The organism is Streptomyces regalis, from assembly GCF_001509475.1.
Classification (GTDB): Bacteria; Actinomycetota; Actinomycetes; order Streptomycetales; family Streptomycetaceae; genus Streptomyces; species Streptomyces regalis.
This window is the reverse complement of the sequence record NZ_LLZG01000360.1, coordinates 1-57,671: the sequence shown is the minus strand read 5'-3', so window position 1 is coordinate 57,671 and position 57,671 is coordinate 1. Positions and strand designations below refer to the sequence as shown.

The following is a 57,671-nucleotide window of genomic DNA, read 5'->3' as shown; positions in this document are numbered from 1 at the left end:
CACGGTCGGCCTGGCCGGCACCGGCACGGACGAGACGTCCGTACACGCGCTGAAGACCCTGCGCGACAAGGTCCTGCCGGCGACGTTCGGCACCGTCGAGGGGGCCGATGTCGCCGTCGGCGGAACCACCGCGGCCTCGGTCGACACCAACGCGAACCTCTCGGACCGGGCCCCGTGGGTGGCGGGCTTCGTGCTGCTGTTCACCTTCGCGGTGATGCTGGTCTCGTTCCGGTCGCTGGTGGTGGCCGGGTTCACTCTGGTGCTCAACCTGCTGTCGGTGGGCGCCGCCTACGGCATCGTGGTGCTCGTCTTCCAGCGCGGCTGGGGCGAGGGCCTGCTCGGCTTCACCAGCACCGGCGGGATCGCCTCGTGGGTGCCGCTGTTCATGTTCGTCTTCCTGTTCGGCCTGTCGATGGACTACCACGTGTTCGTCGTCAGCCGCATACGTGAGGGCCACGACCGCGGGCTGTCCACGACCCGGGCCATCGAGCAGGGCATCAGGGGCACGGCCGGTGTGGTCACCGGCGCGGCCGTGGTGATGGTCGCGGTCGCGGGCGTGTTCGGCATGCTGCCGCAGCTGTCCATGAAGGAGTCCGGCGTGGGCATGGCCACGGCCGTGCTGGTCGACGCGACGTTCATCCGGATCGTGCTGCTGCCGGCCACGATGAAGCTCCTGGGCGATGCCAACTGGTACCTGCCGAAGTGGCTGCGGTGGCTGCCGGCCGGTCTCGCCGAGCCGTCCACCGACTCCACCGTGGCGCCCGCGCGGCCCGCCGACCGGGAAACCCTCCCGACCGGCGCCTGACCGCCGTCGTACGGCCCCGCAGACACACCGATGCCGCCGGATTGCTTGCCCGGCGGCATCGGTGTGTCCTCGGTGCTCGGACGTCGGCCGGCCGGCTCAGCGGCCGGCCGCGCACAGCTGTGCGGTCAGTTCGGCGATCTCGGCGGTCTGGGAGCCGTTGAGCCGTGGGTCGCAGGCCGTCTCGTAACGGCGGGGCAGGTCCTCCTCGGCGATGCCGGCGACACCGCCGACGCACTCGGTGACCGCGGCCGGGGTGGCCTCCAGGTGGAGACCGCCGGGCCGGCCGCCGACCGAGCGGACCGCCTCGAAGAAACCGCGGATCTCGTCGGCCACCACCGCCACGTCCCGGGTCTTGTGCCCGCCGCCGCTGACGTACGTGTTGCCGTGCACCGGGTCGCACAGCCACACCACCGGGTGGCCCAGCCGCGCCGCCTCCGCCACCAGCGGCGGCAGTGCCTCGCGCACCCGCTCCGCTCCCATCCGGGAGATCAGCAGGAGCCGCCCGGGCTCCCGGTCCGGGTCGAGTCGGGAGCACAGCGCGGCCAGGTCCTCGGGGCCGGTGGACGGACCGATCTTCACGCCGACCGGGTTGACGACGCCGGACAGGAAGCGGACGTGCGCCCCGTCGGGGTCGCAGGTGCGCGCGCCGATCCAGGGCAGATGGGTGGAGGTCAGGCAGAGGACACCGGTCACGGGATCGCGCCGGACCTGGGGCTCCTCGTAGTCGAGCACCAGCGCCTCGTGGCTGGTCCACACGGCGGGCGCCGCGTCCGCCGGGACGCCCGGCATCGCCATGCCCGAGTCGGCGAGTTCCCGCAGCATGGCCAGTACCTCACGTGCGTGCGCATGGCCGCGCAGCAGCCGCATCGCATCGGGTACCCGGGCCTCGGGGTCCGGCCCCGGGTCGTTCACCAAGTGCCCCCGGTACGAGGGCAGGACCAGGCCGCCGACCCGCTCGGTCGGCGAGGAACGGGGCTTGGCGTACTGGCCCGCCAGCCGGCCGATGGGGATCACCGGTTGGCCCAGAGCGGAGCCGATGGTGTCGGCCGTGCAATGCAGCAGGTCGGCCCGGGCCGCGATCGCGGCGAAGGTGGGGCCGTCGAACGTCTCGGCGCAGTCGCCCAGTTGCACCACGAAGGCGTCCCCGTGTGCGGCCGCAGCCAGCGAGCGGCGCAGATCGAGGATCTCGTGCGGCCGTACGAGCGGTGCGGCGCCGGCCAGCCGGGCGCGGATCCGGCGCAGCAGTGCCGCGTCGGGCCAGTCGGGCTGCTGGGCGGCCGGGCGGTGGCGCCAGTCGGACGGTGTCCAGTCGGGCGATCTGGGGGATGCGAGTACAGCGGGCGAGGGCACGGCGAATCGACCTCCGTCGTCAAGTGAGGGGAAGTTCGGGGTGAGTTCGGGCCGGTCAGTCGGACAGAAGCGCCCAGCACAGCACGCCACCCTGCGGCAGGTGCCGTACGCTCACGCGCACATATGGCTCCGGGTGTCCCGTGGCCGCTGCCAGGAATCCGGTGCCGTCCGGTGTGAGCCGTAGGTCCCGCAGTCCGCGCAGGTCGGCGCCGATGAGCGGGCTGAGGGCCTTGAAGGCGGCCTCCTTGGCGGAGTAGAGGGTGAGCAGACGCGACGCCGCGGTCCGGGGCGGGCCGAGGAGCGGCTGCTCGGGCTCGCGCAGTACCAAGTGGGCGGCGCGCACCGGCAGTTCCCCCAGCTCGAGGTCGACACCGAGGGCCGGGAAGCGGTCCGCGGGACCTGCGACGGCGACCGCGACCCCGCGGGAGTGGCTGATCGACGCCGAGAGCTCTTCGGGCAGCCGGGGCCGGGGTCCGTCGCACAGCACGGCGCCGGCGCTCGTCCCGGCCGCGCGCACGGCACGGTGCAGCGCGCTGCGCCCGATGAGGAAGTCGGCGCGGCGCGGTTGCGGCATCGTCCGCGCCAGACGCCGTTCCTCTTCGGTCACGGCGACCGGCGGTCCCTCATGGACCGAGGCGGCCGCGAAACCCATCCCCGGAATACGTGGGCCAGTGCTGGAGAATACGCGGGGAAGAATGTGGAGCGTCCCACTGAATTGCACGATGCTCGTTTCCCTGTCCTTGGCTGATGGCTCTCGAAAGGACCGACGCCCGGATGCCGGCGAATGTCCGGACATTGGCCGTGCGACCGCCGGGGACGGGCCCGCATTCCGGGGGCGCGCAGCACGAACGCCCGCACCACGCCGGCCCGAACCCTTCCCTGCGGCTTGGGGCAGTCGCTGTCCCGGCCGCCCAGGTACAAAGAGGCGGCGCGGCGCCGATGCACTCCCCGCGGCGTGAATCTCTTACCCGGCGACCATCCGGTTCACTGGCGCCGCTCGCTTTTGCCGGGCCTTGACCGTGCGGGGCGGGCGGTGCGATTCTCCCTGACATACGAGGCAGAGGGAGCGAAACAATGACCGGTTCGGTGAACAGCGGTTGGCCGACAGCCGAACTCGATGCCGTACGCCGACTACAGGTCATCGCGTCCACCGCGAAGCATCCGGCCTACGCCGAGCGCCGTTTCGACGTGCCCCTCGAACAGCTGTGGCCCGTCGCCTCCGACCTCGAGAACGAACTCCCCCTCATTGTCAGCGGATTGCGCTCCTTCACCGTCACACAGTCCTCCGGCGAGCGGCTGTCCGGGCAGGCGGTCGGCACGCTCGGCTACAAGGAGCGGTTCGACGTCGTGCTGCGCCCCGGCTGGTGCCTGATGCAGGGCAAGGTGCTGACCAGCGGCATGGCGGCGGTGGCGGACGGCGACGGCTGCCGGTTCGCCTTCTTCACCAGCCTGCGCCTGCCCGGCGGCGACCTCCTCGACCGGATGCGCGCACCGTGGTCCACGCGCCGGGCCGAGGAACTGCTCGACCGCCTGGGTCAGCGGGTTGCGGCCAGGTCAGCCCCAGGCCGAGCGGAATGACCGCCGGGCGCGGAACAACCTGGACCTGACCGTCCCCACGGGTATCTCCAGCACTGCGGAGACCTCCTGCTCGCTGAGCCCCTCCACATGACGGAGCATCAGCACCGCCCGGTGCTCGGGCGCCAGGCGCTGCAGCGCGTCGGCGATGTCGGAGGCCAGGTGGAGGTCTCCGGAGGACGGCGCCTCCTCCCACTCCATGGGCACCGTCGGCTGCCGGCGGCGCCGGCCCGTGAACTTCAGTGCCTCACGCACCGCGATCGCCCGCACCCAGCCGAACAGGGCGGCCGGCTCCTTGAGTTGACGGATGCTGCGGAAGACCGCGATGAGCGCCTCCTGTGTCGCGTCCGCGCCGTCCTGGAGCGCGACGGGCCCGCAGATCCGGCCGACGTACGGGGCGAGGATGCCCAGCAGTTCGTCCATCGCCAGGGCGTCGCCGCGCTGGGCCCCCTCGACCAGACGGGCCAGCAGCTCGGGGTCGTGCAGCGTGCGCGATTCTCTGCCCTCCGTCACCGCATCCCCGCTTCCGGCACCACCGCACATGCAAAGGGAGGGGAATTGGGAAAACCACGGGAAAAAGCACTCACCAACCGCGACGAACCGCACCGGACCTTCCCGTATTGACACCGCTTCCCATTGCAATCGCAGAATCCGGATTTCCCGGAAAGGCACAGAACCATGTGCAACACCCCCGTCGATGGCGAATTCAAAATCACACGCACACCGTCGGCAACCCTAGCACCGGGCACAGGAAAGGCACAGGCATCTTGGAGGCTGAAGATCGCGCACCCCGGCCAACTGACGAGTAACCGGAGAACGTCACCGGCGAACACGTCCGCGCGGCGCCTCCGACACAGAGTCACGGGATCCTATCCATCGGCAGATTCAAGACCCAAAACCTTGAATCCCGTTCTTTCCCAGAGTTCACGGGACGGCCGCAGAGGATCCTCGGCCAGCGTGTCATTCCGGTCGTATATCCTCGTCGGCCTGCCGCCCGTGCCATAGGCGGGCCAGCCCGGATCCCCGGTCTCGGCGAACCGTACCCAGGCCGCGCGCATCCGGCGGGACAGCTCCGCCGCCTCCGCCGACGGCCCGGGCCCCAGCATCCGCCGGGCCGTCGGCGCGTCCAGGGTGCCGAGGACGAGCGGTACGTCGAGGCCGTGGCAGGCGCCGAGCCGGCCGCCGAACACGGGCGCGGGCCAGCCCAGTTCGTAGGCGAAGGCCCGTCCGCCCGCGGCGGCCTGCGCCTCCAGCAGGAGCAGCGTGGGCACCCGGCACAGCCAGTCGGAGCACACCCGCTCATACAGCTCCTCCGCGCCGAGCCCGGGACAGGCGTCCCGGTAGGCGCGCTCGCCGCCCACCGCGGCGCCGAAGACCTCCAGAGCCCACCCGGCGCGCTGCTCGTCCACCCTGCCGAACTCGCCCCGCTTGGCCATGAACAGCCGGTACTCGTCGCGATTCCACCCCAGCAGCAGGTCGATCCCGCGGGCGGCGCCGCGCTCGACCGCGTCCCACGGGACACAGGCCGGCATCACGCCGTCGACGACCGGGGAGAACACGGTCTCCGCATGGGCCAGGGCGCCCCAGCGGTCCGCCTGCTTCTCCCGGTCGGCGAACACCTCCTCGGCCGCCCGCACCAGCGCCGCGGGGTCCGTCGTGCGCAGCGCGTCCGCCGTGGCGGCCCGGCCCAGCCGCGCGGCCACGGCGGACGCGACATCGGCTGCGAGGGCCGGGGTGAGGTACGAGCCGGGCACGCTCTGCGCCACGGCTCGACGCAGCAGGCCGGCCGCCGCGTCGGTGGCCAGCAGCGCCGCTATCGACCCGGCTCCGGCCGACTCGCCGAAGACCGTGACCCGCGCCGGGTCGCCCCCGAACGCGGCGATGTTCTCCTGGACCCAGCGCAGCGCGGCGATCTGGTCGAGCAGGCCCCGGTTGGCGGGGGCTCCGGCGATGTGCCCGAACCCCTCCATGCCGACGCGGTAGTTGAAGGTCACCACGACGACTCCCCCGGCGGCCGGCAGAGAACCGTCGTACACGGGGTCACCGGCGTGCCCGAAGACATAGGCGCCGCCGTAGAACCACACCATCACCGGCAGTCCGGCCGCGCCGGGGTCCGGCGACCACACATTGACGGTCAGGCAGTCGGGGGCCGGGTCCGCGCTGTCCGCGGCCGGGCCCACCGGGTTCATCCGGTCGTACTGCGGCACCGCCGGACCGAACTCCGTCGCCCGGCGTACGCCGTCCCACGCCTCGGGCGGCTCGGGCGCGGCGAACCGCAGGGCGCCGAACGGCGGTCTCGCGAACGGGATGCCGCGGAAGGCGGCCACCCGTGCGCAGCCTCCGCTCGGTCCGTCAACCGGCTCCATCCGGCCGGACACCCGACCCCGCTCGGTACGCGCCTCGACGCGCGAATCCCTCGGCACGTGCCCTTCCTCCTCCCACGCTCGGATGCCGCGGCGGCCCGGTATCAGGCCGCCACGGCGGGCATCTCCGACGTCCGAGTAGAGGCGCGTGACAGCCCATGCACTCCCCGGCCGCCCACATCAGTTCACGCCAGTTCGCGAAATGCGGGAGTGCCTGGCCGCTGCCGCTCCTCCTTCCCACCGAAGCTCCCACACCGACGCCGCCTTGGTGCCGCTGGAGCGTCGCCGAGCAAGGGAGGAGAACAGCAGATGAACACGGCTCGAGCGGGCACCCTGCGACAGGACCCGGCTCCCCCGCAGGTCGCCCAGGAGGACCCGTGGGCCGCGGCAGCCCCCCTTGTCCGGACTGCCCAGTCCGGTGACGCGATGGCTCTCAACGACCTGCTGAGCCTGCTCACCCCGTATGTCAGCAGGCTGTGCCGGCCGATCGCCCTCAACAACAGCGCCGACGCCGTCCAGGAGGCGCTGATCGCGGTCTTCCAGGGGCTGCCCCGGCTCCAGGATCCGCGCGCCCTGTATGCCTGGGTGCGCACGATCACCGTGCGGGAGGCGGTGCGCGTGGCGCGCAGGGCGGAGCGTGAGACGCCGGTGTGCGAGTTCGACGACATCGCCTGGCCGCGCAGCCCCGAACTCGCCGTGGACGTACGGGACGTCCTGCGGCGCATGTCCACCGAACACCGCGCGGTCCTGGTTCTGCGGGAACTGGAAGGCCTGGACGAGCGGTCGGCGAGTGAAATCCTCAACATCTCCTCGGGCACGATGAAGTCCCGTCTGCACCGGGCCCGACACAGCTTCCGAAAGGCGTGGCCGCGATGAACTCCAACTGGCCGACGGCCGAACTCGACCCGGTCCGGCGTCTGCGCGTCCTGGCGGGGGGACTGCACGCCGTCATGTACGCGGACGCCCACCTGGACCTGCCGTTCACGGAGGTGTGGGCCGTCGCCGGCGACCTGGAGCACGAACTGCCCCATCTGGTCCCGACGCTGCGCGCGTTCCGCTGTTACCCGACCTCCGAGGACCGGCAGCTGGCCTGGGCGTACGGCCCCTTGGGGCACAGAGCCCGCTTCGACGTCCTGCTGCAGACCGGGTGGTGTCTCATGCAGAGCCGCTATGTGGTGGGCGGCATGGCGGCCGTCTCGGAGGGCTCCGGAACCCGGTTCGCGGTGCTCGGCGGTCTGCGCCAGCCCTGGTCCACGCCCTTCCAGCGAGCGCTGCGCCCGCTGGGCCGCTCCCGGGGCCTGATGATGGTGGACCGCGCCGCCCGCCGCGCCCTCGTCCGCCGAGACCGGGGCCCGGCCGAGGCGCACGGTGATCGATGACAGTCCCGACCGCCCAGCCATCGGCCGGCTCGCCCTCGCTCGCGCCGTGCTGGTCGCGGCGGTTGCCGGAGCTCAAGATCGTCTGACGCGTCGACGGTCACGGATTCGCGGGTTCGCCGATGTGGGGGGCGCGAGGTGGCCGAGGACGTGGAACCGGGCCTGCCAGAACTGATCACTGCCCGTCGGGCTGAACCGGAGGAGTTGGCCATCGCCGAGCGGTCGCGCGCCGGCCGGCCGAGCAACTGCACGTCGAGGCCACGAAGGAAGCGGCGCGGTCTCCCTCCGCAGGCCAGGTCGCAGGCCGTACGGTGCTGCTGGTCCCGCACCGTGAACGCGGCCTCGACTCGGACGCCGGCCCGAGGACTGTCAGCGGATCATGGACGTGGTCGGCTGTGCGGACGGACCGGTCATGGGCAAGTACGTCTGCCACGTGGCCGGAACGTGCCGTAACAGCGGTGCCTCCGGCGGCAGTTGACGGTCCATGCGAAACAAGACCAGCCTCGCCGAGGGCTCCGAGGGCGACGGGCTTCGCGAACGCCCGGGGCAGGGAGATCGACGAACTGGTCCTGACCCTGAAGGGCTGATCCCCGTCTCCCCCGTCCGAGGGAGACAGATCGTCGGCGCGCAGGAGGTGCCCTCCGAGGTGGGCGCGGGAGCGTGGACGCATGACGCAGTCACTCGCTCCCGCCGGCCCCGTCGTCGGCGCTTCCGCCCCGCTCAGCCGGACCCGTTGGATCCTGCGCGCCGTCGCCGTCGTCTCCTGCGTGCCGTATCTCTCGCTCAAGATCGCGTGGGTCGCCGGGAGCCACATCGGGATCCCCGAGGACAGCGGGCTGCTGGACCACCGGGTGTCCATGGCGGTCGTCAACAGCATCTCGGTGCTGCTGGACAGTGCGGTGATCGTGCTCGCGCTGGTGCTGACCAGGCCCTGGGGGCTCCGGGTGCCCGCGTGGCTGCTGGCGTTCCCGGTGTGGGTCGCCACCGGGCTGCTCACCCCGATCATGACCGGGTTCCCGCTGCAACTCGTGGTGCGGGCCCTCGGGGGCAGCACGAAGACGAGCTCGGGCGGCGGTGAAGCCTTCCTGGACGAGTGGGTGTTCGGGGTCGTGTACAGCGGGTTCATCGCGCAGGGGATCGCCCTGGGCACACTGTTCGCGCTGTATGCCCGGGACCGGTGGGGGCATCTGTGGCGGGGTCTGGTGTGGGAGCTGCCGGTGGGTGTCATCGGGGCCGCCCAGCGGGTGAGCGCCGTCGCCGCGGGGATCCTGGCGCTGTTCCCGCTCACCATGCACCTGCTGTGGGCCTGCGGTGCGACGGCGGGGATGAGCGAAGGCCGGGTGACGGAGCGGACCAGTGACTTCTACACCCTGGAGACCGTGTACGCCGTCTTCCTCCTCGCCGCCGTCACCGGCGGCTGCATGCTCGCCTTCCGCCTCGGCCGGGCCCTGCCCGTCAAGGTGCCGCTCACCCTGGCCTGGGTCGGCTCGGGTGCCGTCACCTGCTGGGGCGGCTGGCTGGCGCTGGCCTCGCTGGGTGGGCCGGACGACATCGCCGGCCGGGCCACACCGCTGATGAGCCTGACCTACGCTGGCCAGATGATCGTCGGCATCCTGGTCGCCACCGTCGGCGCCTACTTCCTGGCAGAGCGTTCCGCGGTGAAGCGGCCGGCGTGAGCGGACATCTGCGGTTCCTCCGGCTGCTGTTCGGGCGGCGGGCGCGCCGGCGCTGGATCCATCTGATCCTCGGCGGCGCGCTCGCCATGCCGTACGTCTTGGTCGGCGAGACCATCATCGGCCCGGCGACCGACTCCCGGTACGCCTTCAACGATTTCCCGCTCCAACTCCTCTCCTTCGGCGTCGGGTTGCCTCTCGCCGCGCTCACCTCGCTGTTCCCGCTGACCCGGCCGCTGGAGTCGGGCGCCGTGCGCTGGCTGTGCGGCGTCGACCCGGACCGGCTTGCCTACGGCCCCGCCCGGACGCGGGCGGCGAAGGGCCGTACGGCGGCCTGGTTCACGCTGCACCTCGGGTTCGGCGGGATCATCGCGGGGATGTCGCTCGCGGTGCCGCCGTTCGCCGGCTTCCTCGTCGCCCTACCGGTCATCGCCGTCCTGAACCGCGGTTGGCTCGAGCTGCCCGCCGCGCTCGACCACACGTGGGTGTTCGCGCTCGCGCCGGTCGCGGGCGTGGCGATCCTGGCCGCGCTCGCGGCGTGCGCGGCCGTCTCCGGCGCGCTCCTCGCCCGCTGGGCGCCCGCGCTGCTCGGGCCCACGCCCGAGGACCGGCTCGCGGCGGCCGAGGCACGCGCCGCCGACCTCGCCGTGCGCAACCGGCTCGCGCGCGAGCTGCACGACTCTGTCGGCCACGCCCTGAGCGCCGTCACCCTCCAGGCGAGCGCGGCCCGCCGAGTCCTCGACAGCGACCCGGAGTTCGTCCGTGAGGCCCTCGCCGCGATCGAGGACACCACCCGGCGCACGGTCGGTGAACTGGACGCCGTCCTGGGCGTGTTGAGAGACGGCGACGCACCCGGTACGGCCCCGGCGCCCACCCTCGCCGCCGACCTCGACGGCCTGCTGCGCCGCACGCGCGCGTGCGGGCTGCGCGTCACGGCCACGGTCGCCGCCGACCCCGAGGCGCTGCCTCCGGTCCTGTCCCGGGAGGCCTATCGCATCGTGCAGGAGGGGTTGAGCAACGTCCTCAAGCACGCAGGCGGGAAGGTCACGGTGACCCTGCGGATCGAGATCGCCGACAGCCGACTGGAGATCACCGTCGAGAACCCCCTGGGCCCCTCCCCCGTCTGCCGCCCCGGTGGCGGTCACGGCCTGCGGGGCATCGCCGACCGCACGCGCCTGCTGGGCGGCACGACGGAGGCGGGGCCGGCGGACGGCATCTGGCGGCTGCACGTACGACTGCCCATGAGAGGACCGGTATGACCCGCCCCCCGATCCGCATCGTCCTCGCCGACGACGAGCGCATGGTCCGCACCGCCCTGCGCGCCATCCTCTCGGCCGAGCCGGACATGGAGGTCGTCGGCGAGGCGGCGACCGGAGCCGAGGCCGTGTCCGCCGTGCGGGAGCGGCGGCCGGACGTCGTGCTCATGGACGTACGGATGCCGGAGATCGACGGTATCCGGGCCACCGAGCAGATCCTCGCCACCCTCGACGAGCCGCCCCGGATCGTCGTCGTGACCACCTTCGAGAACGACTCCTACGTGTACGACGCCCTGCGCGCCGGCGCCGCCGGGTTCCTGCTGAAGCGGTCGGACGCCGATGCGCTGGTCCAGGCCGTACGGCTGGTCGCGCACAGCGACACGTTGCTGTTCCCGTCGGCCGTACGGGCGCTGGCGACCGAGCACGCGCGCGTGCACCCCGCGCCGCCGGCCTGGGTGGCGAAGCTCACCGGCCGGGAGAGCGAGGTGCTGCGGCTGATGGCGGCCGGGCTGACCAACGCGGAGATCGCGCGGCGCATGGAGGTCGGTCCGGCCACCGTGAAGTCGCACGTCGCGGCGGTGCTGGCGAAGACCGGGACCCGGGACCGCACGCAGGCCGTGATCGCCGCGTACGAGGCGGGCTTCATGAACGCGCGATGAGAAAACAGGCGGAAGGGAACGTTCCGCCCCATCCTGATCGTCTCCCTGAGCGGGATGAACAAGACGATCAGGCGGGCGTCCGTCTTCGCGCTGCTGCTGGTGTTCGCTCTGCTGGTCAGGGCGACCTGGGTGCAGTTCTACGAAGGCCAGGCACTCGCGAACGACAAGGACAACCGGCGGAACACGATCGCGCTGTACAGCGAGCCGCTCGGCAACATCGTCGTGGGCGGCGAAGCCATCACCGGCTCGGCGCCGACGAAGAGCGGTGACCTCGCGTACAAGCGGACGTACACCGACGGCGCGCTGTACGCGGCGGTGACCGGCTACAGCTCGCAGGCGTACGGAGCCACCCAGTTGGAGGGCATCTACCAGGACCTGCTCGACGGCAGCGACAACCGCCTCAAGAGCGTGATGGACACGATCACCGACAAGCGGGCCGATCCCGGCAATGTGATCACGACGATCGACCCGGATGTGCAGAAGGCGGCGTACGACGCCCTCGGCGGCAACAAGGGCGCCGCCGTCGCGATCGACCCCACCACGGGGAAGATCCTCGCGGTCGTCTCCACCCCGTCGTACGACCCGTCGAAGATCACCACGGGCGACAAGGACGTCTGGGAGCAGCTGACCAAGAGCGCCGACAAGCCGATGACGAACCGCGCGCTGCGCCAGCCGCTGCCGCCGGGTTCGACGTTCAAGCTGGTGGTGGCGGCGGCCGCGCTGGAGGACGGCCTGTACTCGTCGGTGGACGAGAAGACGGACAGCCCGGACCCGTATCCGCTGCCCCAGTCGACCGACAAGCTGACCAACGAGAACCCGTCGGCCCCGTGCGAGAACGCCTCGATCCGGGTGGCCCTTCGGTACTCGTGCAACAACGTCTTCGGGAGCCTGGCCGTCGACCTGGGCCAGGACAAGGTCAGGGCGATGGCCGAGAAGTTCGGCTTCAACGACGAGGAGCAGGACGTGCCGGTGCGGGCGTACACCAGCGTGTACCCCTCCGGCATGGACGGGGCGCAGACCGCGCTGTCCGGCATCGGCCAGTTCGATGTCACCGCGACCCCGCTGCAGATGGCCATGGTGTCGGCGGCCATAGCCAACGACGGCAAGCTGGTCTCGCCGCACATGGTGTCCCAGATCACCGACGGCGGCGGCGACGTTCTGGAGAACTACGACGACAGCGCCGGGACCGAGGAGATCATCAGCTCCGACACCGCCGAGCAGCTCCAGTCGGCCATGCAGACGGTCGTCGAGAAGGGCACGGGCACGAACGCGCAGATCTCGGGCGCGACGGTGGGCGGCAAGACGGGCACGGCCCAGCACGGCGAGAACAACAGCAAGACGCCGTACGCCTGGTTCACCTCCTACGGGAAGGCCGACGGCAAGGAGGTCGCCGTGGCGGTGGTCGTGGAGCAGTCGAACGCGGCGCGGTCGGAGGTCAGCGGCAACGGGCTGGCCGCCCCCGTGGCCAAGAAGGTGATGGAGGCGGCACTCGCGAACTAGGGCTGCTCAGGGCTACTTGACGCCCAGAACCTGCTCGATCGGGTTGATGGCGAAGTACACCAGGAACAGCACCGAGGTCCCCCACAGCAACCAGTGGATCTCCTTCGCCTTCCCGAGCACCACCTTGATCACGACGTAGGCGAGGAACCCCGCCCCGATGCCGTTGGTGATCGAGTACGTGAACGGCATCACGGCGATGGTCAGGAACGCCGGGATGGCGATCTCGTACTTGTCCCAGTCGATGTGCTTGACCTGGGTCATCATCAGGAAGCCGACGGCGACCAGGGCGGGGGCCGCCGCCTGCAGCGGAACGATCGTGAGCAGCGGGGTCAGGAAGAGGGCCAGGGCGAACATGCCGCCGGTGATCAGGTTGGAGAAGCCCGTGCGCGCTCCCTCGCCGACGCCCGCCGCCGACTCGATGTAGGAGGTCGCGGAGGACGACGAGGCCGCACCTCCCGCAACCGCCGCCGCACCGTCGATCAGCAGCACCCGGCCGAGGCCCGGCACCTTGCCCTGCTCGTCCAGCAGCCCCGCCTCCGCGCTGATGCCGACGACCGTGCCCATGGTGTCGAAGAAGTCGGACAGGATCAGCGTGAAGATCAGCAGCACCACGGTGATGGCCGTGGTCTCGCCGAACGCGCCGAACAGGCTGAAGTCGCCGAGGAGTCCGAAGTCGGGGGTGTCGAGCACCTTGTCGGGCCAGGCCGGCGTGGTCAGGCCCCAGGCCTTGATGTCGGCGATCGAGTTGATGATCATTGCGACGACCGTCATGGTGACGATGCTGATCAGGATGGCGCCCTTCACCTTGCGGGCGAGCAGGGCGATCGTCAGCAGAACTCCGAGACAGAAGACGAGGATCGGCCACCCGGTGAGCGTGCCGGTGCCGCCCAGCTGAACCGGCACGGTGGTGTTCGCGGCGTCCGGGATGCGGCTGACGAACCCGGCGTCGACGAAGCCGATGAAGGCGATGAACAGGCCGATGCCCACGCTGATCGCCTGCTTGAGCGGCTGCGGGATGGCGTGCATGACGGCCTCGCGCAGACCGGTGAGCACGAGCACACAGATCAGCAGGCCTTCGAGGACGACCAGGCCCATCGCGTCGTCCCAGGCCATCAACGGGGCGATCTGGAAGGCGACCACGGCATTGAGGCCCAGGCCGGCGGCGAGTGCGAGCGGGAGGTTGCCGCCGACGCCCATGATGATCGTCATGACCGCGGCCACCAGGGCGGTGGCGGTGGTGAGTTGGACCGCATCCAACTGGTGGCCGAACTTGTCCTTCGCGCTGCCGAGGATGATGGGATTCAGGACAAGGATGTAGGCCATCGTGAAGAACGTGGCGAAGCCGCCGCGTATCTCACGGGCGAAGGTGGATCCCCGTTCGGAGATCTTGAAGAACCGGTCGACGCTGTTCACGCCTGGTGGCGTGGCACTTGGCCGGCCGGTCACCTTCTGGGATTCGGACATGACGGTCGCTCCTTGTTGCCTGACGGATCGGTGTGCGGATGCTGGCTGGATTGTTCCCGCGTTGAACGCGTTTCAGGTTTTCCCCGTGTTACGGAATCAGGGCCGCTCACGTGCGACCTACCACACGGCATTCGAAGCCTCGTACGAACTGAGCATTCGATCACTGCTACGCTTCCGGACCTCGACCGGATGATCTCCAAATGATCGCCGAACGACCACATGTCATACACATGCCACTCACAGGCAGGAGGAGTCGCCCGTGGGCACAGTCGTCGACGACGCCGCCTCCGTGGAGTTCCACACCTTCTTCGAACGCCACTATGCCGAACTCTCGCGCCTGGCCCACCTGCTGACCGGTGAGGCGGACGCCGCCGACGATCTGGCCGCGGACGCTTTGCTGGCCCTGTGGCACCGCTGGGACCGGGTACGCGCGGCCGACCATCCGGTGGCGTACGCGCGCGGGGTCGTGGCCAACATGGCCCGCACCAGGATCCGCAGCGCGGTCCGGGAGCGGCGGCGGATCGCCCTGTTCTGGTCTCAGCGCGAGGAGAAGACGGAGAACCCGGACATCGCGGGCGTCGTCGACGTCCAGGGGGCGTTGCGTAGACTTCCGTTCCGCAAACGCGCCTGTGTGGTGCTGCGGCACGCCTTCGACCTCTCCGAGAAGGACACCGCGCTCGCGCTGGGCGTCTCGGTCGGTACGGTGAAGAGCCAGACCTCGAAGGGGATGGCGGAGCTGCAACGGCTGCTCGGGGCGCAGGGCGCTCCGCTCAAGGTGCATGCCGCGGCGATGGCGCGCACCGGCGACGCCGGAGGAAGGAACCGATGATGCGGCGGGACGTGCACGACGAACTGCGCGCCCGGCTGCACGAGGCGGCCGAGACGCACCAGCCGGACCGCGCGCGGATCCTGGCCCGGATCGAGCGCGGCATGGCGGATTCCTCCGGGAAGACCCGCGCCGACCACCGTGCGACCCGGCCCCCGGTGTACGGCTGGTTCCGGGTGGTGAGCGCGACGGCCGCGGTCGCCGGTGTCCTCGCGGTCGGCGGTTACGCGGTGGCGTCCGCCGTGAAGGAGGACACCCCGCAGCAGACGGTGGCCACGTCGCCGACGCCCACCCCCTCGCCGGACGCGACGAGCCGCGCCCCGGTCCCGCCCGCCCCGACGTCCAAGGACACGCAGGAGTCCCGCGGGACGACCAACGCGCCGACCCAGCCGCCCGCCCCGGCACAGCCGCCCGCCGCCAAGGGCGAGGAGGACGGCCCGCTGTGGTCGGACGGCTCGGTGGACCCGCACAGCAATGACTTCTGGGCGCAGAGCAATCTGACCCTCAAGACGAGCGATCAACTCACCGCGCTCACCGTCCAGTTGAAGGTCGCGCAGACCGGCGGGGTCACCTCGACCGGCGCCTGGCGCTCGCTGCCGGAGGACGACTTCACGCTGACGGTCGAGGAGAAGGACGGCTTCGTCGTCTACACCTGGGTGCTCAAGGAGGGCCGTACGGTCCGGGCGGGCGAGTGGGTGTTCGCGGGGCAGTACGACCATGAGCGCGGCGGCCGGGACGCGCAGAACGACAGCTATGCGATGACGGCCACGGCGGGCGGCAAGCAGCTGTCCGTGGCGGGCGACTTCGCATCGCAGGACGGTGACGACTCGACGTCTGACGGGGACTCGTAAAGAAATTCCGTCAGCACCGGCAACCCCTTCCTCACGCGTGGCGACCAGGAGTCGCAAGGATCCCCCCTCCACGCAAGGAACCGGTTCATGACAGCACAGACCGAACAGCGCCTCCGCCACCGCCGCAAGGTCACCAAGCGGCGGGCCGTGATCGCCGCAGTCTCCGCGCTCGGCATCACCGGCGCCGCCATCGTCACCACCACGTCGTTACTGTCCTCGGCCGGCGCGACCGCTTCCTGGCCGCCGGCCAACGGCAGCAAGCCCGTCTCGTCGACGATCAAGGTGTCGGGCACGTACGACGGCAAGCTGACGAAGTTATACGGCTCCGGCGCCCTCGGCGGCAGCGGCCAGGAGGAGGGCCAGGACCCGATCTTCGAGCTGGCCGACGGCGCGGTCCTCAAGAACGTCATCATCGGCACCCCGGCCGCGGACGGCGTCCACTGCAAGGGCTCCTGCACGCTGCAGAGCGTGTGGTGGCTGGACGTCGGCGAGGACGCGGCGACCTTCAAGGGCAAGTCCTCCTCGGCCGTGTACACGGTGTACGGCGGCGGCGCGAAGAACGGGTCGGACAAAGTCCTGCAGTTCAACGGCGCGGGCAAGCTGGTCGTCAGCAAGTTCCAGGTGGCGGGCTCGGGCAAGCTGGTGCGCAGCTGTGGAAACTGCTCCACGCAGTACAAGCGCACGATCATCATCAACGACGTCGACGTCACCGCGCCCATGAACTCCGTCGTCGGCATCAACGCCAACTACGGCGACACGGCCGCCCTGCGCAAGGTCCGCATCCACGGCGACAGCGGCAGGAAGATCAAGACCTGCGTCCGCTTCGAGGGCAACAGCAGCGGCAAGGAGCCGAAGGAGCTCGGCACCGGGCCGGACGGAACCGCCTGCAAGTTCTCGTCATCTGACATCACGTACCAGTGAGTGAACGTTCAAGCACTCCCCGAGTCATCCACGGAGCACGTTCTGTGAGCACGCACAAGAGACACCTCACCCGCAGACGGGTGCTCGGGGCCTCCGCGATCGGCGTCGCCGCCACCGGCGCCGCCGTCGCGGGCGGTACCGGTCTTCTCTCCTCCGCCTCCGCCGCGGCCTTCGGCTACAGGGACGACGGCTCGAACTACGTCATCGACACCGGAGCCTCGCTCGTCTTCAAGGTCTCCAAGTCGACCGGCGACATCACGTCCCTGGCCTACAGGGGCAAGGAGTACGAGGGGTACGGCGGCAGGCACTCGCATGTCGAGTCCGGGCTCGGTGCCTCCACCGTCACCGTCAAGCAGTCCGGGTCGACGATCCTGGTGAAGGTCGTGCACGGCGCGATCACCCAGTGGTACGCGGCGCGCAGCGGCCAGAACAACGTCTACCTGTGGACGAACAAGGCGGACGCCTCCTTCACCGCGACCCGCTACCTCGTCCGCCTCAAGCCCGGGATCTTCCCCAACGAGGGCTCGGACACCTGGATCGAGGCCTCCGACAAGGTCATCGAGGCCGGTGACGTCTGGAAGCGCGCGGACGGCACCACCCACTCGAAGCACTACTCGGGCAAGCGCGTCATCGACTACGACCACGTCGGCTTCACCACCGGCTCGGTCGGCCTGTGGCTGGTGCGCTCCAACCACGAGAAGGCCTCGGGCGGCCCGTTCTATCGCTCGCTGCTGCGCCACTCGAACGACCTCGGCGCCGGTCTGTACGAGATCCTGCACTACAACCAGGCCCAGACGGAGCCGGAGCGCTTCGGTCTCCAGGGCCCGTACGTCCTGTCCTTCACGGACGGCGGGGCGCCGTCGTCGTCCCTCTCCCACGCCAAGCTCGACACCTCCTGGGTGGACGGCCTCGGCATCACCGGCTGGGTCGGCGCGTCCGGTCGCGGCAAGGTGGCGGGCGTCGGCCTGAAGGGCATGGACGCCAAGTACGCGTACACGGTGGGCTTCGCGAACAAGGACGCGCAGTACTGGGCGAAGACCGCGGCCGGGTCGGGGGCGTTCTCCTGCAAGGGGATGCTGCCGGGGACGTACACGATGACCGTCTACAAGGGCGAACTCGCCGTGCACACCGGCACGGTGAAGGTGACGGCGGGCGCGACGACCTCGCTGCACACCATCACCGTCACCGGCGACCCGTCGGCGGCCAAGGCCATCTGGCGGCTCGGGGACTGGGACGGCACGCCCGGCGGGTTCAAGAACGCCCAGCTGATGACGTACGCCCATCCGTCCGACGGCCGCGCGGCCAAGTGGACCGGGAACGTCACCATCGGCGGCGGCAGCGAGGCCGCGTCCTTCCCGGCGTACATGTGGAAGGACGTCAACGACGGCGTCCTGGTCTACTTCAAGCTGACCAAGGAGCAGGCCGCGGCGGCGCACACGCTGCGGGTCGGGGTGACGGACGCGTTCCTGAACGGCCGGCCGCGCATCACCGTGAACGACTGGGTCTCGCCCGTCCTCACAGCTCCCACACAACCCTCGACGCGTTCCCTCACCACGGGTTCCTACCGTGGGAACAACCACACGTTCACGTTCAACGTCCCTAATAGTGCGTGGAATACGGACACGAACCAGTACAACGTCCTGAGGATCAACATCGTCAGTGGTTCGAGCGGCTCGGCCCACCTCAGCCCGGGCACCTCGTTCGACTGTCTGGACCTGCTGACCTGAGCCCCCCTCGGTCAGCAGCGCCGGCTGGAGCCCCCCTCGGGCCGGCGACAAGAACGCCCCGCCTGTGACGACAGGCGGGGCGTTCTCCTTGTGCCGAGGGCTAGTTCATGGTCGAGCCGATGGTCGTCGAGCCCGTCGTCAGGAAGGTCGTCGCGGGCAGCGAGCCGTCCGACTTGCGGGCGCCGTACGCCGTCGTGGCGTCCTTCGACTTGAAGGTGGGCGTCGAGACCCCGCTGCCCCAGTTGTTCGCCGCGCACACCGTCGACGAACCCACCTTGGACAGCCCCTTCTTGTTGCTCACCGCGAGATTGCGGGCCAGCCGCGCCTTGCCGGTGGCGAAGTAGAACCCGGTCTCGGTGTTGCCGTACGCGGTGTTGCGGTTGAGGACGATCGCCCCGGTGTTGGAGTTCTCGGTGAACCCGTGCAGCGTGTTGTCCCACGCGGCGTTGTTGTTGACCACGTGCGCGACCGAGGCACCGCCCCCACCGAGCTTGAACCCGTTGCCGTTGCCCTCGAAGGCGGAGTCGCCCCAGCGGTTCTTGCCGTTGCCGAAGGCCCAGGTGTGCTCGATGGTGACCGGCGAGGAGAACTGCCAGAGGTCGAGCCCGTCGTCGGAGTTGTTGTAGAGGCGTGCCCCGGTAATCTTGTTACCCGTCCCGGAGCCGAACTTCACGGCGATCCCGTCGGCGTTCTGCCCGTGCCCGGCAGGGTCGTAGTTGCCGTAACTGTCCAGGTTCTGCACGAGGTTGTTCGTCGTGCCGTCGCCACGCAGGGTGAAGCCGGAGTCGCCGTTGTTCGCGGTGACGAGGTTCTTGAAGACGCCGCCCACCGACGACGTGACGACGAAGCCCTGGGCCGGGGAGTCGACGAAGGTGAGGTTCTGGACGGTCCAGTAGTCGCCGTAGATCCCGGCCAGCCAGGAGCCGTCGGGCAGCTTGGACCCGTCGATCTTCACCTTCTCGCCGCCGTACGCCTGCAGCGTGATCCGCGCCGAAGCGGTGCCGTTCGCCGTGGACTTGAGGGTCGCCGAGGGGGTGTACGTACCTCCGCGGACCTGGATGGTGGTGCCGGCGGCCGCGTTCTTGACGGCCGACTCCAGCTGAGCGGTGGTGGACACGGTGACCGTCGTCGAGGCGGCCTCGGCGCCCCCGTGGGAGAGGCCGAGGTAGACGCCGCCCGCCCCCGAGGCAACGGCGATCGCCGCGGCGATGGACAGGGTACGGGTCCTGCGGTGGCGGCCGGTGCTCAAACGCACGGAGCGTTCCTTTCCTGGGGGATGGGGACGAAGCGGGCCGGAGGGGCCGCCCCGGCCCGCTTCTGACATCCGGTCGCCGCCGTGCCCGGGAAGGTTGCCGCCCCCTGCGAAAGCGAGCGAAAGTTTCGGTCCCCGCCCGTCACCTGCGCACCGATTGACGCCCCGTCCCCCACCGATGACACTCCGAGGCAGCCGAACACACAGAACCCCCCACCAGAACCCCCAGACTCCCACAGGATGTGTCATGCGCCCCCGCATCGCCCGCACGCTCCTGACCCCGCTGATCCCCCTCCTCGCCCTTCTGCTCGGCCTGCTGGCCGCACCCCCCAGTACCGCGAACTCCGGAGCACCACCCGTGACACAGCCCGTGAGCCAGGCCAAGTACGCCGGCTACCTCTTCGCCTACTTCACCGGCGAGGGCACCGCCGACGGCGAGCAGATCCGCTACGCCCTCAGCCGCGGCAACGACCCGCTGCACTGGCGGGAGCTCAACGCCGGCAAGCCGGTCCTCACCTCCACGATCGGCGAGAAGGGCCTGCGCGACCCGTTCGTCATCCGCTCCCCCGAGGGCGACAAGTTCTACATGATCGCCACCGACCTGCGGATGTACCAGAACAGCAGCGGCAGTTGGGACCAGGTCCAGCGGCACGGCAGCAAGTCGATCATGGTCTGGGAGTCCACCGACCTGGTCCACTGGACCGACCAGCGCCTGGTGAAGGTCTCCCCCGACAGCGCGGGCAACACCTGGGCGCCGGAGGCGTACTGGGACGACAGCCTCGGTGAGTTCGTCGTCTTCTGGGCGTCGAAGCTGTACGCCGCCGACGACCCCGACCACACGGGATCGACGTACAACAAGATGCTGTACGCGACCACGAAGGACTTCCGCACCTTCAGCGAGCCGAAGGTCTGGGACGACCCCGGCTACTCGGTCATCGACTCGACCGTGGTCAAGCACAAGGACACCTACTACCGCTACACCAAGGACGAGCGGGACCCCAGCTCCTCCAGCCCCTGCTCGAAGTTCATCACCGCGGAGAAGTCGACCAGCCTGACGGACACGTCGTACGACTTCGTCGCCGACTGCATCGGCAGCGGCGCGATGGACCGGGGCGAGGGCCCGACGGTGTTCAAGTCGAACACCGAGGAGAAGTGGTACCTGTTCATCGACGAGTACGGCGGCCGCGGCTACGTCCCCTTCGAGACGACCGACCTCGACTCGGGCAAGTGGACCCCGTCCACCGACTACCAGCTGCCCGCCAGCCCCCGGCACGGCACGGTGATACCGGTGACGCAGGCCGAGTACGACCGGCTGCTGGCCGCGTACCCCGCGAGCCCCGCCTCGGTCGTGGACGCGACGGCGAAGGACCAGAAGGGGTACGCGATCGTCACCGAGAGCGCCTCGAAGGCCGTGCTCCCCATGCAGCCGGACGCGGACCTGTCCCGCCTCGCGCCGAAGCTGTGGGTCGGTGAGGGCGCGACGGTCAGCCCGCGCTCCGGCACCCGGCGCGACTTCCGCAAGCCGCAGAAGTACACGGTGACCGCGGCGGACGGCACGAAGCGCGCCTGGACGGTCGAGGCGGTACGGACCGGCAGCCCCGTCCTCCCCGGCCTCAACGCCGACCCTGATGTGCACTACCTGAACGGCGAGTACTGGATCTACCCGACGACGGACGGCTTCCAGGGCTGGAGCGGGACCCGGTTCAAGGCGTACTCGTCGAAGGACCTGGTCCACTGGAAGGACCACGGCGTGATCCTGGACCTGGGGCCGGACGTGAGCTGGGCCGACAAATACGCCTGGGCGCCCGCGATCGCCGAGCGCGACGGCAAGTACTACTTCTACTTCTGCGCCGAGCAGCAGATCGGCGTGGCGGTGGCCGACTCCCCGGCCGGCCCGTTCAAGGAGGTGCTGGGCAAGCCGCTGGTCGCCAAGGGCGGTTCACTGAAGGGCCAGATGATCGACCCGGCCGTCTTCACGGACGACGACGGGACGTCGTATCTCTACTGGGGCAACGGGCACGGGTACGTGGTCCCGCTGAACGACGACATGGTGTCGTACGACGCGTCGAAGGTGCAGGACATCACGCCCGACAACTTCCGCGAGGGATCCTTCGTGATCAAGCGGAAGGGCACGTACTACTTCATGTGGTCCGAGGACGACACCCGCAGCGAGAACTACCACGTCGCCTATGCGACGGGACCGTCCCCGCTCGGCCCGTGGACCAAGAAGGGGACGATCCTGTCCAAGCGTCCCGAGTACGGCATCCTCGCCACCGGCCACCACTCCGTGGTGAACGTGCCCGGCACGGACGACTGGTACATCGTCTACCACCGGTTCGCGCTGAACGGGCCGGGCAGGCCTGGCGGCGACGGCATGCACCGGGAGACCACCATCGACCGCCTGGAGTTCGCGGCGGACGGTTCGGTCAAGCCGGTGGTGCCGACCCTGGAGGGGATCAAGCCGGTACGTCGGTGATGGTCAGCTCACGAAGTACGTCGGGTTCGGCAGCTTGTATGTCCGGTCCGCGAAGCCGCCCTCGAGGTCGGTGTACTGGTCGCCGAAGTTGGCGATGATCTCGTACCCGAGGTCGTCCTCGATGTGCTGCCGGGTGCCGGACTTGTACTGCACGGTCGTGCAGTTCCAGGTACCCGGCGTGGCGCACTCGGCGAGGTAGGCCGGCGGGTTCGCCTTGTCCTTGAGGAACATGTGGTCGGCGTCGAGGTTCACATCGGCGCCGACCTTCTTCAGGTTCTCGACGGCGGCGGACCGCTGCGCCTCGCTCAGGCCCGAGTTGTAGAAGACCTCGACGCCCTTGGACTCGGCGTACTGGACCAGCTCCGGGCTGCCGAACACGGCCGGGCGGTCGGCCTTGTTCACGTACTCGGCCCAAGTGGCGCTGTTGTACGTGTAGTTGGTCCTCTTCTCGTAGTCGAGGCTGAGCAGCAGCGTGTCGTCGATGTCGAAGACGACGGCCGGCTTCTCGCCCTTGTGCAGCGCCTTGCGGGCCGCCTTGTCGATGTACTTCCGGGCGGCCTTGTCGATGCTCGCCAGGTCCTTGGCGTAGGGGCTGTCCTTGGACGCCTGGTAGACGCCGTTCGCGTCGAGGGCGGTGCCGTAGTAGCTGTCCATGTCCTTGACCAGCAGCCCGATGTTGTAGGGCTCGTGGGTGCTGTTGGCGGTCGACTGGCCGGCCGTGGCCGCGCCGGCGCCGTAGAGGGCGGCACCGGCGACGGCACAGGCGGCGGTGAGGGCCGCTATACGCAGTGGTTTATGCATGACAAAGATTTCTACGCGCGTCACCTGCCTGAGCGCGAGACCTGTTGCCCGATCTTTACCTGTCTCACGGACGAACGGGCCTCGCGCTCCCCCCGGGCAGGTCAGTCCATCGTCGCCCCGATGGTCGTGCTGCCCGTGGTCAGGAAGGTCGTCACCGGCAGCGAGCCGTTGGACTGCCGGGCGTTGTACGTGGTCGAGGCGTCGGTGGAGCGGAAGGCCGGTGTCGAGATGCCGGAGTCCCAGTTGTTGCCGGCCGAGACCACCGACGAGCCCTTGTTCACCTGGCCGCTGCCGTTGTTCACGGCGAGGTTCTTGCCGAGGCGGGCCGAGCCGGTGGCGAAGTAGTAGCCCCACTTGGCGTTGGCGTACGCCGTCGTCCGGTTGATGACGATCGCGCCCTTGTTGCTGTTCTCGGTGAAGCCGTTGCCGGCGTTGTCCCAGGCGGCGGAGTTGTTGATGACGTGGGCCACGGTCTCGCCGTCGCCGCCCAGCTTGTAGCCGTTGCCGTCGCCCGCGAAGGCGGAGTCGGACCAGCGGTTCTTGCCGTTGCCGAAGGCCCAGGTGTGCTCGACTGTGACCGGCGAGGAGAAGGACCAGAAGTCCAGACCGTCGTCCGAGTTGTTGTAGAGGCGGGCGCCGGTGATCAGGTTTCCGCTGCCGGAGCCGTACTTCACCGCGATGCCGTCGGCGTTCTCGCCGTGGTTGGCCGGGTCGTAGTGGCCGTAGCTGTCGATGTTCTTCACGGTGTTGTTGACCGTGCCGTCGCCGGTGAGCGTGAAGCCGGAGTCACCGCCGTTGATGGTCTTGATGTTGTTCCAGACCGTGCCGGTGCAGGACTGGCAGACGACCGCGCTGTCCGGGGAGTTCTGGAAGGTGATGTGGGAGACGTTCCAGTAGTCGGCAGTCAGCTTGAAGATCCAGGAGCCGGACGGCAGGGACGAGCCGCTGATCTTCACGGTCTCCGAGCCGTACGCGGTGAGCGTGATGGGCGACGACGAGGTGCCGTTGGCCGTGGACTGGAGGGTGGCCGTCGGGTAGTAGGTGCCGCCGCGGACCTGGATGACGGTGCCGGCGGTGGCGTTCTTGATGGCGTTGGACAGGTCGGTGGAATTGCTGACGACCACGGTCGCGGCCTGGGCCTGCGTGGGGAGGACGGCCAGGCCGGCGCCCAGGGTGAGGGCCGCCATGGTGGCGAGTGCGGTACGACGAGACATGGAGTGCGGGTCCTTTCGTCGTGCGGTGCGGGGATTCACGGGGGGGGGACGGTCACAGGACTGAGTCGAGCCATGTGAAGACCTCGTCCTGCATGCGGTAGACGAAGACATGGCCGAGGTCGGGCACCGGCAACCCGTGGAGCAGGGCTTCACAGGGGGCTGCCCGTGGAGTTGGCCAACGCGCCGCTCGGTGCGCTAAGTTGGCCCTCCCACGCGGGAGTCCCCGAAGGCACAACTCCGGCATGTCCGGTGGACCCGGTTTCATACGGGATGCTTGACCACGTAGGCGCGGGGTGCAGTCAATCACCCCTGCCCCGCCTCTGGCGGAGCTGGACGCAAGCGCCGTGTCACAGCCAGTGGCGCTCGTTGTGTAAATCCGTCGCGCGAGCGATGGATAGTTGACGTGCAACCGCTCCTCGGATTGGCAGAAGGGCCAGACGGCGGGCAGCCGGTCATGGACCGCTCGGACGCCGCCGGTGACGAAACCGGCGGCACGGGCGTCCTCGCGGGCCATGAGTCCGGCGAGCGAGGAGCCGAGGTGTAGAAGTTGGAGGCCAGCGCCTGCTGTTGGTCGTAGGTGAGCGGGCCCCGGTCGCCCCAGCCGAGCGCGTCCAGGCACAGCACGACCCGCGCCGGGCCAGCTCGTCGCCGACGAACCGACCGCTGAAGTACTTGTCCGCCCAGGCCTGCGCGGAGGCGAGCCGGGTGTCGTCGTACCAGGGCCGGACGAGCTTCTCCTTGCCGATGTCGAACTTGGCCCCGTGGTCGTGGAGCAGGAGGACGGCGGGGAAGGGGCCGGGCCCCTGCGGGGTCAGGAGGGCGGCGCGGACGCGTTCGTGTCGGGTGAGGGAGAGGGTGACCAACTCCCTTGTATACCCGTCCTCTTGAGGGCCTGCCGTGAACTGCGGTGCGTACGGCGTCCCGTCCTGGCGGTCGACGAGGAGGTGTTCCTCGACCTCGGCGCGGGCGGCGTGCCGCCAGGCCCGGAAGTCGCGGATGGGTGACGTGCCCCAGCCGAGCGGGAAGTTCAGCTCGTCCTTGAGGGGCTGGTGGAAGTCGGGGAGGTTGCCGCCGACGAGGTCGGCCGCCTCAGCGCTCCCGGTTCCCGCCGCGAGGGCCACGGCGGCGGCTCCGGTGACGAAGGTCCGGCGTCCCATCGCGTCAGGCATGCGGCCTCCCCGCGCCGGCATGGGTCAGGACGTAGTGTTCGACCCCCGCCCGGGACATGAGCGGCCGGTACGCGTACACCTCGGCCGGGTGCCAGCCGACGTCGTCGGTGAGCCCGAGGCCGCCCGCCACCGCGTTCAGCCGGGCCGGGCGGCCGTTGAACCAGGAGCCGGTGTCGTGGAAGCGCTCGCCTCCGTACGCGGCTACGGCGAGGGACGGCTCGCCCTGCGGGTAGCTGAAGACATTGCGCTCCGAGAAGATCGCGGACTCCACGCCGACACCGAGCGCGTAGAGGGTGTCCTCGGCTCTCCCCCGGTACACGTTGTTGACGACGTGCACCTGCCCGAAGCGGACGCGGGGCCCGCGCTGCACGATGTCGGTGAACAGGTTCCGGACGAAGGTCACCTTCAGATGCCCCCGGTCGCGGTCACCGCGTCCGTCGCCCGACCCGATGAGGATCGCCTTGTCGTGGTCGTCGAAGCGGCTGTCGGAGACGGTGACGAAGTCGGAGCCGTCCTCGATGTCCAGCAGCCCGTCGTGCCGCTGGACGTGCTCGCCGTGGAAGCCGAGAGGGGCGTCGCGGTCGGGGAAGCGGCCGTCGGTGAAGGTGCAGTGGTCGACCCAGATGTTCTTGCCGGTGATGACGGTCATCGCGTCGAAGCGGGCGTTCCAGTTGCCGTGTGTGCCGTCGTCCGGCGACCAGCTGGTGAAGTGGTCGACGGGGGCTTCGAGGTGCAGGTTCCGGACGACGATGTTCGTGCCGGTGTTGACCGTCAGGAAGACCCCGAGGAGCCGGGCGTCGTCGCCGACGCCGACGAGCGTGGTGTTGCTCGGCACGGTCAGCTGGATCTGTGCCTTCTCCTTGTTCGACCCGGTCTGGCGGAGCTGACGTTGCTGTTTGCAGTAGGCGTGGCGGGTGTCGGACCAGGTCGTGCCGTCCTCGCCGAAGCAGGACATGTACTTGGCGAGGTCGTACCCGGGTGCGTAGTCCTGCTCGCCGAGCAGCGAACCGTCGTCCGCTTCATGGCCGTTGACGTCCCCGACGACCCGGATCACCTTGCGCGTGGTGGGGGCACCGCCGTTGGCCAGGGCCTCCTTGAGCTCGGCGCGGGTGCGCACCGTCCACGTGGTGCCGCCCGCCCCGCCGGTGGTACCGGGTCCGGTGGCGGCCCAGCCGACGGGGCCGCGCTGCTCGGCGGCAGAGGCGGCCCCGGGCACCCAGAGCAGGCACGCACCGGCGAGAAGGGCGGCGGCGGCCCTACACACCGGGCCGCCAGTCGCCGAGGTACGTCCGCTTGGTGTGTGCCTCGGCTTCCTCGGTGGTCAGTTGAGGCCGGTTCTCCGGAACGGAGATCACCGCACCCGGCCCGGAGTTGCGGTACTCCCGGAACCGCATGGTCTGCCAGGGGTACTGCTCCCGCATGTTGGTGTAGGGCGCGACGGGGTCGATGCCGGGCCCGATCCGGGTGTCCCGCACGACGAGGGACGGCCAGGCGGTCGTCTCGTACGTCGGCACCCAGGGGCGGGCCAGCTTGTACGCCGCCTTCTCGGCGCCGGAGGTGATGCGGGAGCGGACGGCGAGGATGCCGTGCGGGTTGGCGCGGGCGGTGGACGGGGCGAAGACCATGCCCTTGGGGGTGAAGTCCACGTCCCGCTGCAGCGTGTGGAAGTGGCACTCCTCGAAGACGGCGGTCGCCCGGCCGAAGACGAAGTCGACGTCGCCCTCGATGTAGCAGCGGTGGAAGTACTGCCGGTCGAAGGCGGTCAGCGCGCTCGTCTCGACGAACAGCGTGTCCTGGTGGGCCAGCAGCCGGACGTTCTCGAAGTGGGTGCGGTCGCCGTACGTGTACGCCGCCACCGCCTGGGTGCCGGTGATGTCGGGGTGGTCGGCGCGCAGCCAGTCGTTGGCGAGGGTGAGGTCGCGGACGGTGAGGCCGGGGGCGGCCGAGGTGAAGGTGGCGGAGCCCGCGGTGCCGTATGTGGTGCCGTCGGGCTTCTTCGTGCCGTTCGCGTGGTCGAAGACGATGACGGCGTCGCGCGGGTCGCAGGAGGCGCCGCGCAGGGTCAACTCCGCTTTGCCCGCAGGTATGTTGACGACCTCGCGATAGGTCCCCGGGTGCACGACGATCGTCCAGCCGGGCCCGTCCACCGCGTCCACGGCCGCCTGGACGGAGTCGCCGGGGCGGACGTGCAGGACCCGGCGGCGCGTGTTTGCGAGGGCGGGGGCGGCACCGGCGGCCACCAGGCCGCCGGCGACTCCGGCGAGCAGCGTGCGCCGACGCATCTCAGCATTCCTTCCACGGCGCCCAGTCGCCGAGGTACGCCTCGCGGGTGTGCGCCGTGGCTTCCTCGTCCGTGAGCTGGGGCCGGTTCTCGGGGACGGTGATCTCGGCGCCGGGACCGGTGTTGCGGTACTCGGCGAAGCGCTGGTCCTGCCAGGGGTGGTCGTCGCGCATGTTGGCGTAGGGCGCGACCGCGTCGATGCCGGGGCCAAGCCAGGTCTCGCGGACCGTGAGCATCGGGCGGGCGGTGGTGCTGGAGCTGGGCACCCAGGGGCGGGCCACCTTGTAGTAGGCGTCGGGCGCCTCGCTCGTCACGCGGCTGCGCAGGACCAGGTAGCCGTGCGGGCCGGCGCCCTCCGTCGAGGGCGCGAAGACGAAGCCGTACGGGGCCGAGGACAGGTCCGTGCGGTTCAGCGTGCGGAAGTGGCAGTGCTCGTAGACGGCCGTGGCCCGGCCGAACACGAAGTCGACATCGCCCTCGGCGTAGCAGTGGGAGAAGTACTGGCGGGCGAAGAGTGTGGCGGAGTTGGAGTCGGCGTACAGGGTGTCCTGGTGGCCGAGGAAGCGGCAGTGGTGGAAGGCCGAGCGGTCGCCCTGCACCTTGATGGCGACGGCCTGGGTGCCGCTGATCTCGGGGTGCTCTTCGCGCAGGAAGTCGTTGGCGAAGGTGATCCGGTGGGCGGTGAAGCCGTCTGCCCGGACGGTGGTGGTGGCCGAGCCGGTGGTGCCGTAGGTGCCGGAGCCGTCCGGCTTCGGGGTGCCGGCCGCGTTGTCATAGACGATGACGACGTCGCGCGGGCCGTCGCCGGCGCCGAGCCAGGTCATCTCCGTGCGAGCGCGGTCGACGGAGACCGTCTCCCGGTAGGTGCCCGGCGCGATGACGAGGGTCCAGCCGCTGCCCGGCACGGCGGTCACGGCGGCCTGGACGGAGGTGAAGTCGCCCCGGCCGGACGGGTCGACGTACAGGGTCTGGGGGGTCAGGCGTGCGGCCGGTGAACCGTACCGGCCGAAGGGACCGGATCGGGCGCCGGCGGCCCCTGCGGGGCCCGACGCGAGGGCGAGCGCGGCGCCGGCGCTCGCGAGCAGCAATCCCCTTCTGGTCGGGGGGAGTTGGCGGTGCGACGAGGGCATTCGGGTGCTCCTTGGCGGTGCTGGGCCTTCGGGGGGGGTGGGGCCGGAGCGATGGCAGTGCTCCGGCCCCTGCGGTGCGGCGTCAGCGCAGGCGGCCGGCGCCCGCACAGTGATCGACGATGCCGGGGACGGCCAGCGGCCGGTCGACCTTCGTGCGCAGGGTCGGCGTCCAGCCGGCGCCGGACTGGAGGGTCTCCTCCGGGATCTCCGCGTTGTGGACGGCGATGAGGTCGGTCAGCTTGCCGTTGACGTAGTTGTTCTCGGCGGTGAGCGGCGACTCCTTCCACTTCTTCAGCGTCTGGCCGACGCTGACGCCGGGGGCCAGCGTGAAGGCGTTGTGCGTGGCGTACAGCTGCGAGGAGATGCCGATGCCGAAGACGTAGCCGAACTTCTGGTCCTTGGTGACCACGAAGTGGTTGTTGTAGGAGTCCACCTGCCCGAACCGCACGCGTGGCGCCCGCTCCACGATGCCCTCGTAGCGGTTGTGGTGGAGTGTGACCTTGAGCTTGCCGCTGTCGGTCGCCCCGGCGCTGTCGCTGTTGCCGATCAGCATGGTCTTGTCATGGTCCTCGAAGGAGTTCCAGGAGACCGTGACGTAGTTGGCCGCGCGCACGATGTCGAGCAGACCGTCGTGCTGCTGGTAGATCTTGCCCAGGTAGGACGGCAGCGAGCTGTCGGGGTGGCGGCCGTCGGTGAGCGTATTGTGGTCGACCCAGACGTGGGTGGAGCCGTAGACCACGACGGCGTCGTACTCGGAGTTCCAGGCGCCGGTCTTGTTGTCGTCGGTCGGGTCCCACTGCGGGAAGCAGTCGATCGGGGCCTCGATGGTCAGATTGCGCAGGATGACGTTGTCGACGCCCTTGATCTGGAGGCTGCCGCCGAGGATCCCGGAGTTCTTCCCGACGCCGACGATGGTGGTGTTGGCCGGGACGCTCACCTTGATGGCCTTGTCCTGGTTGTCCGCGGACGCGGCGCGCAGGTCCTCCTGCGCGCCGCTGACCGGGGTGTCGTTGCCCCAGACGGCCGGGTCGTAGTCGGCGAGGTACTGCTGGAAGTCGTAGCCGTCGACGGCGAAGGCGTCGCAGCCCTCGGACACGGCGTCGATCATGCCCTTGACCTTGATGATCCTCGGGGCGTCACCGCCGTCGGCGAGCGCCCGCTTGAACTCCGCCCAGGTGGTGACGGTGTAGACGTGCTCGGCGTCGGCGGCCGACCCACCGGTCGTGCCGGCGCCTTCGGAGGCCCAGCCGTCGTTCGCGGCGAGCACTTCCCGTCCGAGGTCCCGGGCGCCTGCGTGGGCACCGGTGCCGGTGACGGCGAGGACGAGGGCGGCGCAGCCGGCCAGTACGGCCACCCTTCTCATGGCATGCCCATGCCACATTTGTGTGTTCACTGTACGGCTCTCTTCTCTGCGATCGGTAAGAGGGCTACGCGGCTGCTCGCGGCCAGGTGATCCAGGACTCCGGGATCGTCTCGTCGAGCCGGCGCACGTCCTGCGGGGCCAGCACGCGCGTGCGCAGCAGCTCGCGCGCCACCAGACGCGCCACGGCGATCGCACCCGGCGGGTTGAAGTGCGTGTTGTCCTGCTCGGTCGCGGTCCAGTTGAAGTACTTCTTCGTCCCCTCGACGCCGAGCCGTTGCCACAGCGCGAGGGACAGGGCCTGGATGTCGAGCAGCGGCACGCCCTCCCGCTCGGCGAGCGCGCGCATCGCCGCCGGATACTCGCCGTGGGTCGTCCTGGCGTTGCCGTCCGCGTCGAACTTCCTGCGCTCGACGGACGTCGCGAGCACCGGCCGCGCACCGCGGGAGCGGGCGCCGTCGATGTAGAGGCGCAGGTGGTCCTGGTACGTCGACCACGGCTCGGTGTACCGGGCGGGGTCCTCGCGCTTCGCGTCGTTGTGGCCGAACTGGATGATCAGGAGGTCGTTCGACCGGATCTCGTCCAGGATGACGGCGAGCCGGCCCTCGTCGAAGAAGCTCTTCGAACTGCGGCCGTTCACGGCGTGGTTGGCGACCGGCCTGTCCTTGTGCAGGAAGAAGGGGAGAGCCATGCCCCAGCCGGTCTCGGGGGCCGCGTCGGCGTACTTCTGGGCGGCGGTGGAGTCACCGGCGATGTACAGGGTGCGGGTGCGGCGGGGATCGGCAGCCTGAGCGGTGCCCGTGGCCGCGAGGGAGAGGGGGACGGCGGCGAGGGTGGCCATGGTGGTGATCTGTCTGCGGGTGAGGGACACGTGCATGTGCCTTTCTCAAGGGTGTTACCGGATGGCAGGGCCTTTCAATGCGGGGGGTGGCTCCCCGCGCCCTCGAAGGGGCGCGGGGCGGTACCGATGTGCGGTCAGCTCTTCTGCTGGTTCCACTCGGCCTGAGCCTCGTTCAGCTGCTCGGCCATCGTGTCCAGGAAGTCCTTCGCGCTCATGTCGCCGAGCAGCACCTTCTGGAAGCCCGGCTCGTTGTCGGCCTTGGAGATGGTGTTCCAGTCGGGCAGGTAGTACGGCAGCTGGACGATCGTGGTGGAACCGTCGTTCAGCGCCGCGGCCGCCAGCTTCGTCGGCTCGGCCTCGGAGATCCACGCGTCCAGCGCGGCCTCCTTGTTGGACGGGATCGCGCCGGCCGACTCGTTCCACTTGGAGTTCGACTCGTGGGCGGCGGCGAACTCGATGAACTTCCAGGCGGCCTCCTTGTTCTTGGAGCTCTTGAACAGGCCCAGTCCGTCGACCGGGTTGGAGACCTGGACGCGCTTGCCGCCGGGTCCGGTGGGCTGCGGGATGCCCCGGAACTTGTCGGTGCCGAGGGCCTTCACGTGGTCCTGGTACGACCCCAGGTTGTGGTTCAGCATCCCGATGGTGCCGGAGTCCCACTGGGCGACCATCTTGGTGAAGTCGTTGTTCAGGTCGGCCGCCGGCGTGTCCTTCTTGTAGAGGGCGGCGTACTTCTCCAGCGCCTCGACGTTCTTCGGGTCGTTGAGGGTGGTCTTCTCACCGCTGGAGTCCCAGAAGGACGTGATGCCGGACTGCCCGTACATCGCGTCCAGCGCCTGGGCGATGGAGCCGGCGCCGCCGCGGATGGTGTAACCGAACTCGTTCTTCTTGGTGTTGGTGAGCTTGTCCGCGGCCTTGTAGAAGTTCTCCCAGGTCGACGGCTCGTCCAGGCCCGCCTTCTTGAACAGGTCGGTGCGGTAGTAGAGCGTGCCGTTGTTCGCCGACGTCGGGATCGTGTACATGTGCTCGTCGGAGCCGCCGGCGACCTTCACCGACTCGGTCATGCCCTCGTTCAGCTTGCCGTTGAGAGAGGACTTGGCGAGGCGGTCCTCCAGCGGCTCCAGCGCGTTCTGCGCGGCGAACCCGGCGAGCATCGCCGCGCCGACGCCGCCGACGTCCGGCAGGCCGCCGCCCTGGAGGGCGGTGTCCACCTTGGACTGGTAGTCGGTGGACGGGATCCCGACGTACTCGACCTTGATCTCCGGGTTCGCCTTCTCGAAGTCGGCGATGATCTCCTTCCAGATGTCGGTGCGGACACCGCCGTTGTTGTCCCAGAAGACGATCTCTCCCTTGCCGCTGCCCTCGGCGCCCTTGTCACCGCCACCGCTGCCGTCGTCGCCACAGGCGGTGGCGGTCAGGGCGAGCACGGCCCCCAGGGCGACGGCGGCCGACGTGCGGCGCCCGCCTCTGCTGCTCCTGCGATTGCTGATCTTCATTGGTCGGCTCTCTTCTTCTGGATCAAACGGAGATATGAAGTTGTGGGGGGTCGGATCGGAGCCCACGGCTCAGTGGCGGGCGAACGGCTTCCAGCCGTCGGTGCCCCGGAGGTAGTCGGCGACGGTGTGGGTCCGCGCCTGCTCGTCGCTCATCTGCGGCCGGTCCGCGGTGACGGCCGCGCCGGGGCCGTAGTTGCGGTACTCGGTGAACCGGGCGTCCTTCCACGAGAACCCGCTCATGTCGGTCCACGGCGAGGCCTTGATCGCGGCGGGCAGTTCGGTGTTGCGGATCAGCACCTGGGCGATCGCGTCGGGGTCGCCGCCGGGGTGCCACGGCCGTCCCAGGTGGAAGGACCCGGCCGGCGCGTCACTCACGATCCTTGAGCCCGTGATCAGGAACCCGTAGGGGTTGTCCTTGAAGGTCGAGGCGGCGGTGACCCAACCGTTGTTGGTGGTGGAGCCGCGGTTGAGCGCGCGGATCACGGAGCGCTCGATGACGGTGGTCGCGCGTCCGTAGATGAAGTCGACGTCGCCCTCGATGTACGAGTCGCGGATGTAGACCCGGCTGACGGTGGTCAGCTGGGGGCTGTTGGTCATCAGGGTGTCCTGGTTGCCCAGGAAGGCGGTGTTCTCGAAGACGATCCGGTCGCCGTTCGTCTTCATCGCCAGCGCCTGCTCGCCCTTGAGCTCGTGCGCGGCCTCGTCGAAGTCGTTGCTGAAGGTGAGGTTGCGCGCGGTGACGTCACTGGCGTCGATCCGCACGGTGGCGCTTCCGGTGGAACCGCCGAACTCAGCGGGCGTGTCGAAGACGATGACGGTGTCCGACCGATCCTGTCCAGTCCCCTGCAGCACGATGTTCGGCTTGTTCGAGGGGATGTGGACCTTCGCCCGGTACGTGCCCGGCGCGACCGCGATGGTCACCGTGCTCGCGTTCCCACTGGGGACGGCGTCCACGGCGGCCTGCACGGTCGGGTAGTCGCCCGGAACGTGCAGCACCGTGCCGATCTGCTTCTGCGGCCCGGAGAACCGCTTCACCAGCCCCGGCACGGCGGCGGCCGGGTCCAGCCGGTAGTCGTAGAAGTCCCTCGGGTCGAAGGCGGCACCCCACTCGTCGTGGCGGCCCGTGGTGTTCTTCAGGATCGACCCGCGCTCGACCAGCTCGGCCGTGGCATCGGCCTGATAGGGGTGTCGGACACCGTCGTAATAGCTGTTCTCCAGGACCATCTTGGTCCGGCCCCGCGCCCAGCTTCCGTACGTCCACACAGGGTCGTCGTCACGCACCTGCTCGGTGAAGTAGTTGTTGTACAGGTGGGCGTAGGCGCAGTTGTCGGCGGACGGGTTGCGCTGCTTCGTGCCCGTGAACCAGTTGTGGTCGACGGTGATCTGCGTCAGCGCGTTGGGCGTCCAGCCGATCCCGAACGCCTTGTTGTGGTGGGCGAACTGGTTGTGGGAGACGGTGACGTACTGGCTGTCCTTGCGGATGTCGAGCAGTCCGTCGCCCATGTGCGTGAAGCGGTTGTGGTCGATCCACACGTGGTCGACGGTGTCCATCTGGATCGCGTCGAAGTCGCTGGTCTTGCCGTCCCAGTCGCCCTCGACGTAGGAGTCGCGGATCGTCAGGTTGCGGATGATGACGTTGCTGGTGCCCGGGTTGAGGTGCAGCTCGCCGTGGACGATCTCGCCGGTGTCGCCGACACCGATGATGGTCTTGTCCGACCCCACGACGATGTCCGAGCCGAAGGGCGCGACCTCGATGGCCCCCGCCACGCGGATGACGTACGGCTCCTCGGCCGCCGCGTACCTGGCCAGCGAGGCCTGGTCGGTGACGGTGACGACCTTGCCGCCCGCCCCGCCGGTGGTGCCGCCGGCGAGTGAGGCGAAGCCATGGGCACGGTCGGTCCAGCGGTCTTCGGCCGTCGAAGGGGTGCGGTGGGCGGGACCGGCGGTATCGGCGGCGTTCGCCTCGCCGATACCCCCGAGAGCCAGGGCAGCCACCAGGCCGGCGACGGCGGCCATGGTTCTGCCGGCACCCGGAGCGATCCCCGGCAAGCGCTTGCTACGGAAGTGCGTCATTGCGGCTCCCAACAGGCGGTACGAGTGAGTTACAAAGAGGTGATCCGGAACTGCGTGAAGCTCGCCGCGCCGGCGTGTCCCGGACCGGTGGGCGCGAGGGCGAACAGGCCGAGCAGGGCGCCGACCCAGCGCCAGGGGGTGGCTGCGAAGACGGGGCCGGACGGGCGCAGGCCCTCCCCGACGTCGTAGAAGAACCGGCAGCGCGCCCCCGCCCCGATCTCGATCCGCAGCCGCACCCGCCCCTCCGGTGCGAGCCGCGCGTGTTCGGCGTCCCGTTCCTTCTCCGCGACGGCCTCCGCGAACCGGTGCACCACGTGCACCTCTCCGTCCGTGCCCCGCTGGAGCCCGATCCAGCCGAACGCGTCCCCGAGCACCGCGAGCCCCGCCCGCGCCCCCGGCTCCGCACTGTCCAGCCGTAGTTCGACCTCGACCGCGCATGGCGTGCCGGGCAGCCTCTGCGTGAGGATGTTCGGCAGTTTGCGCAGGTCATGGGCGTCGGCGGAGCGGACGCAGGCCAGTTTCAGCCCGTCGCCGGAGTGCTGGGTGGCCCAGCCGTCATGGGGGTTGGCCGTCCACGACCACTGGCGGCCGAAGCGTCCGCCGGGGAAGTCGTCGTCGGTGGCGGGCGCGGCGGGCGGCTGCGGCGGCAGGTCGGGCAGTGGGTGTACGGCGACGGGGGCTCCGTCGTCACCGAGCACCGGCCAGCCGTCCGCGCCCCAGCGCATCGGCTGGAGGTGGACGACCCTGCCGTACGCGCCCCGCTGCTGGAAGTGCAGGAACCAGTCCTCACCGGAGGGGGTGCGCACCCAGCCGCCCTGGTGCGGTCCGTTGACGTCGGTGTCCCTCTGTTCGAGGACGATCTTCTCCTCGTACGGCCCGAAGAACTCGCGCGAACGGAAGGCGCCCTGCCAGCCGGTCTCCACGCCCCCGGCGGGGGCGAGGATCCAGAACCAACCGTCGTGCCGGTAGAGCTTCGGTCCTTCGAGGGTGAACCAGCCGGGGATCCGGTCCCCGTCGACGATCAGCTTGCCCTCGTCTAGGAGCTCGGTGCCGTCCGGGTGCATACGGTGGCCGGTGAGCCGGTTCTTCACCCCCGACCGGGACTTGGCCCAGGCGTGCACGAGGTAGGCCTCGCCGGTCTCGTCGTCCCACAGGGGGCACGGGTCGATCAGGCCCTTGCCTTCCTTCACCAGGTGCGGGCGGGTCCAAGGCCCGCGGATCTCGGGGGCGTTGACCTGGAAGATGCCCTGGTCGGGGTCGCCCCAGAAGATCCAGAAGCGGTCGTCGTGGTGACGGAGGGAGGGGGCCCAGACTCCGCAGTCGTGCCGCGGGGCCGCGAACTCTTCCGCCGGGTCGAGGTGGTCGACGGCGTGGCCGATCAGGGTCCAGTTGACCAGGTCACGGGAGTGCAGGAGGGGCAGGCCCGGAGCGCGGCCGAAGCTGGAGGCGGTGAGGTAGAAGTCGTCGCCGACGCGGACGACGTCCGGGTCGGACCAGTCGGCGTTGAGAATCGGATTGGTGTAGGTGGTCATGGGCTCACCGCCTTGCGGACCAGGGCCGCCGCTTCGAGCCGGCCGAGGCGGCCGTCGGCGACGACGGTGACGATGCGGCGTACGGCGGTCTCGCCGGGCGGGATCGGCAGGCGTTCCTCGGCGGCGAGGGAGGAGCCGACGCCGGGGTACTCCCCGGCGCGCACGAACCACGGATCCCGGCGGGTCTGTTCGGTGGCCCCGGCGAAGACCAGGGTCCAGGTGGAGCCCACGAGAGCCAGCCACGGGGCACGGATGCCGTGCACCTCCTGCTCGCCCTCGCGGTCGACGGTGAACACGTCCGGCGCCGAAGCTTCCTTGCGGGCCCGCCAGAAGAAGCCCCCGTAGGCCGCGCCGGGGCGGCCGTTGGTGGCGGGGCTGCCGATCGACAGGGGGTCGGAGGTGACGTTGGTCAGGGAGAAGGTGAAGTCCAACGCCCAGGCGGCGTCGGTGAGTTCGGTGGTCGCGACCGTGCGGCGCTCGCGCAGCAGCTCGGCCCCTGCCGCCACCCAGCGCAGTTCCTCGACGAAGCCGTCGGGGTCGCGCAGCTGGAAGGCGGTGTGGCGCTGGGCGCCGTGGTTGTCGAGCTCGGTCGGGCCCTGGTCGCGCACGTAGGTGCGCCCGCCCCAGAAGTTGTGCCCCTCGACGTCGGGAACGGCGACACCGACGCCGAGGTGGTGTATGTGATCGGCCGGGCTGAGTTCGGTGACCGCCGTGCCGGCCAGGGTGGTGACGGGGTGCAGATACGGGCGCGGGGAGAGCCGGGGCGGCAGTTCGGGCCGGGTGACGTACCGGCCGACCGGTCGGCCCGCGACGCGCAGCACCGGGGTGTCGTGGGGGGTCATCAGGTGCTCACCTCTTTCGTTCGTGCCGGAAGGGCCCAGGGGGCGCCCAGCTCGGAGTAGAGGGCGAGGGTGTCGGCGGCGGCCGCGACCAGGCCGTCGATGCCGGGCACGACCCGGCGCCGCTCGCCGGGTCCGCCGGGTTCGCCGGGTTCGCCCGGGAGCAGATGCCAGGCCTCGTCCGGGAGCGGGGCCGGGTCCGGGGCCAGCCGGATCGCCTCGACGACCTTCATGAAGGCGCCGGTCGCCTCGGGTGTGACCAGCAGGTCGGTGCCGTCGGTGAGGTGCTCGACGAGGTTCTCCAGCAGGTCGGTGCGGCCGTACTCGTACTCCTCGGGGCCGTGGTTCGCGCGCTGGAGCAGGACGCGGTCCTGCTTGTACCAGAAGGTGATCCGGCCGTGGTCGCCGTGGACGACGACGTACGGCTCGTCGGGGTCCTCGGCGCACAGGGTCGCGGCGACGACGACCTGGGGGCCGTGCGCGGTGGTGACGCGGACGCAGGAGGTGTCGTCGGACTCGATGGCGTTGGCGCGCAGCAACTCGGTCTCGATGGCGGTGACGTCCTCGGCGCGGGTCGTGCCGCCCAGCGCGAGGGCGGTGGCGACGGCGTGCGCGAGCGGGTTGGTCAGCACACCGTCGATCACGTCGACGCCGTTCAGACGCCGCTTGCCCGCCCAGGCTGCCCGCCGGTAGTACGCCTCGGCCCGCGCCCACGCGCCGGCCCCGCCGATCCCGACGATCCCGCCGATGGCACCCTCGGCCATCAGCGTCCGGATCGCCGGCACCGCGCCCGAGCCCAGCGACTGGAACCCGATCTGGCAGACCACCCCGGCCTCGGCGACCCCGTCGGCCATGCGCCGGAACTCGGCGTACGACGGGGCGGGCGGCTTCTCCAGCAGGAGGTGCACGCCTCGGCGGGCGGCCGTCAGGGCCAGGTCGGTGTGGGTCGGGATCGGCGTGCAGATCACCGCGACGCTCGCGCCGGTGGAGTCGAGGAGGGCACCGAAGTCGGCGGACTGCTCGGGCGTCCCCAGGCCGGCCGGGAGCTCGTCCTCGCCCAGCGGGGTCAGCTCGCAGATACCCGCGAGTCGCACGATCCCCTTGTCCTGAAGCCGGCGGATGTTGTCGAGGTGCCAGCGGCCGTGGCCGCGCGCGCCCGCCAGGACGATGGGTACGGCAGTGCTCATGGGGTCCTCCCTGCGCCCGCGCCGCGTGCCACCTCACGGTCGGCCGTGGCGGCGCTGTCGATCTTTGTGTGCAGGGTAGGTGTCCAGCCCACGTCGGCCGTGAGATCACGCTCGCTGCCGGAGTTGTAGGCGTTGTGGATGGCGAGCAGGTCCACCGGATAGCCGTTGAACAGGGTGCCGGACTGGTGGAGGGCGGTGCCGTTCCAGCTCTTGACCAGGTCGGCGACCTCGACGTGGCCGGGCGTGGTGAAGGCGTTGTTCTCGGCGTAGATGCCGGACTCGGTCGACACGCCGATGGAGTACCGGTAGTCGTGGGCGTCGGCCGGGACGACGTACCGGTTGTTGTAGAGGTGCACCTGCCCGAAGCGGACGCGCGGGGCGCGCTGGACGACGGACTCGAACTCGTTGTGGTGCAGGGTGACCCGCAGCTTGCCCCGGTCCCCGGTCGCCGTGTCGCCGTTGCCGATGAGCATCGCCTTGTCGTGGTCGGCGAACCGGCTCCAGGAGACGGTGACCAGGTCGGAGGCGTTGGTGATGTCCAGCAGGCCGTCGTGACGCAGGTAGTTCCGGCCGAAGTAGGTGGGCTCCTGCTCGTCCAAGTGGCCCTTGTCGCTGAGGCTCACATGGTCGATCCACACATGTGTGGCGCCGCGCAGCCATATGTTGTCGTACGCCGTCTTCCAGTCACCGAGGCCCCCTGTGTTGGGCTGCCACACAGGGAAGCAGTCGTAGGCGTCACGGAGTTCGAGGTTGCGGACGATGACGTTGTTCGCGCCCCTGAGCTGGAGGCTTGCGCCCTTGAGGACCGCGTTGTCGCCGAGTCCGACGAGGGTGGTGTGGGAGCCGACGGTCAACTCGATCCGCTCGGCCTGCTGGGCGGCCGAGGCCTGGCGGGCCTCCTCCTGCGGGCCGCTGGGCTTGGCGGAGCCCCAGGTGCGGGGGTCGTAGGCGGCCAGGTACTTCCTGGTGCTGTAGCCGTCGGTGGCGTAGTCGGCGCAGTCCAGGTGGTCGCCGTCGTCGTCGGTGTTGGCGTCGATGGTGCCGGCGATCCTGATGATCTTCGGCGTGGCGCTGCCCCCGTCGAGCGCACGGACGAGCTCGCTCCGGTTCCGTACGGTGAAGACATGGGCGTCGTCGGCGGTGGAACCCCCCGTGGTACCACCGTCGGCCGCCGCCCAGCCGTCGTTCGGGGCGAGGATGTCGCGGCTGATGTCGCTGAGCGGGCCGGGCGAAGTCCGCTCGCCCTGAAGGGGCGCGGCGCTGTATCGATATGCGGCTCCGCCGCGATGGGGAGCGACCAGCCACGATGGCGCCGCAGACGATCGACCGCCCATCGCGGCACTTCCCGCGGAACGCTCCGCGTCGTCGGCGGTGGAACCCCCCGTGGTACCACCGTCGGCCGCCGCCCAGCCGTCGTTCGGGGCGAGGGTGTCGCGGCTGATGTCGCGTGCCTGGGCCCCGGCCGGAGTGCTGAGCGCGAGGCCCAGCATCCCGGCAAGGAGGGCCAGTTGAACTCCCCTTCGGGTCCTCATCCCTTCACCGCCCCCGCGCTGAAGCCCGTGATCAGCCACTTCTGGATGAAGGCGAACACGATCACGACGGGTACGGCCGCGATGATGCCGCCCGCGGCGAGTGCGCCAAGGTCGACGCTGTCGGCGCCCATCAGGGTGTTGAGGCCGACCGGGATGGTCTGCTTCTCCTGGTTGTTGAGGAACATCAGGGCGAACAGGAAGTGGTTCCAGGAGTGCACGAAGGCGAAGGAGCCGACGGCGATCAGACCGGGGCGCAGCAGCGGCAGGACGACGATCCTGAAGGCCGTCATCCGGTTGCAGCCGTCGACCCAGGCCGCCTCCTCCAGGGTGTAGGGCACGTTCTTGATGAAGTTGCTGATCAGGATGATCGACAGCGGTAGCTGGAAGACGGTCTCCGCGAGGATGACGCTGCCCAGCGAGTTGATCATCTGCAGCTCGGCGAAGATCTCGAACAGCGGCACCAGGAGCAGCGCGCCCGGCACGAACTGGGAGCACAGCAGGGCGAGCATGAAGGCGCGCTTGATCTTGAAGTTGAAGCGCGCGAGGGCGTAGCCGCCGGCCAGGGCGACGAGGGTCGTCATCAGCAGGGTGACGACGCCGACCAGCACGCTGTTCTGGAAGTAGGTGCCGAAGCTCCGCTCCGTCCAGACCTTCTCGAAGTGGTCGAAGGTCATCGGCCAGGGCACGAGCGAGGTCGAGCCCGCCGGGCGCAGGGAGAAGAGCAGGATCCAGTAGAAGGGGATCAGGGTGAAGAGCAGGTAGATCGACAGCGGAAGGTAGATCTGCCAGCGAGGCACCTCGTCCCAGGAACGGTTCTTCTTCGACGGACGCGGCGGTTCGGGGGCGGCACGCATGGGGGCGGGCGCGGCCTTGGTGGCTTCCTTGACGCTCACTTGTCCTCACCTCCGAACTTGCTCAGCCGCAGATAGACCATCGAGCAGAAGAGCAGGATCACGAACGCGACCGTGGTCAGGGCGGACGCGTAGCCGAAGTTGTGTGCGTCGACGCTGGTGTTGGCGATGTAGAGCGGGAGCGTCGTGGTCTCTCCTGCCGGGCCGCCACCCGTCAGCGTGTAGAGCAGGTCGACGTTGTTGAACTCCCACACCGCGCGCAGCAGCGTGGACAGCACGATGGCGTCCTTCAGATGGGGCAGCGTGATGTGCCAGAACTGCTTGATCCGGCTGGCCCCGTCGACCTCGGCGGCCTCGTACAGGTCCTTGGAGACGGACTGGAGGTCGGCGAGGATGAGGATCGCGAAGAACGGCACGCCCCGCCACAGGTCGGCGACGATCGCCGCCGGGAACACGGTGGAGGTGTCCGACAGCCAGCTGGTGCCGTAGGAGCCGATGCCCACGTCGGCGAGGTAACGGGTGATGCCCGTCTGGGAGTTGTAGAGCAGCACCCAGATCGCCGAAGTCAGCACGCCGGAGACGGCCCACGGGGAGAACACGAGCGCACGGCCCAGCGCCCGTCCCACGAAGGTCTGGTTGACGATCAGCGCGAGCGCGAGCCCGAACAGCAGCTGCAGCCCGACCTCGACGAACACCCACTGGGCGCTGAAGACGAGCGTGTCCCAGAACAGCGGGTCGTCGGTGAAGGCGTGGACGAAGTTGTCGAAGCCCGCGAAGCCGTTCCGCCATGGCTTGGTGGGGTTGTACTCCTGCAGGCTGTAGTAGAAGACGCTGAGGACCGGGTAGGCGATGAAGCCCAGCATGAGCAGGGCCGCCGGGGCGATCAGCAGATACGGGAGCCTGCGCGGCGTGGCGGAGGCACGGCGTCGCCGGGGGGGCGCGGGCGGTTTCGCCACGGCTGCGGCTTGGGCCATGACTGGTCTCCGTTCTTGGTACGGCGTGCGTGCGGCTTGCTTCGTGGTGCAGGAAGCGCTTTCTCGATGGGCAGAGGTTGCCCGGATCGCGGTAGGGGGTGCCTCTTGTGGTTGTGTGGCGGCTGCGGGTGCATCGTGGTTGGTCGCGCAGTTCCCCGCGCCCCTGGCGGCGTTGGTGTCAGCCTGCGTATGGATCTGGGGACTTGCCCTGCCTTGCCAGGAACTCGAAGTCGCAGCCGGTGTCGGCCTGGGTGATCTGTTCGTTGTAGAGGGCGCCGTAGCCGCGCTCGTAGCGGGCGGGCGGCGGAGTCCAGTCGGCCCTTCGGCGCTCCAACTCCTCATCATTCACGTTGAGTTGGAGAGTGCGGGCCTCGACGTCCAGGGTGATCGTGTCCCCCGTCCGCACCAGGGCCAGCGGGCCGCCGATGTACGACTCCGGCGCCACGTGCAGCGCGCACGCGCCGTAACTCGTGCCGCTCATCCGGGCGTCGGAGATCCGCACCATGTCCCGTACGCCCTGCTTGAGCAGGTGGTCGGGGATCGGCAGCATGCCGTACTCGGGCATGCCGGGGCCGCCCTTGGGACCGGAGTTGCGCAGCACCAGCACACTGTCGGCGGTGATGTTCAGGGACGGGTCGTTGATGGTCCGCTGCATCGTCTTGTAGTCGTCGAAGACGACCGCGGGGCCGGTGTGCTTGAGCAGGTGCTGCTCGGCGGCGATGTGCTTGATGACGGCGCCGTCGGGGCAGAGGTTGCCGCGCAGGACCGCGACGCCGCCCTCGCGGGCGACCGGGTTGTCGCGGGTGCGGATGACGTCGTCGTTGTGGACGACGGCACCTTCGAGCTGCTCGCCCAGGGTGCCGTTGACCGTCGGCCGGTCCAGGTGCAGCAGGTCGGTGATCCGGGAGAGGAAGGCGGGCAGGCCGCCGGCGAAGTAGAAGTCCTCCATGAGGTACGTCTGTCCGCCGGGCCGGACGTTGGCCAGTACCGGGACCGTGCGGGCGATGTGGTCGAAGTCGTCGAGGGTGAGCTCGATGCCCGCGCGGCCCGCCATGGCGATCAGATGGATGACGGCGTTGGTGGAGCCGCAGAGGCCGAGGATGGTGGTGACGGCGTCCTCGAAGGCCTCGCGGCTGAGGATCTCCGACGGCTTGAGCCCGGTCCAGGCGAGCTCCACGGCGCGGCGCCCGGAGGCGGCGGCCATGCGCTCGTGCCCGGAGTCGACGGCCGGGATCGAGGAGGCGCCCGGCAGCGTCATGCCGAGGGCTTCCGCCGCCGCGGTCATCGTGGACGCAGTACCCATGGTCATGCAGTGACCGGGTGAACGCGCCAACCCGCCCTGCAGCTCCCGCAGTTCACAGTCCGTCAGGTTGCCCGCGCGGTGCTCGTCCCAGTACTTCCACATGTCGGTGCCGGACCCGAGGGTCTCACCGCGCCAGTGCCCCGGCAGCATCGGCCCGGCGGGCACGAAGATCGACGGAACATCGGCCGAGGCCGCGCCCATGAGCAGCGCCGGCGTCGACTTGTCGCAGCCGCCGAGCAGCACCGCCGCGTCGATCGGATACGACCGCAGTAGTTCCTCCGTCTCCATCGCGAGGAGGTTGCGGTAGAGCATCGGGGTCGGCTTCTGGTACGTCTCCGAGAGCGTGGAGACCGGGAACTCGAGCGGGAAGCCCCCGGCCTGCCACACCCCCCGCTTGACCGCCTCGGCACGCTCGCGCAGATGAACGTGGCACGGGTTGATGTCGGACCAGGTGTTGAGGACGGCGATCACCGGGCGGCCCCGGTACTCCTCCGCCTCGTAGCCGAGCTGGCGCATGCGGGCGTTGTGCGACCAGGTGCGCAGCTGGCCCTCGGCGCCGTACCACTGATGGCTTCTGAGTTCCTCGGGGCGCTTTCGGTCAGTGCTCTTCCTGCTCGTCATATCGACCACCCGGCGGCTATGGCGGCGACCTCGGCGCGCTCGTCCTCGGGCAGGTGCCGGCTCGGCGGGCGGACGTCGCGGCGGCACAGGCCGAGGGAGGCGAGGGCCTCCTTGACGACCGTGACATTGTTGGCGGAGCCGTTCGCGGCACGCAGCTCCTCGAAGCGGCGGATCTGCTCCCAGACCTTCATCGCGCCCGGATAGTCCCCGGATCGAAGCGCTTCGATCATGTTCAGCGAAACGGACGGGGCGACGTTCACGAGTCCGGAGGTGAAGCCGGTGGCGCCCGCGGAGAAGTACGAGGGCGCGTACGGCTCGGCGAGTCCCGCGACCCATACGAAGCGGTCGAGCCCGGCGTCCCGCGCGAAGGCGGCGAACTTGGCGGCGTCCGGTACGGCGTACTTCGCGCCGATGACGTTCGGGCAGTCGTCGGCGAGTTCGGCGAGGCGCGCGCCGCTGAGCTGGGCGTTGCGGATGTACGGCACGACGCCGAGCTCGGGGACGGCCTCGGCGATGGCGCGGTGGTAGTCGACCCAGCCGTTCTGGGAGACGTACGGGTGGACGGGCTGGTGGACCATCACCATCTGGGCGCCGAGTTCGCGGGCGTGCCGGGCGGAGGCGATGGCGGTCGGGATGTCGTGCCCGACGCCGACGAGGATGACGGCCCGCTCCCCCGCCTCGTCGAGGGTCAACTCGGTGACGAGGCGGCGCTCTTCGGGGGTGAGGGCGTAGAACTCGCCGGTGTTGCCGTTGGGGGTGAGGGTGGTGATGCCCCCGTCGAGGAGTCGACGCAGCAGGGCCCGGTGGGCGGACTGGTCGATGGTGCCGTCCTCGGCGAACGGGGTCACCGGGATCGCCACCACGTCGGCCAGGGCCGTCCGCTGGGTCTCGAACGTCTGGGTCTCGAACGTCGTGGTCATGCCGGACCGTCCTCTCCCTGGGCCTCGGCCCCCGCGCCGGGGAAGGCCCGCTCGACGAACGACGCGATGTGGGCGTGCAGGGCGCGCGCGGCGCCGTCCGCGTCCCCTTCGAGCGCGAGCCGCAGGATCTCCCGGTGCTCGCCGGCCTCCCGCTCCCAGGAAGGCGAGGCGGCCCAGGCGACGGCGGAGACGAGGGCGGCCTGGTCGCGGACCTCGTCGAGCATCCGGCCGAGCAGCGGGTTGCCGCACGGCAGGTAGAGGGCGCGGTGGAACTCCCGGTTGGCGAGGGAGCGTTCGGCGGTGTCGGCGGCGGCGTCGGCGCGAGTCAGCGCGTCACGGGCGGCGTCGAGGGAGGCACCGCGCCGAACCGCCCGCTTCAGGGCCTCGGGCTCCATCAGCAGCCGCACGTCGTAGACCTCGCGCGCCATGTCCGCGTCCACCATGCGCACCGTGACGCCCTTGTACTGGCTCATCACGACCAGCCCGGTCCCGGCCAGCGTCTTGAGCGCCTCGCGCACCGGGGTCTTCGACACCCCGAACTGCGCGGCCAGCTCGGTCTCGACCAGGGCCTGACCGGGCGTCAACTGCCCGGTGAGGATGCGGCGTTTGATCTCCTCCAGCACGTACTGCGTGCGGGAGGGGATCGGCGTGGGCACAGAGGTCATGCGCGCCTCTCGGATCTTCGCGGGATTGCATCTCGCGTATGGGATCTCACGTATCGCGTCTCATATATGACGTACGAAGTACGACGCGATGAAGGTAGGAGGGGGCGCATGTTTCGTCAATGCTTCTGACAAAGGAAGTTGAGGTTGCCTCAGATGTGCAGGATGTGGCCTTCGCGAGCGGTGAGGGTGGGACCGCCGAAGACCTCGGCGGCGCGGGCGGTCGCCGCCTCCGGGGTGAGCGAGGGCCCGACATGCGTGACGACGAGCTCCCGTACGCCCGCCCGGCGCGCGGCGGTTCCGGCGTCCTCGGGTGTCAGGTGCACCTGTTCGCCATCGCGATGCTCGTCGATGTCGGCCTCGCACAGGAACAGGTCGGCGTCGCGGGCGAGTTCGGTGAGCGCCGGGCAGGGACCGCTGTCCCCGGAGTACGCGAGAACCCGACCGCCGCTCTCCACCCGCAGCCCGTACGCCTCGACGTCGTGCACGACGGCACGCGAGGTGAGCAGCAGCTCGCCGTGGCGGGCAGTGTGACCGTCATACAGGGGCCGGAAGTCGAAGACGCCGCCCAGGAACCCGGCGTCCGCGCGCCCGAAGAAGGCGGCGAGGCGCTGCGCGCAGTCGCCCGGCGCGTAGACCGGAATGGGCGCGTCCGGAGTGAGCCCGCCGTAGGCCAGCCCGTAGAAGGCGGCGATCAGATCGGCGCTGTGATCGGCATGGAGGTGGGAGATCCAGACAGCACTGAGCCGGGCCGGGTGCGTATGCCGCTGCAACTCCGCGAAGGTGCCGGTCCCGGCGTCCACCCACACCTCGGCCCCGCCTGCGCGCACCAGATAGCCGGAGCAGGGGCGGCCGGGGCCGGGGTGCGGGGATGCGGTGCCGAGGACGGTGAGGGTGAGCATGCGGGGAGCGTATGTCCCCGCTGCCTCGGTGTGCCCGGGATTACGGCGCCCAGCCGGGGTCCCGCCCGCTCAGCCCCACGGCCCGGTCCAGCAGTGACGCCTCGTCCGGCACCGGGACGACCGGGCCGAAGATGCCGCCGCCCCGGTCGGGGTCGTCGGCGGCGGCGAGGAGGAAGTCGTACGACGCCTGGAGGGCGGCCGGGTCCGGTGCGTACGGCTGGCCCGTCGCCACGGCCAGGTCCCAGCCGTGGATCACCAGCTCGTCCGTGGCCACCGCCGCCGCCACGGCAGCGGGCAGGTCCACGCCGCCCGCCCGGGTCATGCCGACCCACGCCTCCGGAGCGCGCCACGCCTCGGCCAGTTCGTCGAGCACCTTGGGCAGCTCCTCGCGCCAGCCCGGCCCGATGTCCGGGACGGCGGCCTCGGGGCTGGTGTCGGTCGTGACACCCAGATCCTTCCGCCCGGCGTCCCGAAAGGCGACGGCCAGACCGATCAGGTGGCCCAGCAGATTGCGCACCGCCATCTCCGGGCAGGGCGTCCGCGCCGAGAGCTGATCGTCGGTGACGCCCTCCGCGAGGCGGGCCACGATGCGGGCCTGCGGTCCGAGGTCGAGGGTTGTGTCGGTATCGGTTTCGGTCATGGGCCGGCTCCTCATGGATGTGTTCCTGGGAGGTAGACCGGCGGGGGTGACGAAACTAATCGGCGGCGCTCACGAAACTCATCGGCGGGGCGGCCCTCTGGGGCAGGGGGCGCGCCGCGTGGAGGAGGGAGGGGGCGACGCGGGAGGAGGGGGACCGCTTGGAGGAGGCCGAGGGGGCGACACCCGACTAGGGGAACCGCCTGGAGGAGGCGGAGGGGCCGACGCCGGACGAGGGGAACCGCCTGGAGAAGGCCAAGCGGCCGACACCCGACGAGGGAGACCGCCTGGAGAAGGCCAAGCGGCCAACACCCGCCCCGGCACGCCACCTGGGGCAGGCCGAGTGGTCGCGCACGGCTAAACAAGGTTCACCCACCACACACGCACCCCACCACACGCCACCGCACGCCTTATGGCGCACAACGCGAAAAGCGCGCTGTCCAAGGCACTTCCCCGATCCGCACACCCCCGCCTCAGCCGCACGATGGCGAGGCATGACAACGACCCCCACCACCTGGGCCCTCCCCCGCGTCCTGCGCGACCGCAACGCCGCCCTCTACCTCACCGGAGTCGTGGTCTCCGGCTTCGGCACCTCGGCGTTGTGGCTGGCGTCCGGCGTCTGGGTCAAGGACCTCACCGGGTCCGACGGTCTGGCCGCGCTGTGCATGCTCGCCATGTGGGCACCCACCCTGGCCGGCCCGCTGCTCGGCACGCTCGCCGACTGCGCCCGCCGCAAGCCGCTGCTGATCGGCGCGAACCTCCTCCTGGCCGCCCTCCTGCTCACCCTCTTCACCGTCGACTCCCCCGCCCGCCTCTGGCTCCTCTTCGCGGTCCTGTTCGTCTACGGCGCCGCCGGTGTCGTGCACGACGCCGCCGAGTCCGCCCTCGTCGCCGGCGCGGTCCCCGCGTCCCTGCTCGGCGACTTCAACGGGCTGCGCATGACGGCCACCGAGGGCATGAAACTTCTCGCCCCGCTGGCCGGCGCGGGCGTCTACGCGGCGTACGGCGGCGCGAGCGTCGCCCTCCTCGATGCCGCCACTTTCGTGGCCGCGACCGGCCTGTACGCCTGCCTCCGCGTCCGCGAGACCACCCCCGCGCCGCCCACGATCAACTGGCGCGCCCAGACCGCCGAGGGCGCCCGTCACCTGTGGACCCACCCCCGGCTGCGCCCCCTCGTCCTGGCCGGCGGCACGACCATGCTCTTCGCCGGTCTCAACGGCGCGATGATCTACGCCGTCATCGACGGCCTCGGGCACTCCCCCACGTACGCCGGTGTGCTCTACGCCGTCCAAGGCGCCGGTTCCGTGGCGGTCGGGCTACTCTCCGGCACCGCGCTGCGCCGCCTCGACGAGCGCCGTTTCGCGGCGTACGGCATCGCGCTGACGGCCGTCGCCTCGGGCTTGCGGGCGATCCCGTCCGATCCAGTGGCGCTGGCGTGCAGCGCGGCCAGTGGGGTGGGCCTGCCCTGTGTGCTGATCGCCGCGCTCACCGCCGTCCAGCGGGAGACGCCGGACGCCCTCCTCGGCCGTACGGCCGCCACGGCCAACACCCTGGTGTTCGCGCCGAACGTCCTCGGGCTGGCCGTCGGCGCGGCGCTGGTCGAACTGATCGACCTGCGGCTGCTGTTGCCCGTCCTGGGCCTGGTGTGGCTGGTGACCGCGCTGCCGCTGCTTCAGAGCGCGGCCAGCGCCTCCCGCACCGCCACCAAGTCGCCGTCCGACGCCAACCCCGCGTGATAGAGCCGGATCTCCGTGGCTCCCAGCTCACGCGCGCGTGCCGCGTCCGACGCCAGTGTGCCCGGGCTGCCGCCCATCCCGGAGACCACACCGAAGTTGGCGGCGACGACCGCGCCCTTGCGCCCCTGCGCGGCGAACGGCGTCAGCAGAGCGGGCCCGCCCGCGCAGGGCACGACCACGCCGTCCGCGACGGAGAGGATGTGCTCGGGGTCGACGCCCGGGTTGGCGCCGACGTGGTACGTCACGGGGTCGGCGTGCAGCAGGATCTGGAAGCCGTCGGGGGCGGCCGCGCGGACCGCCCGGACCGCCGTCTCCTGGAGTGTGCGGGCGGTTTCGTCGCGCCACGCGCGCGTGGCCGCCGCGTTCGACTCGCCGAGCAGCTTCTCGACCCCGGCCCAGCCCTCGTCGGCGACCGTCCCCTGCCACAGGGGCTCCAGGGCGGCGCGTACGGCGGCCGCCAGCTCGTCGGCGTCCAGGCCCTGGTCGCCGTAGCCCTCCTTGCACGTCGGGCAGAAACAGAGCGCCATCAGGTACATCCCGGCGTCGCCGAGCGGGACCCCGCCGGTCTTGTCGTGTGCGTGCAGGTGCTGCAGCCCGTACCAGCCGAGGGACTCCAGCTCGGTGCCGCGCGCCCCGGGCCGTACGGCGGCTTCGGCGGCCAGGTCGACGAGGTACGCGCGTGTGGCGGGCTGTGCGATGCAGGGGGCCCAGGGGTAGCGGTCGCCGTAGGCGTTGACGACGGAGGTGTCGGGGTGCTCGGCGCCCAGGCGGGAGTTGTGCGCGAGGACCACCCAGGTGTGCACCTCCAGACCGGCGGCCGTGAGCGCGGCGGCCGCCTCGCCGAAGGCATCGCCGGGCGCCCAGTCCCCGGCCGGGTAGGGGCGCAGCTCCCGGCCCTGCCACCGGCCGTCCGTCGGGTACAGCACGCACGCGTGCTCGGCGGTGACGATGCGGTGGCGCGGGTGGCGGGGGGTGAGGGCGCGGGTGGAGTGGTAGGCGGCGGCGAGCGTCACCTGCGGCACGCCGAGGGCGGCGATTCTGGCGGGTGCCGCCGGGTCTCCGTTGACGTCCCAGGGGTAGACGAATGTCGACGCCTTCACTTGGATTCCTCCGGCTCCTTCTCCAGCAGCGCGTATCCGCGCTCGATCACCTCGGCGAGCTGCTTGACATGATCCTCGCTCGGCTCGTGCAGCGGGGGCCGGACCTCCCCCACGGCCGGCCCGCGCAGCCGTACCCCGGCCTTGACGAGGGCGACGGCGTATCCGCGACCCCGGGCGCGCAGCTCGACGAACGGGCGGTAGAAGCCGTCCAGGAGACGGTTCACCGTCGTGTCGTCGCCGGCCTCCAGTGCCCGGTGGAAGGCGAGGGCGATCTCGGGGGCGAAGCAGAACACCGCGGAGGAGTAGAGCGGGACCCCGATCGCGCGGTAGGCGAGCTGGGTCTGCTCGGCGGTCGGCAGGCCGTTGAAGTAGAGGAAGTCGCCGGGGACCTCAGTGCGTACGGCGCTGACGATCCGCTGCATGAGGTCCAGGTCGCCGAGGCCGTCCTTGAGGCCGATGATCCCGTCGGTGCGGGCGAGTCCGACGACGGTGTCCGGGGTGAACACGGCGTTGTCGCGCTGGTAGACGATGACGGGGAGCGCGGTCGCCGCCGCGACCTCCCGGTAGTGCCGCAACAGCCCCTCCTGCCCGGCGACGACGAGATACGGCGGCATGGCGAGCAGCCCGTCCGCCCCGGCCGCCTCGGCGAGCTGCGCGTACCGCACGGCGAGGGCGGTGCCGTACCCGGCGCCCGCGACGACCGGCACCCGTCCCGCCACCTCCTCGACGGCCGCCCGCACGCACGCCTGGAACTCCTCGGGCGTGAGCGCGTGGAACTCCCCGGTGCCGCAGCACGCGAACACGGCGGCGGCCCCGGCCTCGACGCCTCGGCGCACATGGGTGCGGTAGGTGTCGAGATCGACCGCGCCATCGGGACCGTACGCCGTGACGGGGAAGAACAGGGGTCCGCTGGGAATGCCGAGTCGAGCGGCGAGGGGGGCAGTCGTCACGGGCTCTCCCTGGAACGAGGCGGTGAGTACAGGATTCTGATCAGAGTTTACGTTTATGAACGCTGGCTGCACCACCCTTGACGAGGAGGGGTGGTGATCCTTAACTAGTCCACGAATGTGAATACCGTGCACGCATGAGGCCGCTGATCGAAGGAGAACCGAGGATGCCAGCCCCCCGCACCGTTCTGCTCACCGGCGCCGCCGGCGGCCTCGGCACCCTGATGCGGGACCTGCTCCCGGCGTACGGCTACGAGCTGCGGCTGCTCGATCTGCGTCCCGTCGACGGCGAGCCGGACTCGATCGTCACCGACCTCGCCGACAAGGACGCGGTGCGCGAGGCCGTGCGGGGCGTCGACGCGATCATCCATCTCGCGGGCATCTCCCTGGAAGCCCCGTTCGAGAAGATCCTCAAGGCGAACATCGAGGGCACCTACCACCTGTACGAGGCCGCCCGCGAGGAGGGCGTGGAGCGCATCGTCTTCGCCTCCTCCAACCACGCCGTCGGCTTCACACCCCGCCCCCAGGGCGACACACCTCTTGATCCGAGCGCGCTCATCCCGATCGACACCCCGCGCCGCCCGGACACCTTCTACGGCCTGTCCAAGTCCTTCGGCGAGGATCTCGCGCAGTTCTACTGGGACAAGTACGGCCTGGAGACGGTGTCCGTCCGCATCGGCTCCTGCTTCCCCGAGCCGACCAGCGTCCGCATGCTCTCGGTGTGGATGAGCCCCGCCGACGGCGCCCGCCTCTTCCACGCGGCCCTGACCGCCGAGAACGTCGAGCACACCGTCGTCTACGGCTCCTCCGCGAACACGCGCCTGTGGTGGGACCTGACCACCGCGCGCACCCTCGGCTACGAGCCGCAGGACGACTCCGAACCGTACGCCGAGAAGCTCATCGCCGAGCAGGGCGACCTCGAACCGGACAACGTCGCGCACGCCTACCTGGGCGGCCACTTCGTCAGCGACCCGCCGATCTGGCCGTACTGACCCCGCCGGCACGGCGGAAAACGAGCGTCCGGGAAGCGGGCGGGCACCGAACGGGCCCGTCCGCTTCCGCATTCGGGCATCCGCGCTGCCCGATCTCACGTCACGATCTTCGGTCGCCCAGGTCCGACACGGTCACGCGCCGAGCCGAACGGGCACAAACGGGCAGTATCGACTCGACAACAGGCCTGTTCAGTCCCGCTTTGCCGCTGTAGAACTTCCCCCATGGGCCCCACCGGGCCCGAACGGGCAACACAACCCGACCGCCCCGCAGGCGATCGAGTCACGCAGCACAGCACGGAAGCGGGTGTCGACGATGACGACGGCGAATACGGCGAAGACCGCCGAGGAACGCCAGCGTGAGATCGTGCGCATCGCGCGGGCCACCGGCTCGGTCGACGTCACCGCGCTCGCCACCGAACTGGGCGTCGCCAAGGAGACCGTACGCCGGGACCTGCGCGTCCTGGAGGACCACGGCCTCCTCCGCCGCACCCACGGCGGCGCCTACCCCGTGGAGAGCGCGGGCTTCGAGACGACGCTCGCCTTCCGCGCCACCAGCCACGTGCCCGAGAAGCGCCGGATCGCGGCCGCGGCGGCCGGGCTGCTCGGGGACGCCGAGACGGTCTTCGTCGACGAGGGCTTCACCCCGCAACTCGTCGCCGAGGCCCTGCCCAGGGACCGGCAGCTGACCGTGGTCACCGCGTCCCTGCCGGTCGCCGGCTCACTCGCCGAGGCCGAGAACATCTCGGTCCTGCTGCTCGGCGGCCGGGTGCGCTCCGGCACGCTGGCCACCGTCGATCACTGGACGACGAAGATGCTCGCCGGCTTCGTCATCGACCTGGCGTTCATCGGCGCCAACGGCATCTCCCGCGATCACGGCCTCACCACGCCCGACCCTGCGGTCAGCGAGGTCAAGTCGCAGGCGATCCGGTCCGCGCGGCGCACGATCTTCGCCGGGGTCCACACCAAGTTCGGAGCGGTCAGCTTCTGCCGGTTCGCCGACGTCGGCGCCCTGGAGGCGATCGTGACGAGCACGCTGCTCCCCGCATCCGAGGCCCACCGCTACTCACTCCTCGGGCCGCAGGTCATCCGCGTCTGACGTCCTGGCCGACTCCGGCACCACACCTCGCCCAACCAAAGATCCAGAAATCCAACCGACCCACCCCGTAGGGCACCTCCATACCCACCCCCGTCCCCTTTGCATCTAAATGTCCAGGAGCACCCCATGCGAACCCAGAGCCGACGCGCGCCACGCCACCTCCTCCTCGTGGCCGCCGTAGGGACGCTGATCACTCCGCTCGCCGCCTGCGCGGGCGCCGGCGGGTCCGGATCCTCCGGCGGCGACTCCATCAACGTCCTGATGGTGAACAACCCCCAGATGGTGGAGCTGCAGAAGCTCACCGCGGACAACTTCACCAAGGACACCGGCATCAAGGTGAACTTCACCGTCCTGCCGGAGAACGACGTCCGGGACAAGATCAGCCAGGACTTCGCCAACCAGGCGGGCCAGTACGACGTCGCCACCCTCAGCAACTACGAGATCCCCATCTACGCCAAGAACGGCTGGCTCCACTCCCTGGACTCGTACGTCAAGAGCGACACCGCCTTCGACCAGGACGACGTCCTCACCCCGATGACACAGGCCCTGACCGCGGAGGACGGCAAGCTCTACGGCGAGCCCTTCTACGGCGAGTCCTCCTTCCTGATGTACCGCAAGGACATCTTCGACAAGGCGGGCCTGACCATGCCCGCCAAGCCCACCTGGAAGCAGGTCGCCGACCTCGCCGCGAAGGTGGACGAGTCCGAGTCCGACATGAAGGGCATCTGCCTGCGCGGCCTGCCGGGCTGGGGCGAGGTCATGGCGCCGCTGACCACGGTCGTCAACACCTTCGGCGGCACCTGGTTCGACAAGGACTGGAACGCACAGCTGGACTCCAAGGAGTTCAAGGAGGCCACGCAGTTCTACGTCGACCTGGTCCGTAAGCACGGCGAGTCCGGCGCCGCACAGTCCGGCTACGCCGAGTGCCTGAACAACATGACCCAGAGCAAGACGGCCATGTGGTACGACGCCACCGCCGGCGCCGGCTCCCTGGAGGCCTCCGGCTCCCCGGTCAAGGGCAAGATCGGCTACGTCCCGGCGCCGGTCGAGAAGACCGACAGCTCCGGCTGGCTCTACACCTGGGCCTGGGGCGTCCAGAAGGCGTCCAAGAACGCCGAGAACGCCTGGAAGTTCATCTCCTGGGCCTCCGGCAAGGACTACGAGAAGCTCGTCGGCGAGAAGATCGGCTGGGCCAACGTGCCGGGCGGCAAGCGCACGTCGACGTACGACATCCCGGAGTACCGCAAGGATGCGGCCGCCTTCGCGGACGTCACCCGTGACGCCATCGCGGGCGCCAAGCCCGAGGACCCGGGCGTGCAGCCCCGGCCCGCGCCCGGCATCCAGTTCGTCGGCATCCCCGAGTTCACCGACCTGGGCACCAAGGTCTCCCAGGAGATCAGCTCCGCGATCGCCGGGCGGCAGTCGGTGGACAGCGCGCTGAGCAAGGCGCAGAAGCTCGCCGAGGCCGTCGGAAAGAAGTACCAGTAATGACCGTGACGACTCCCCCCACCCGGATCGCCGCCGCCTCCCCGCGACCGGCGGCCCGGCGGCCGAACCGTATGCGCGCCTGGGCCACCCGGGCCCCGCTGCTGCCCGCACTGATCTTCATGATCGTCGTGACACAGCTGCCCTTCGTGGCCACCCTGGTCATCTCGTTCTTCGACTGGAACGCCCTCTACCCCGACGACCGCCACTTCGCCGGCTTCGCCAACTACTCGGAAGTGCTGAGCACCCCCGAACTGCGCAAGTCGGTGTGGACGACGGTCCTGCTGACCGCCACGGTCGTACTCGTCAGCCTGGTCCTCGGCCTGCTGCTGGCGCTCCTGCTGGACCGCAAGTTCCGCGGCCGGGCAGCAGTCCGCACCATGCTCATCGCCCCGTTCCTGCTGGTGCCGATCGCGGCCGCGCTGCTGTGGAAGCACGTGCTCTTCAATCCCGAGTACGGCCTGTTCAACGGCATCCTGCACTGGATCGGAGGCAGCGGAGCCGCCCAGCCGGACTGGATCTCCGAAATGCCGCTGATGGCGGTGGAGGCCTCGCTGATCTGGCAGTGGACTCCCTTCATGACGCTGATCCTGCTCGCCGGACTGCAGAGCCGTGACCCGCAACTCATCGAAGCGGCGCGGGTGGACGGCGCGAACGACTGGCAGGTGTTCATCCACATGACGCTGCCGCACATCCGCCGGTACATCGAACTGAGCGTGCTGCTCGGCTCGATCTACATCGTGCAGAACTTCGACGCGGTGTACACCATCACCTCCGGCGGCCTGGGCACCGCGAACCTGCCGTACACCATCTACCAGACCTTCTACCAGGCACACGAGAACGGCCTCGCCTCGGCGGCCGGCGTGATCGTCGTCATCGGCTCGATCATCCTCGCGACCTTCGCCCTGCGCGTCGTGTCGTCCCTGTTCCGCGCGGAGGTGTCCCGCTGATGACCACGCTCACCACCGCAGCCCCACGACGACTGCCGTTCCGCGGCCGGTTCCAGGGCGCCGCCCTGGGAGTCGTCGCCTGGCTGGCTGGCATCCTGTTCGTCCTCCCCATCCTCTGGATGGCCCTGACGTCCTTCCACTCGGAGTCTGACGCCGCAACCAACCCGCCCTCCCTCGCCGCCTCCCTCACCCTGGACGGCTACCGCGAGTTCTTCGGCGCGGGCGGCGGCGCCGGCCCCTGGCCCTCCCTGATCAACTCGGCGACGGCGTCGGTGGCTTCGACGCTGCTGACGCTGCTCCTGGCACTACCTGCCGCCTACGCACTGTCGATCCGCCCGGTGAAGAAGTGGACCGACGTCCTGTTCTTCTTCCTCTCCACGAAGATGCTGCCGCTGGTGGCGGGCCTGCTGCCGATCTACTTGTTCGCGAAGAACACCGGCCTGCTCGACAACATCTGGGCGCTGGTCATCCTCTACACGGCCATGAACCTGCCGATCGCGGTGTGGATGATGCAGTCCTTCCTCGCCGAGGTGCCGGTCGCGATCATCGAGGCGGCGCAGATCGACGGCGCGAGGCTGCCGACGATCCTGTGGCGCGTGGTCGCCCCCATCGCCCTGCCGGGCATCGCGGCAACGTCGCTGATCTGCTTCATCTTCAGCTGGAACGAGCTGCTGTTCGCCCGAGTGCTGACCGGCGTGGTGGCGGAGACCGCCCCCGTCTTCCTGACCGGCTTCATCACCAGCCAGGGCCTGTTCCTGGCCAAGGTGTGCGCCGCGTCGCTCGTCATCTCCCTGCCGGTACTCGCCGCGGGGTTCGCCGCCCAGGACAAGCTGGTCCAGGGCCTGTCGTTGGGAGCCGTGAAATGAAGGCCGCCGTCATCGAGTCCGTGGGCAAGGCCGTCGTCGCCGAGGTCCCGGACCCGACGCCAGGACCGCGCGACGTCGTGGTCGAGGTCGCAGCGTGCGGCCTGTGCGGAACCGATCTCCACATCCTCCAGGGCGAGTTCGCACCGAAGCTGCCGATCGTGCCCGGGCACGAGTTCGCGGGCGAGGTGGTCGGGGTCGGCACGCAGGTCACGGAGCTGTCGGTGGGCGACCGGGTCGCGGTCGACCCGTCGTTGTACTGCTACGAGTGCCGGTACTGCCGTACCGGCCACAACAACCTGTGCGAGCGGTGGGCCGCGATCGGTGTGACGACGGCGGGGGGCGCGGCGCAGTACGCGGTGGCGCCGGTGGCGAACTGCGTACGGCTCCCCGAGCACGTCCGCACCCAGGACGCCGCACTGGTGGAGCCCCTGTCCTGCGCCGTCCGCGGCTACGACGTCCTGCAGTCCCGTCTCGGTGCCCACGTCCTGATCTACGGCTCGGGAACGATGGGCCTGATGATGCTGGAGCTGGCCAAGCGGACCGGGGCGGCGAGCGTGGACGTGGTCGACGTGAACCCGGCCCGGCTGGAGACGGCACGGCGCCTCGGCGTCTCGGCGTCCGCAGCGAACCCGGACGAGCTGGACCGGCCGCAGGGCTGGGACCTGGTGGTGGATGCGACGGGCAACGCGGCGGCGATCCAGGACGGGCTGGACCGGGTCGCGAAGGCGGGCACGTTCCTGCAGTTCGGGGTGGCGGACTATGCGACGCGGGTGACGATCGATCCGTACCGCATCTACAACCAAGAGATCACGATCACGGGCTCCATGGCGGTCCTGCATAGCTTCGAGCGTGCGGCGGAGCTGTTCGCGACCGGGGTCCTCGACCCCGAGATCTTCATCAGCGACCGGATTCCGCTGGAGCGGTATCCCGAGGCGCTGGAGCAGTTCGCGTCCGGGGTGGGCCGCAAGATCGTGGTGGTGCCGTAGGGGATTCTCGCCCCCGCCGCCCCTACCCGTCCCATCCCCCAGGGGCTCCGCCCCCTGGACCCCCGCTCCTCAAACGCCGGAGGGGCTGATTTCAGCCCGTCCGGCGTTTGAGGACGAGGCCCGGTTCAGGGCCGAAGCGGGGGTCTGGGGGCCGCAGGCCTCCAGGGACGGGACGGGTAGGGGCGGCGGGGGCGAAACCCGCTGGGCCGCACCACCCCGCACCCGTACGATCCCGACCATGCCAACCCCACACGGCTTCCACTACGAGGCCATCCCCGACGGCACCATCCGCATCACCCACCACGGCCACCCCGCCACAACCCTCCGCGGCCACCGAGCCGACGAATTCCGCGCCGAGGTCGAAGCGGGCGACCCCCAGCTCGTCATGGCCCGCTGGACCGGGAACTACAAGCGCGGCAACGAACGCACCGCCCGCAACCACCCCCGCAACCGCCGCTGACCCTTCCGCCAAATGGGCCCTGGGTAAGGGAACGGTAAAACGCCCCCGCTCGTTCACTCGGCATGACAGCTATGACCCCCGGCTCGAACATCCCTCTCTCCGCCGCGCGCGTGACGGTGGACGTCGCCGCCCCGGTGCGGCTCGACGTATCGGGCCTGCTGCTCACCGCCGACGGCAAGGTGCGCTCCGACGACGACTTCATCTTCTACAACCAGCCCCAGGGCCCCGGCGTGACATACCGCTCGGGCGGCGGCACCAGCCCCGACGCGATCACGGTCGACACGACGGCCGTTCCCCCCGGCATCGAGAAGATCGTCGTCACCGCCAGCCCGGACGCCGCCGGCCAGACCTTCCAGGGCATCGAACCGACGGCCACCATCCGCAACGCGGACGACAACAGCGTCCTGGCCACCTTCACGCCCCCGCAGCTCGGCACCGAGACGGCACTGGTGATCGTCGAGGTCTATCTGCGGGGCGGCGCCTGGAAGGCCCGCGCGGTCGGCCAGGGCTACGCCAACGGCCTGGCCGGCATCGCCACCGACTTCGGCGTCACGGTCGAGGAACCGGCCCCGGCCGCCGCCCCGGTAGCCCCGCCGCAGCCCACCATGCAGCCCCCGGTCGCCCCGCCCGCACCACCGATGTCCACTCCCCCGGCGC

The 57,671-nt window shown here is 70.1% G+C and carries 50 protein-coding genes and 1 pseudogene (1 of these 51 running past the window's edge); 22 read left to right on the top strand and 29 right to left on the bottom strand.

Annotation, left to right across the window (positions count from 1 at the left end; genetic code table 11):
- A protein-coding gene (locus ADL12_RS31860; RefSeq protein WP_062708210.1) for an MMPL family transporter crosses the window boundary here: on the top strand, positions 1–805 show its final stretch. 1,445 nt of this gene lie to the left of the window's left edge; the window shows 805 of its 2,250 coding nt (coding positions 1,446–2,250); its start codon lies beyond the left edge, outside the window; it ends in the stop codon at positions 803–805.
- A gap of 96 nt (positions 806–901) precedes the next feature.
- Here ADL12_RS31860 and ADL12_RS31855 read toward each other — a convergent pair whose 3' ends face one another.
- Together ADL12_RS31855 and ADL12_RS31850 are read right to left on the bottom strand one after the other, a co-directional pair.
- Positions 902–2,155: a 3-deoxy-7-phosphoheptulonate synthase gene (locus tag ADL12_RS31855; RefSeq protein ID WP_062708207.1), complete on the bottom strand. Its 1,254-nt coding sequence runs from the start codon at positions 2,153–2,155 to the stop codon at positions 902–904.
- Positions 2,156–2,210: 55 nt separating this feature from the next.
- Positions 2,211–2,762, bottom strand: coding sequence for a 4'-phosphopantetheinyl transferase superfamily protein (locus ADL12_RS31850; protein WP_159053348.1), 552 nt, complete (start codon positions 2,760–2,762; stop codon positions 2,211–2,213).
- 467 nt (positions 2,763–3,229) lie between these two features.
- Here ADL12_RS31850 and ADL12_RS31845 point away from each other — a divergent pair, with 467 nt between their 5' ends.
- On the top strand, positions 3,230–3,733 hold the full coding sequence (locus ADL12_RS31845; protein WP_062708202.1) for a hypothetical protein: 504 nt from the start codon (positions 3,230–3,232) through the stop codon (positions 3,731–3,733).
- Here ADL12_RS31845 and ADL12_RS31840 read toward each other — a convergent pair.
- On the bottom strand, positions 3,710–4,243 hold the full coding sequence (locus tag ADL12_RS31840) for an RNA polymerase sigma factor (protein WP_244188130.1): 534 nt from the start codon (positions 4,241–4,243) through the stop codon (positions 3,710–3,712). The two genes, ADL12_RS31845 and ADL12_RS31840, sit on opposite strands and share 24 nt — an antisense overlap.
- Before the next feature lie 356 nt (positions 4,244–4,599).
- Entirely contained in the window at positions 4,600–6,153 is a 1,554-nt protein-coding gene (locus ADL12_RS31835; RefSeq protein WP_208614663.1) for a carboxylesterase/lipase family protein, read from the bottom strand.
- Between the two features lie 249 nt (positions 6,154–6,402).
- Between ADL12_RS31835 and ADL12_RS31830 the strand changes: the two genes are divergently transcribed.
- The 6 genes from ADL12_RS31830 (at position 6,403) to ADL12_RS31805 (ending at position 12,557) form a co-directional block, all read left to right on the top strand.
- Positions 6,403–6,969 carry an RNA polymerase sigma factor gene (locus tag ADL12_RS31830; protein WP_062708196.1) on the top strand — a complete coding sequence of 189 codons (567 nt, stop codon included), beginning with the start codon at positions 6,403–6,405 and terminating at the stop codon, positions 6,967–6,969.
- Entirely contained in the window at positions 6,966–7,472 is a 507-nt protein-coding gene (locus ADL12_RS31825) for a hypothetical protein (RefSeq protein WP_159053347.1), read from the top strand. The genes ADL12_RS31830 and ADL12_RS31825 overlap by 4 nt, the downstream gene beginning before the upstream one ends.
- A gap of 665 nt (positions 7,473–8,137) precedes the next feature.
- Positions 8,138–9,145, top strand: a complete 1,008-nt coding sequence (locus tag ADL12_RS31820) for a hypothetical protein (RefSeq protein WP_062708190.1) — start codon at positions 8,138–8,140, stop codon at positions 9,143–9,145.
- Positions 9,142–10,401, top strand: a complete 1,260-nt coding sequence (locus ADL12_RS31815) for a sensor histidine kinase (protein ID WP_244188129.1) — start codon at positions 9,142–9,144, stop codon at positions 10,399–10,401. Before ADL12_RS31820 ends, ADL12_RS31815 begins: the two co-directional genes overlap by 4 nt.
- Positions 10,398–11,057, top strand: coding sequence for a response regulator transcription factor (locus ADL12_RS31810; protein WP_062708188.1), 660 nt, complete (start codon positions 10,398–10,400; stop codon positions 11,055–11,057). The genes ADL12_RS31815 and ADL12_RS31810 overlap by 4 nt, the downstream gene beginning before the upstream one ends.
- 54 nt (positions 11,058–11,111) lie before the next feature.
- Positions 11,112–12,557 carry a penicillin-binding transpeptidase domain-containing protein gene (locus tag ADL12_RS31805; RefSeq protein ID WP_062708183.1) on the top strand — a complete coding sequence of 482 codons (1,446 nt, stop codon included), beginning with the start codon at positions 11,112–11,114 and terminating at the stop codon, positions 12,555–12,557.
- A 12-nt stretch (positions 12,558–12,569) separates the two neighbouring features.
- Here ADL12_RS31805 and ADL12_RS31800 read toward each other — a convergent pair whose 3' ends face one another.
- A complete protein-coding gene (locus ADL12_RS31800) occupies positions 12,570–14,021 on the bottom strand; it encodes an NCS2 family permease (protein ID WP_062708180.1) in 1,452 nt (483 codons plus the stop codon).
- Between the two features lie 259 nt (positions 14,022–14,280).
- Here ADL12_RS31800 and ADL12_RS31795 point away from each other — a divergent pair, with 259 nt between their 5' ends.
- The 4 genes from ADL12_RS31795 (at position 14,281) to ADL12_RS31780 (ending at position 18,346) form a co-directional block, all read left to right on the top strand.
- On the top strand, positions 14,281–14,850 hold the full coding sequence (locus ADL12_RS31795) for a SigE family RNA polymerase sigma factor (protein ID WP_062708177.1): 570 nt from the start codon (positions 14,281–14,283) through the stop codon (positions 14,848–14,850).
- Positions 14,847–15,698 (top strand): anti-sigma factor, encoded by an 852-nt coding sequence (locus tag ADL12_RS31790; protein WP_062708173.1) that lies wholly within the window; start codon positions 14,847–14,849, stop codon positions 15,696–15,698. Before ADL12_RS31795 ends, ADL12_RS31790 begins: the two co-directional genes overlap by 4 nt.
- Positions 15,699–15,785: 87 nt before the next feature.
- Complete coding sequence (locus ADL12_RS31785; RefSeq protein WP_062708170.1) at positions 15,786–16,619, top strand: pectate lyase; 834 nt, start codon at positions 15,786–15,788, stop codon at positions 16,617–16,619.
- 44 nt (positions 16,620–16,663) lie between these two features.
- Positions 16,664–18,346, top strand: coding sequence for a rhamnogalacturonan lyase B N-terminal domain-containing protein (locus ADL12_RS31780; protein WP_062708167.1), 1,683 nt, complete (start codon positions 16,664–16,666; stop codon positions 18,344–18,346).
- Positions 18,347–18,446: 100 nt separating this feature from the next.
- Here the strand turns inward: ADL12_RS31780 and ADL12_RS31775 are convergent, their stop codons facing one another.
- Complete coding sequence (locus ADL12_RS31775; RefSeq protein ID WP_062708164.1) at positions 18,447–19,601, bottom strand: right-handed parallel beta-helix repeat-containing protein; 1,155 nt, start codon at positions 19,599–19,601, stop codon at positions 18,447–18,449.
- Positions 19,602–19,845: 244 nt separating this feature from the next.
- On the opposite strand from ADL12_RS31775, the gene ADL12_RS31770 reads away from it, so the two are divergent.
- Entirely contained in the window at positions 19,846–22,074 is a 2,229-nt protein-coding gene (locus ADL12_RS31770; RefSeq protein WP_062708161.1) for a glycoside hydrolase family 43 protein, read from the top strand.
- Between the two features lie 3 nt (positions 22,075–22,077).
- Here the strand turns inward: ADL12_RS31770 and ADL12_RS31765 are convergent, their stop codons facing one another.
- The 21 genes and pseudogenes from ADL12_RS31765 to ADL12_RS31665 all read right to left on the bottom strand — a co-directional run bounded on the left by ADL12_RS31765 (position 22,078) and on the right by ADL12_RS31665 (position 46,399).
- Entirely contained in the window at positions 22,078–22,875 is a 798-nt protein-coding gene (locus ADL12_RS31765) for an HAD family acid phosphatase (protein WP_062708158.1), read from the bottom strand.
- Between the two features lie 101 nt (positions 22,876–22,976).
- Positions 22,977–24,089, bottom strand: a complete 1,113-nt coding sequence (locus tag ADL12_RS31760; protein WP_062708155.1) for a right-handed parallel beta-helix repeat-containing protein — start codon at positions 24,087–24,089, stop codon at positions 22,977–22,979.
- Between the two features lie 52 nt (positions 24,090–24,141).
- Positions 24,142–25,258, bottom strand: a pseudogene (locus ADL12_RS31755) (dienelactone hydrolase family protein).
- Positions 25,251–26,522 (bottom strand): pectate lyase family protein, encoded by a 1,272-nt coding sequence (locus tag ADL12_RS31750; RefSeq protein ID WP_079052383.1) that lies wholly within the window; start codon positions 26,520–26,522, stop codon positions 25,251–25,253. Before ADL12_RS31750 ends, ADL12_RS31755 begins: the two are co-directional and overlap by 8 nt.
- Positions 26,515–27,540, bottom strand: coding sequence for a pectinesterase family protein (locus ADL12_RS31745; RefSeq protein ID WP_062708152.1), 1,026 nt, complete (start codon positions 27,538–27,540; stop codon positions 26,515–26,517). Before ADL12_RS31745 ends, ADL12_RS31750 begins: the two co-directional genes overlap by 8 nt.
- 1 nt (position 27,541) lies before the next feature.
- Positions 27,542–28,669 (bottom strand): pectinesterase family protein, encoded by a 1,128-nt coding sequence (locus ADL12_RS31740; protein ID WP_062708149.1) that lies wholly within the window; start codon positions 28,667–28,669, stop codon positions 27,542–27,544.
- Between the two features lie 82 nt (positions 28,670–28,751).
- Positions 28,752–30,062 carry a pectate lyase family protein gene (locus ADL12_RS31735; RefSeq protein ID WP_425265166.1) on the bottom strand — a complete coding sequence of 437 codons (1,311 nt, stop codon included), beginning with the start codon at positions 30,060–30,062 and terminating at the stop codon, positions 28,752–28,754.
- A 34-nt stretch (positions 30,063–30,096) separates the two neighbouring features.
- Entirely contained in the window at positions 30,097–30,900 is an 804-nt protein-coding gene (locus ADL12_RS31730) for a rhamnogalacturonan acetylesterase (protein WP_062708284.1), read from the bottom strand.
- 104 nt (positions 30,901–31,004) lie between these two features.
- Positions 31,005–32,363, bottom strand: coding sequence for an ABC transporter substrate-binding protein (locus ADL12_RS31725; protein ID WP_062708143.1), 1,359 nt, complete (start codon positions 32,361–32,363; stop codon positions 31,005–31,007).
- 69 nt (positions 32,364–32,432) lie between these two features.
- Positions 32,433–34,436, bottom strand: coding sequence for a pectinesterase family protein (locus tag ADL12_RS31720; protein WP_062708140.1), 2,004 nt, complete (start codon positions 34,434–34,436; stop codon positions 32,433–32,435).
- A 29-nt stretch (positions 34,437–34,465) separates the two neighbouring features.
- Positions 34,466–35,968 carry a glycoside hydrolase family 43 protein gene (locus ADL12_RS31715; RefSeq protein WP_062708138.1) on the bottom strand — a complete coding sequence of 501 codons (1,503 nt, stop codon included), beginning with the start codon at positions 35,966–35,968 and terminating at the stop codon, positions 34,466–34,468.
- Positions 35,965–36,810 (bottom strand): DUF6807 domain-containing protein, encoded by an 846-nt coding sequence (locus ADL12_RS31710; protein WP_062708135.1) that lies wholly within the window; start codon positions 36,808–36,810, stop codon positions 35,965–35,967. The genes ADL12_RS31715 and ADL12_RS31710 overlap by 4 nt, the downstream gene beginning before the upstream one ends.
- Entirely contained in the window at positions 36,810–37,994 is a 1,185-nt protein-coding gene (locus tag ADL12_RS31705) for a Gfo/Idh/MocA family protein (protein ID WP_062708132.1), read from the bottom strand. Before ADL12_RS31705 ends, ADL12_RS31710 begins: the two co-directional genes overlap by 1 nt.
- Entirely contained in the window at positions 37,991–39,526 is a 1,536-nt protein-coding gene (locus ADL12_RS31700; protein WP_244188126.1) for a pectate lyase family protein, read from the bottom strand. Before ADL12_RS31700 ends, ADL12_RS31705 begins: the two co-directional genes overlap by 4 nt.
- A complete protein-coding gene (locus ADL12_RS31695; protein ID WP_107120070.1) occupies positions 39,523–40,419 on the bottom strand; it encodes a carbohydrate ABC transporter permease in 897 nt (298 codons plus the stop codon). The genes ADL12_RS31700 and ADL12_RS31695 overlap by 4 nt, the downstream gene beginning before the upstream one ends.
- Entirely contained in the window at positions 40,416–41,351 is a 936-nt protein-coding gene (locus ADL12_RS31690) for a carbohydrate ABC transporter permease (protein WP_062708126.1), read from the bottom strand. The genes ADL12_RS31695 and ADL12_RS31690 overlap by 4 nt, the downstream gene beginning before the upstream one ends.
- 178 nt (positions 41,352–41,529) lie before the next feature.
- Positions 41,530–43,275, bottom strand: a complete 1,746-nt coding sequence (gene araD / locus ADL12_RS31685) for an L-arabinonate dehydratase (protein WP_062708124.1) — start codon at positions 43,273–43,275, stop codon at positions 41,530–41,532.
- Entirely contained in the window at positions 43,272–44,195 is a 924-nt protein-coding gene (locus tag ADL12_RS31680; RefSeq protein WP_062708121.1) for a dihydrodipicolinate synthase family protein, read from the bottom strand. Before ADL12_RS31680 ends, araD begins: the two co-directional genes overlap by 4 nt.
- Entirely contained in the window at positions 44,192–44,860 is a 669-nt protein-coding gene (locus ADL12_RS31675) for a GntR family transcriptional regulator (protein ID WP_062708118.1), read from the bottom strand. The genes ADL12_RS31680 and ADL12_RS31675 overlap by 4 nt, the downstream gene beginning before the upstream one ends.
- Before the next feature lie 149 nt (positions 44,861–45,009).
- Complete coding sequence (locus ADL12_RS31670) at positions 45,010–45,759, bottom strand: MBL fold metallo-hydrolase (protein WP_062708115.1); 750 nt, start codon at positions 45,757–45,759, stop codon at positions 45,010–45,012.
- Positions 45,760–45,799: 40 nt separating this feature from the next.
- Positions 45,800–46,399 carry a TIGR03086 family metal-binding protein gene (locus ADL12_RS31665; protein ID WP_062708113.1) on the bottom strand — a complete coding sequence of 200 codons (600 nt, stop codon included), beginning with the start codon at positions 46,397–46,399 and terminating at the stop codon, positions 45,800–45,802.
- Between the two features lie 491 nt (positions 46,400–46,890).
- On the opposite strand from ADL12_RS31665, the gene ADL12_RS31660 reads away from it, so the two are divergent.
- A complete protein-coding gene (locus tag ADL12_RS31660) occupies positions 46,891–48,132 on the top strand; it encodes an MFS transporter (protein WP_062708110.1) in 1,242 nt (413 codons plus the stop codon).
- On the opposite strand, the gene ADL12_RS31655 is transcribed toward ADL12_RS31660, so the two are convergent.
- The gene (locus tag ADL12_RS31655; RefSeq protein ID WP_062708107.1) at positions 48,069–49,232 is read right to left on the bottom strand and encodes a hypothetical protein; all 1,164 of its coding nucleotides are present in this window, start codon (positions 49,230–49,232) and stop codon (positions 48,069–48,071) included. The genes ADL12_RS31660 and ADL12_RS31655 overlap by 64 nt on opposite strands.
- Positions 49,229–50,182: a 5-dehydro-4-deoxyglucarate dehydratase gene (locus ADL12_RS31650; protein WP_062708103.1), complete on the bottom strand. Its 954-nt coding sequence runs from the start codon at positions 50,180–50,182 to the stop codon at positions 49,229–49,231. The genes ADL12_RS31655 and ADL12_RS31650 overlap by 4 nt, the downstream gene beginning before the upstream one ends.
- Positions 50,183–50,346: 164 nt before the next feature.
- Here ADL12_RS31650 and ADL12_RS31645 point away from each other — a divergent pair, with 164 nt between their 5' ends.
- The 8 genes from ADL12_RS31645 to ADL12_RS31610 all read left to right on the top strand — a co-directional run.
- Positions 50,347–51,171: an NAD-dependent epimerase/dehydratase family protein gene (locus ADL12_RS31645; protein WP_062708099.1), complete on the top strand. Its 825-nt coding sequence runs from the start codon at positions 50,347–50,349 to the stop codon at positions 51,169–51,171.
- Between the two features lie 313 nt (positions 51,172–51,484).
- Complete coding sequence (locus tag ADL12_RS31640; RefSeq protein WP_062708097.1) at positions 51,485–52,267, top strand: DeoR/GlpR family DNA-binding transcription regulator; 783 nt, start codon at positions 51,485–51,487, stop codon at positions 52,265–52,267.
- 126 nt (positions 52,268–52,393) lie between these two features.
- The gene (locus ADL12_RS31635) at positions 52,394–53,755 is read left to right on the top strand and encodes an ABC transporter substrate-binding protein (RefSeq protein ID WP_062708095.1); all 1,362 of its coding nucleotides are present in this window, start codon (positions 52,394–52,396) and stop codon (positions 53,753–53,755) included.
- The gene (locus tag ADL12_RS31630) at positions 53,755–54,702 is read left to right on the top strand and encodes a carbohydrate ABC transporter permease (RefSeq protein ID WP_062708092.1); all 948 of its coding nucleotides are present in this window, start codon (positions 53,755–53,757) and stop codon (positions 54,700–54,702) included. Before ADL12_RS31635 ends, ADL12_RS31630 begins: the two co-directional genes overlap by 1 nt.
- A complete protein-coding gene (locus ADL12_RS31625) occupies positions 54,702–55,568 on the top strand; it encodes a carbohydrate ABC transporter permease (RefSeq protein WP_062708089.1) in 867 nt (288 codons plus the stop codon). Before ADL12_RS31630 ends, ADL12_RS31625 begins: the two co-directional genes overlap by 1 nt.
- Positions 55,565–56,554, top strand: a complete 990-nt coding sequence (locus ADL12_RS31620) for a zinc-dependent alcohol dehydrogenase family protein (protein WP_062708086.1) — start codon at positions 55,565–55,567, stop codon at positions 56,552–56,554. The genes ADL12_RS31625 and ADL12_RS31620 overlap by 4 nt, the downstream gene beginning before the upstream one ends.
- 238 nt (positions 56,555–56,792) lie before the next feature.
- Positions 56,793–57,014, top strand: coding sequence for a hypothetical protein (locus tag ADL12_RS31615; RefSeq protein WP_062708082.1), 222 nt, complete (start codon positions 56,793–56,795; stop codon positions 57,012–57,014).
- A 71-nt stretch (positions 57,015–57,085) separates the two neighbouring features.
- Positions 57,086–57,671, top strand: a 586-nt coding sequence (locus ADL12_RS31610) for a TerD family protein (RefSeq protein WP_208614664.1), incomplete at its 3' end; no start/stop codon positions are given.

Excerpts from the sequence above, each read along its gene's own strand:
- ADL12_RS31760 (WP_062708155.1), bottom strand. The coding sequence starts at position 24,089 with ATGTCTCGTCGTACCGCACTCGCCACCATGGCGGCCCTCACCCTGGGC.
- araD (WP_062708124.1), bottom strand. The coding sequence starts at position 43,275 with ATGACGAGCAGGAAGAGCACTGACCGAAAGCGCCCCGAGGAACTCAGA.
- ADL12_RS31725 (WP_062708143.1), bottom strand. The coding sequence starts at position 32,363 with ATGAAGATCAGCAATCGCAGGAGCAGCAGAGGCGGGCGCCGCACGTCG.
- ADL12_RS31800 (WP_062708180.1), bottom strand. The coding sequence starts at position 14,021 with ATGTCCGAATCCCAGAAGGTGACCGGCCGGCCAAGTGCCACGCCACCA.
- ADL12_RS31615 (WP_062708082.1), top strand. The coding sequence starts at position 56,793 with ATGCCAACCCCACACGGCTTCCACTACGAGGCCATCCCCGACGGCACC.
- ADL12_RS31825 (WP_159053347.1), top strand. The coding sequence starts at position 6,966 with ATGAACTCCAACTGGCCGACGGCCGAACTCGACCCGGTCCGGCGTCTG.
- ADL12_RS31660 (WP_062708110.1), top strand. The coding sequence starts at position 46,891 with ATGACAACGACCCCCACCACCTGGGCCCTCCCCCGCGTCCTGCGCGAC.
- ADL12_RS31670 (WP_062708115.1), bottom strand. The coding sequence starts at position 45,759 with ATGCTCACCCTCACCGTCCTCGGCACCGCATCCCCGCACCCCGGCCCC.
- ADL12_RS31785 (WP_062708170.1), top strand. The coding sequence starts at position 15,786 with ATGACAGCACAGACCGAACAGCGCCTCCGCCACCGCCGCAAGGTCACC.
- ADL12_RS31720 (WP_062708140.1), bottom strand. The coding sequence starts at position 34,436 with ATGACGCACTTCCGTAGCAAGCGCTTGCCGGGGATCGCTCCGGGTGCC.
- ADL12_RS31765 (WP_062708158.1), bottom strand. The coding sequence starts at position 22,875 with ATGCATAAACCACTGCGTATAGCGGCCCTCACCGCCGCCTGTGCCGTC.
- ADL12_RS31690 (WP_062708126.1), bottom strand. The coding sequence starts at position 41,351 with ATGGCCCAAGCCGCAGCCGTGGCGAAACCGCCCGCGCCCCCCCGGCGA.
- ADL12_RS31705 (WP_062708132.1), bottom strand. The coding sequence starts at position 37,994 with ATGAGCACTGCCGTACCCATCGTCCTGGCGGGCGCGCGCGGCCACGGC.
- ADL12_RS31715 (WP_062708138.1), bottom strand. The coding sequence starts at position 35,968 with ATGACCACCTACACCAATCCGATTCTCAACGCCGACTGGTCCGACCCG.
- ADL12_RS31740 (WP_062708149.1), bottom strand. The coding sequence starts at position 28,669 with ATGCCCTCGTCGCACCGCCAACTCCCCCCGACCAGAAGGGGATTGCTG.
- ADL12_RS31845 (WP_062708202.1), top strand. The coding sequence starts at position 3,230 with ATGACCGGTTCGGTGAACAGCGGTTGGCCGACAGCCGAACTCGATGCC.
- ADL12_RS31805 (WP_062708183.1), top strand. The coding sequence starts at position 11,112 with ATGAACAAGACGATCAGGCGGGCGTCCGTCTTCGCGCTGCTGCTGGTG.
- ADL12_RS31790 (WP_062708173.1), top strand. The coding sequence starts at position 14,847 with ATGATGCGGCGGGACGTGCACGACGAACTGCGCGCCCGGCTGCACGAG.
- ADL12_RS31810 (WP_062708188.1), top strand. The coding sequence starts at position 10,398 with ATGACCCGCCCCCCGATCCGCATCGTCCTCGCCGACGACGAGCGCATG.
- ADL12_RS31745 (WP_062708152.1), bottom strand. The coding sequence starts at position 27,540 with ATGCGTCGGCGCACGCTGCTCGCCGGAGTCGCCGGCGGCCTGGTGGCC.
- ADL12_RS31620 (WP_062708086.1), top strand. The coding sequence starts at position 55,565 with ATGAAGGCCGCCGTCATCGAGTCCGTGGGCAAGGCCGTCGTCGCCGAG.
- ADL12_RS31710 (WP_062708135.1), bottom strand. The coding sequence starts at position 36,810 with ATGACCCCCCACGACACCCCGGTGCTGCGCGTCGCGGGCCGACCGGTC.
- ADL12_RS31820 (WP_062708190.1), top strand. The coding sequence starts at position 8,138 with ATGACGCAGTCACTCGCTCCCGCCGGCCCCGTCGTCGGCGCTTCCGCC.
- ADL12_RS31625 (WP_062708089.1), top strand. The coding sequence starts at position 54,702 with ATGACCACGCTCACCACCGCAGCCCCACGACGACTGCCGTTCCGCGGC.
- ADL12_RS31635 (WP_062708095.1), top strand. The coding sequence starts at position 52,394 with ATGCGAACCCAGAGCCGACGCGCGCCACGCCACCTCCTCCTCGTGGCC.
- ADL12_RS31680 (WP_062708121.1), bottom strand. The coding sequence starts at position 44,195 with ATGACCACGACGTTCGAGACCCAGACGTTCGAGACCCAGCGGACGGCC.
- ADL12_RS31675 (WP_062708118.1), bottom strand. The coding sequence starts at position 44,860 with ATGACCTCTGTGCCCACGCCGATCCCCTCCCGCACGCAGTACGTGCTG.
- ADL12_RS31640 (WP_062708097.1), top strand. The coding sequence starts at position 51,485 with ATGACGACGGCGAATACGGCGAAGACCGCCGAGGAACGCCAGCGTGAG.
- ADL12_RS31645 (WP_062708099.1), top strand. The coding sequence starts at position 50,347 with ATGCCAGCCCCCCGCACCGTTCTGCTCACCGGCGCCGCCGGCGGCCTC.
- ADL12_RS31665 (WP_062708113.1), bottom strand. The coding sequence starts at position 46,399 with ATGACCGAAACCGATACCGACACAACCCTCGACCTCGGACCGCAGGCC.
- ADL12_RS31700 (WP_244188126.1), bottom strand. The coding sequence starts at position 39,526 with ATGAGGACCCGAAGGGGAGTTCAACTGGCCCTCCTTGCCGGGATGCTG.
- ADL12_RS31830 (WP_062708196.1), top strand. The coding sequence starts at position 6,403 with ATGAACACGGCTCGAGCGGGCACCCTGCGACAGGACCCGGCTCCCCCG.
- ADL12_RS31630 (WP_062708092.1), top strand. The coding sequence starts at position 53,755 with ATGACCGTGACGACTCCCCCCACCCGGATCGCCGCCGCCTCCCCGCGA.
- ADL12_RS31770 (WP_062708161.1), top strand. The coding sequence starts at position 19,846 with ATGCGCCCCCGCATCGCCCGCACGCTCCTGACCCCGCTGATCCCCCTC.